Origin of the sequence: Thermodesulfovibrio sp. (genome assembly GCF_049969575.1) — a bacterium.
GTDB classification, from domain to species: Bacteria; Nitrospirota; Thermodesulfovibrionia; order Thermodesulfovibrionales; family Thermodesulfovibrionaceae; genus Thermodesulfovibrio; species Thermodesulfovibrio obliviosus.
In genome coordinates this window covers 1-55,396 of sequence record NZ_JBMFOO010000005.1, presented here as the reverse complement: position 1 = coordinate 55,396, position 55,396 = coordinate 1, and the positions used below count along the sequence as shown (strand labels likewise).

Here is a 55,396-nt window from a genome sequence, read left to right as displayed (position 1 = left end):
GGAAATCTAACATATCTCAATTTTATTCGATTTCCTCACACAAAACAAATTAAATTTTTTTTATTTTCGTATAAAATTATTTTGAACTGAGCTCTTCAATCAAGATATTTCTTATTTTATCTTCTGATGGAAGTGGAAATCCTGCATGTTTAAGTTTTCCATTAACAAGTAAGCCAGGCATGACTTGTGTATATTTAAAAATCTCCTTCATATCCTTGATATGACTCATTTCTGCCTGAATACCAAGTTGGGATACAACTTTTTTCACTGTTTCTTCAACCTTATAGCAGTTAGCACAACCAGGACCAAGAATTTTAATATCCATAATCCCATCCTATAAGAATTTTTTTATTTATAATATATTTTTCACAATTTCAAAAATTTTGCTAACTCTTCTGGCTCATAGATTTGATCAAAATACTTTGAGCCAACTGAGGGGATTATGTAGTTGCCGTCCTTTTGTCTATGAGCAATAACTGTAAAAGGTGTTATCTGATGAATTGTTGCTTTTCCAATATTAGACTCTACAGTAGTATAAAAATTCAATGTTAGCAAGTCAAAATAACTGAGCAATGCTTTAATATAGTAAGGCGAAAGATATGGGGAAGCTAAATTTGAAAAGGCTTTTAAAGACATGTTTGCAAGATCAAAATATTTTTCATTTCTCTTAATTGCATGCAATTTCAGAAGATTAATTATCATTATTGAATTTGCTGAAGGGTAGGGCGTGTCATGAATACTCTTATGTCTGATGGAAAAAATTGACTCTTCAGAGTCATAGAATCCACCATATTCTTCATCCCAGAGCTTATTTATTGCCATTTCTGTTATGATAGTTGCCTTATTTAAATACTCATCTTCTGAAGTTACCTCATATGCTGAAATTAGCGCTGAAGTTATATAGGCGTAGTCATCAAGCAAAGCATGTATCTTTTTGGTTCTGTAAAGAGTGTTTTCATCAAATAAAGCTCTTAGAGTATTATCAATGGCTGATAGAGCCATATTAAGCAGGTTTTTATCTTTAATAATTCTCCATGCTTTAATAAATGCCTCGGCACAAACTCCATTTACAAAACAATAAATTGATTTATCTGTTTCTGGAGACTGCCTATGTTTTCTTTTTAAAATGAAACTCTCCTTTAACTGTTTAATCAATTCCCTATCTCTGCCAATGAGAACAAATCTCTCACCAATCATTGCCTTTCCCTCTACAAGTGTAATTGTCATGTCAGAAATTTCTCTGAGTTCTTGCTCCTGCCATGTGTAGTAAAAAGGATCGGCAAATTGGCTTGAATAAAAATAGCCTTCCGGAGAAAAGAGATTGTTTTTCAGGTAATTAACTATTTCAATAGCTATGTCCATGTAAAAGGGATCCTTTAAGATATTGTATGCATCAAGATAATTTATTATGTGCCATGCATTATCTATGGCGAGTTTTTCAAAATGTGGCATTAACCATGCTCTGTCAGTGGCATATCTATGAAATCCTCCCTCAAGGTGGTCATAAATTCCTCCAGAAACCATGCTTTTTAGGGTTGTTTCAATTGCAGATTTAATCCATGGTTTTGGTCTTATCCAGTATCTCCACAAAAGCAAATCAATATGAGCATAAATCGGGAATTTAGGAGTCTTTTTAAACCCGCCAAATTCAAAATCAATTTCTTTTACTATCTCTTCCTCAGGATTTTGAAGAAGTTCCTGCCTAATTTCAGAAGGCATAACCATTGTTGGCTTAACTGCATCAACAATTGTTTGAGAACGCTGCAAAATTTTTTCTTTGTTCACTTTATAAAGATCAATAACTTTTTCTATCATTGTTTTAAAATGATTTTTTCCTTCATTAATGTTATAGTTCACACCAGAAAAAGGCTTACCCTCGGGAGTTAAAAAAAGATTAAGAGGCCAGCCACTTCCCTGTCCAATAATGTATGAAGCCTTTTGATAAAATAGATCCAGATCAGGTCTTTCATCTCTGTCAATATGAACAGGAATAAAGTTTTTATTTATAATTTCTGCGATTTCATAATCATCAAGGCATTCTTCTTTCATTTTTTTACAGTAATTACACCATTTTGCAGTAATGTGAAGAAAAATTGGTTTGTCTTCAATTTCTGCCTTTTTAAATGAATTTTCTTCATAAGGTAACCATTCAATCATCTTTTTCTCCTTTAATTTTTTTTAGATTTTGCTTTTTCAATAAATTTTTTTACAAGCTCAGGGTCTTTTTTGCCTTTGTAAAGCTCCACCCCACTGCTTACATCAACTCCGTAGGGAGATGTTTTTTTTATTGCCTCTTCCACATTGAATACATTCAATCCACCTGAAAGTATAACCCTGCCAAACTGTTTCGCTACTTTGACACATTCCCAATTAAATGTTTTTCCTGTTCCACCATATTCATCTTTACTGAAACTGTCAAGAAGAAAGGCTGATACATTGTAATCATTCAATACTTCTTTTAAAGATTTACCATCTGGTAGATTTCCAGTTTCATTAATTCTAAATGCCTTAATAACCCTCTGGAAATTATTGCAAACTTGAGGAGGCTCATCTCCATGAAGCTGAACTGTATCAATTCCGGTAAAGGCCATGATTTCTTTAATTTTTTCAAAATCTTCGTTTACAAAAACACCAACAAAGTTTACAAAAGGAGGAAGAGACTTTATTATCTCTTTTGCTTTCTGAGGTTCTATATATCGTGGACTTTTTTTATAGAAAATAAAACCTATGGCATCAGCTCCACATTCTGCTGCCCACAAAGCATCTTCAAGATTTGTTATTCCACAAATTTTAACTCTAACCATCTCATACCTTTTTGATACTTCATGTTGCCATCCATTCAACTACTCTATTATATACCACCTGAGGTGTGATTTCTCTCATACATTTTTGATCCCTGCAATGTCTTCTAAAGCATGGGCTGCATGGCAGCTCTGACTTTACTATCAAATGACCTTGTCCAAATGGTCCTGTTCTTTGAGGAGATGTGGGACCGAATAGGGCAACTACTTTTTTACCACAGGCAACTGCAAGATGCATGGTTCCAGTATCAGGGGTTATAACAAAGAGAGATTTTTTAAATGCGGCAATTAATTCTTTGAGAGTTGTTTTACCTGCTACTGACCTTGCCTTACCTTTTGTATATTGTTCAATTTTGAAAGCCTCTGCCTCATCAGACTTTGAACCAATAATTAAAAAATTGTAAGGTAACATCTTTATAATCTCAATGAAATAGGGTAGGGGCCAGTTTTTTGACTGCCATCTCGTTGATGGAATTATTACAACAAAATCATTAAATTCACTGAGCCAGTCTGGTTCTTTTTCCTGAGGAAGAGGGAACTTTACGGAATTGATTTTGCACCCAAATGCTTTTGCAACCTCAAGATAACGCAAAACAGCATGTGTGTCTACTGAAACAGAGATTTTTTTGTTGTAAAAACAGGAGCTAAACTCCCTTGCTTCCTTAAATCCTGCTCTTACTGGAGAAGCACTCAACCATGTAATAAATCCACTTCTAAAAAGCCCCTGAAGATCCACTGTAATATCATATTTTTCATTTTTCAACTTTTCTCTCAAACTTTGAAACTCCTTGACAGTCAGAGCAATGTTTTTTATGTCCTTCCATCTGTTTTTATCCACTGTAATAACTTTGTCAATCAAGGGATGTTCAGTTAAAAGCTCTTCAAATTCCTTTGAGACAATCCAGTGAATTTTAATATCTGGAAAGTTTTCTTTTACTGCATTTAAAAAAGCTAAACTGTGAACAATATCTCCAAGAGAACTTGGTTTAACAAGAAGAAGTTTTTTTACTCTTTCAAGCATTCATATCCCTTTTTATAATCTCCACTGCTTCTTTCAAATTCTTAGCATCTTTTCCAATAAGAATACCTCTTGCACCAATTGATCTGGCAAGCTCAATATCTATCTGTTTGTCTCCCACAACATAGGAGTTTTTAAAATCAATATTGTACTTGTAACGGGCTATTAAAGGCATTCCAGGATTTGGTTTTCTGCAAAAACATCCGTCCTCAGGATGATGTGGGCAGTAAAGAAAATCATCAAATCCGTATTTTTCAATAAAAAATTTATTAACTTCTTTTACAAACTCCTCTTCAACAATACCCCTTCTGATGCCAGACTGATTTGTAACTCCAATGAGAAGAAATCCAGCATCCTTCAATTCTCTGAGGCTTTCAATCTCGGGAAAAAGCTCAAAATTTTCCCATCTTCTTAAGTAATTTGCATCTTTACATAGTGTTCCATCTCTATCAAAAAATACTGCACGATTAGAGGGAAAAAGTTCTAAAAGAACATTCCATACTTCTTCAACATCAATGGATTTCATGCATTTTATGTCATCGCATCTGTTTTTAAAACAAGGACTACAGCTCATATTACTTCTTATAACTTTTCCTGCAAATTTTGGTGGTCCTGTAAGCTCTGGCGAGGTAGAGCCAAATATGGCAACAAGAGGAACTCCTGTTGCATAACCAAGATGCATTATTCCAGAGTCATTGCAAAGCAAGAGATCACATTCTGAAAGAAGACATATTAATTCACTTAGAGAGGTTTTCCCTGTAAAGTCATAAACACTGGAATTTTCAATTTTTAAGCCCTCCGCAGAGTTTCCAAAAATAACAACAGAGCCCTTTTCAGTAAATCTTTCAACTATTTCAATAAATTTGTGAGTTTCCCATTTTTTAGTATCTCCATATTTTGCACCGGGAGCAACTGCAAGAACAGGTCTTTTAAGTCCTTTTAATTTCTCTCTTGCTTTTAATCTTTCTTCAATTGGAGGATTTATCCATGGATAATCAGGAGAAAGAGAAGGATTAAATCTTTTAGGAATCTCAAAAAAATAATCAATGTGGTGGATTTTTCTGTCCTCTCCATGATACGGAACAGGATGGGTAAGAAGCAGTCCTCTCATGTCTCTGTTCCATCCAACTCTTTCAGGAATTCCTGAAAGAAAGCTTATTAAAGCAGCGTCAAAGGCATTTTGAAGAAGATAGGCTCTCTTGAATTTCTTTTTTCTTAATTCCTTGATTATCTTTATTTTATCTGTAATTCTGGTTTTATAAATAATTACCTCATTAATGGAACTTTCCCATTTAAATAAGTCAGCAAGTTTTTCCTTTACGAGAATTGAGATATTTGAATCTGAATGAAGCTTCCGAATTCCTCTTATAGCAGGCAGACTCATTACAGCATCACCGAGCCAGTTAACAGCACGGATTAAAACATTGTCCATGCATGTATTTTAAAGCTATTTGCACCTGTATTGCAAATGGTATAATTAAAAAATGCGTGCACGAACTTATTTAAAAATAGGCGATAAAGTAAGGCATCTAAATTATGCTTGCTGGGGTATAGGAGAGGTCATTGAAGAAAAAAACTCACATCTGCCCGGTGGACTATGCCTTGTCAGAATTATCTTTGAAGATGGTATTGAAAGATGCTTTATTAACAATTTTGACCATGAAATGTGCTGCTATTATACTGGAATTAGATTAATTGAAGAGTTTAGTATCTGGGAGACATAATTGGGATTTTTAAAAACAATTGACTTAAATAAAACTTTCAAAATTGAAACCTTAAAAATTCCAGCAGTGGAAAACCTAAACATTGAAATTAATAGAGATGAAATTTTTGCTCTTGTTGGGGAGAGTGGTTCTGGAAAATCTACAGTGGCAAGACTTTTAATTAAGTTGATAAAACCAGATAGTGGACATATCCTTTTCAAAGGACACAATATATGGCAGATGAAAAAAGATGATTCAGTGATTTTCAGAAAATCAGTAAGTATAGTATTTCAGGACCCGTATGCATCTTTGAATCCACGAATGAAAATTCAGAGTATTGTGGAAGAACCATTAAAAATACATGGTCAATTTTCTGCAGAGGAGGCAAAATTAAAAATTATTGAAATTATCAAAGAAATGGGACTTGATGAAACAATACTTGACAGATATCCCCATCAACTAAGTGGTGGTCAAAGACAGAGAGTAGCCATTGCAAGGGCATTAATACTGAATCCAGAAATTTTGATAGCTGATGAACCACTTTCTGCTCTTGATATTTCTCTGCAGGCTTCTCTTTTACAGTTATTGACAAGAATAAAAGAAAGCAGGAAAATGGGAATTTTATTCATTACTCATGATTTAAACATTGTGAGAACCATAAGTCACTATGTAGCAGTAATGCATCTTGGAAGAATCGTTGAAGAGGGGCAGACAGGAGAAATATTTAAAAATCCACTTCATCCTTATACACAGGTTCTTATAAATAGTATTCCAGGTTTTCATAGAAGAAATAGAAAAAAAACACCAAGAATATCAACTGAAGAGAAACTCTCATGGAATTTAAAGGGTTGCAGATTCTTCAATAGATGCGACTACAAAATGTCTATCTGTGAAAATAATATTCCCGAACTTAAAACTATCCGAGGCAGAAAAATCAGATGTTTACTATATTAACAGGATCTTAATAAAACTCGTTGCACTTATGAGTAAAACTGTTTTCATAAGTGTTCATCTTTTTAATGGTGATGCTCTTTCTCTGAATGTCCACCTGCAATTATATAGATTGTCTCTTCACTGGAGAGATTTTCAAAGTAAAGGCTTTCTTCCTCTACAATATGAATAGCCTGTCCTTCAGTAAGAATTCCATTCCATATACCGGTTGCTCTAACTTTTCCTTTCAGTATCAACACGATTTTTTCATGTCCCTTACCAGGCTTTATAATTCTGTTTTTTAGAGGGTCTCTTTTGAACCAGTAAATAGCTCTCTTATACATCTAAATCTTCAGGATAGGGTTCCAGATATTTTTGAACAAGTATGTATTCATTGTCAAACCTGTAAGACAGGCTCTTAATTAGCTCAAGTATGACTTTTAAAGGTATTTTTCCCTCATTATATTTATTGATTAAATTAATTAGATGATTCCTTTCTCTGGAAGTTATTTTTTTTGAAACATAACCCATTAAATGCATGAGTGTATTTACATGTCTTTTTTTTGAGGGTTTTTTTAAAAAAGCTTTGTAAAATTGTATTCTGTATCTGTTAATTTTTTCCTCAAAGGGAATGCTTGCATCAGCTACTAATTGACCGAGTTCTTTCAGAGATTTTTGACTATAGGTCATAAGGAGATATTTATATTGAGAATGAAACTGTATCAATTTTTTGGGTTCTGGATTTTTAAAAAGATTTCTAATCTCAGAAAAGGCGAATATTCTTGTAAGAAAATTTGTTCTGATTCCTTCATCTCTTAACCTTCCTTCATCTTCAACGGGCAGGCATGGAAAGTGTTTTCTTATTGCTTCAGCAAAGAAACCATCAGTTTTTCCAGCTACAGAACCATTTCTGTAAAGCTTTGTTGAACCCACTCCGCAGGAAGGGGACTTTGCTTTAAGAATAAATCCGTCAATGTTAGTTATTGAAGAGATGGTTTTATCAACATATTCAAGCATTTTGTCAGTGAAGTCTTTTCCAGTCTCAGGTTGAATTAATCTTTTTGATGATCCATTGTCAACAATTATTAATCTTTTCCTTGGAACTCCTAACCCTATGTCAGATTCAGGACAAAAATCTATATATTCAATGTAAGGCTTAAGTTTTTCAACAAATTCATCAAAGACCATTCCACCATTATACCTCACAGGTTTTAAAAAACATCTGCTGAGCACTATTTTTGGCTTTGTCATGATTTATATTATAATTGAAAAATGATAGAAACTTACATGCAGTCCATATCTCCTGCTGTTCAGGCTCTAATTGCTGGAGTTTTTACATGGGGATTGACTGCTGTGGGAGCATCCCTTGTTTTATTTGTGAGAAATGTTAACAAGAAACTTCTTGATGTTGCTCTTGGTTTTGCCGCAGGCGTGATGATAGCTGCAAGCTTCTGGTCTTTGCTTGAGCCAGCTATTGAGATGTCTCAGAATCTAAATATACCTTCATGGATACCTCCAGCTACTGGTTTTCTGATCGGTGCTTTATTTCTTAGATTGATTGATGTTATTCTGCCTCATCTTCATCTTCAAGCGCCCATAAATGAAGCAGAGGGAATAAAAACTTCCTTTAGAAGAACCACTCTTCTGGTTCTTGCTGTTACACTTCATAATATTCCAGAAGGGCTTGCAATTGGAGTTTCTTTTGGTGCTCACGGAGCTGATCCTCAAGCTGTGAGTATTTTATCCTCGTTAATGCTCGCATTTGGAATAGGAATTCAAAATATTCCAGAGGGATTCGCAATCTCTATGCCATTGAGAAGTGAAGGTTTATCAAGGAAAAAGAGTTTTTTTATTGGACAGCTTTCAGGACTGGTTGAGCCAGTTTTTGCACTTATAGGTGTTTTAATGCTTGAGATCATGCATAATCTTTTACCATATGCACTGGGTTTTGCTGCAGGTGCAATGATTTTTGTTACAGTGGAAGAATTAATTCCAGAGTCTCAGAGAAATGGCAACTCTGATGTTGCTACTGCAGGATTAATTATTGGATTTACATTAATGATGATTCTTGATGTGGCATTTAAATAAGTCATTGCATATGGGAGACAGTAAAAATTTGACTGTTTATGTTGATTTTTGCTAATGTAAAAATTAAAGTTATGAAACAAAAGACGAGACAGGAAAGAATTCTGGAGATAAAAAAGAAACTTCTTGAACAGAAGAGACAGATTCTTATTGAGGCTGGAGTAATGCTTTCAAATCTTCCCTCTGAAAGCAACTTATCTGAAATAGGAGATATGGCATCTCAGGAGATTGACAGAAGCTTTCTTTTGAGACTCAGAGATAGGGAAAGGAAGCTACTTAAAAAGATTGAAAAAACGCTTGAAAAAATTGAAAATGGTACTTATGGAATATGTGAGTCCTGTGGCGCAGAAATTCCTATTGAAAGGCTTGAGGCAAGACCTGTCACTGATTTATGCATTGAATGCAAAACAGAGCAGGAAGAAGTTGAAAAGCTTAAAGAGAGTTAATTTTAAGCAATCTTTCAGGATTTGTTTCTCCAGCCAGTTTTAGCTTATTTTCATCAATATTTAAATTTTTAAGCCTTTCCACCACATCCTTGAGACTCATTGAACCACCTTGAAGTTTCTTGCTTTCTTCGTTCTGTTTTACCATATCAGAAATCAAAATAATTCTTTCAGGATTTTTAATATGAAAGAGCCATTTTAAAAGTTTATCACTTAAATGTCTGCCATCTCCGATCAACTCAACATAAATTTCCTGATTAATAACTCCAAATCCTGCTATTCCAGGTTCTCTATGATGAATTCCACGCATAGCATTAAAAAGATGAGTTATAAGCCGAGAACCTGCTTTAAAACCTTCCTCAGCTTCTTTATATGTAGCATTGGAATGTCCCATGCTTACGATAATTCCCATTTGAGCGCATTTTTCTATTATTCTAATTGCACCAGGAAGCTCTGGTGCTACCGTGATTACTTTAACAATATCTTCAAATCCATCAATTAAGCGATTTAAAACCTCAACATCAGGCTTCAAAAAATAATATCTCTCCAATGCTCCTGCTTTCTCTGGATTTAAAAAAGGACCTTCAAGATACACACCAATTAATTTTGCCTCCTGCCTTTGATATTCCATTGCTTTTTTTATGTTTAAAAGAGTTTTTCTCATGGTGTTAATCTCAGCAGGATAAAGAGTAAGTAAGAATTTGTCAACTCTCATTGAACAATATTCCTGAGCAATTAAAAGAACCTGTTCTGGACTGTTAATATCTCTTACATCTATCTTGTTTGTTCCGTGAAAGTGGACATCAATCAAAGACATTTTTTATCATAACATATGCGTTTTAAAACAGGTAAAATTTATATAAATAGCTTACTGAATAATATTAAAGAACTTCCCACTGAACGAAGAATTACTGAAATATCCCGATATTTTCTTGGTATTCCCTATAAAAAAAATTCACTAATCGGTAGTCTCACTGAAGAGGAACAACTTGTAATTGATTTTGAAGGAGTCGACTGTATGACTTTTATTGAGTATGTTGAGGCATTGAGGCTTTCTAATGATTTAAACTCTTTCATTGAGAATTTGAAACATGTTAGATATTTTGATGGAGCTGTGGATTTTAAAAAAAGAAAACATTATTTTACTGACTGGAATGAGTTAAAAACAGTAAAAGATGTTACTGCAGAAATTACTGAAAAATTTGTAACAGTTGTGAAAGAGCTCAGTTTTATTGATGGATTAGAGCCAAAACAAAGAATTGTTAATTACATTGCAGCAGATATAATAGAAAAAATTTTATTTAAACTGAAAACAGGCGATTACTGCGGTTTTTATACATCAAGAGACTGCCTTGATGTTACCCATACAGGAATAATTATTATAGACGAAGGCAATGTGAAGCTCAGGCATGCTTCAAGCCATAAAGGTTGCGTAATTGATGAAGACTTTTTAAAATATGCAAAACAAAAAGAAGGTATAATAATTTTTAGACCTGAGGAAAATGCTACATCTTCATGATAGAAAAAAACAGATAAGAAAAGTTCTTCTTATAACACTTTTTCTTAATCTATCTGTTTCTTTAGCAAAAATAATTTATGGGTATTTATCAAACTCTGTAGCTATTTATTCAGACGGATTTCATTCTCTTTTCGATGGAATTTCAAACATCGGTGGATTAATTGCTCTTTACATAGCAAGTCATCCACCTGACAGAGAGCATCCCTATGGACATAGAAAGTTTGAAACAGTTTTTGCAATTTTTATAGGTGTTTTGATGTGTATTACAGCATTAGAAATAGTGAGAAACGCTTATGAATCAATTATTGAATCAAAAAAGCCTCTGACAGATGAAAAAGCTTTTATCATTCTCATCGGCACTCTCATAGTTAACATTTTTGTGTCAGTTTATGAAAGGAAAAAAGGAAAGGAGCTTAAGAGCGAATTTTTAATAGCTGATTCAGCCCATACAAAGGTTGATATTTATATAACCATTGGAGTAATAGTAAGCGTGGTCATTACCACATTAACAGAGTCTAATTTTGTTGATCCATTAGCTGGTTTAGTTGTTGGAGTTTTTGTTGCAAGAGAGGCAATTCTGATAATAAAAGAATCTGCCAATATTCTTGCTGACAGAACAGCTCTTGATGGTGAAAAGATTATCAGTATTGTTGAAAGATGTAGAGATGTTGAAGCTTGCAGGGATGTAAGAACACGGGGCACACCAGGTCAGATATTTGTTGATTTAAAGATTTTAGTAAATCCTTCAATCTCTATCTCAGAAGGACATGATATAGCAGAAAGAGTTGAAGAATTAATTAAAAAAGAATTTCCCGATGTTGTTGATGTTGTAGTTCATGTAGAGCCATTTGAGAAAAATTAAAGAACTTTTTCAGAATCAAAAGAATTCAGAGATTGTAAATATTGCTCCCATTCTAAGGGAAGCATATACTTCTTTTTATTATTGCATTCTTTGCAGGCAGGAACTATATTGCTTTTTACTGATTTACCTCCTCTAATAAGAGGCACCACATGATCCATTGTAAGCTCTTTTTCTGATACTTCTTTCCCGCAGTAATAACATCTTCTTTTGGAAATTTTTTTGCGCCACCAGGAACTCTTTTTAAGAAGTTTCGCTTTCTCTTTTTCTTTTTTAATTTCTTCAAGGGTCACAGAAGGTATAAATCTATCCATTAACGGCTGAATCTCTTTTTTTCTTCTTCTTCAAAGAATTTATTATAAAGAACATTCCATTCAGGACTTCCTTCAATGATTTTCTTTGAGAACGATTGAAGTTTCCTTCTTACAATTTCATCAATTGTTTCACCAATTTTTAAAGCTTGAATAAAACTTCTTTTAATTTCTCTTCTTACTTCCTGTTCTTCAACCTTAAGCTTGATTAATCCTTTATTAATCAAGCCATTGAATAAAACATGGGAAGTATGAGTTATTTTTTCCTCTGAAAGCATCATAGAACTAAATTTCTCTGCTTTACAAGTTTTTGTTTAGTCATCTCAAAAAGCTTTCTGTAATCAAGTTTATCTCTTTCAATTTCAGCTTCATATTTCTTAAGAAGCTCTCTCACTTCTTCATTGAGTCTGTCCTCCACCATCAATTCGTCTAAAATAAGCTTTTCAGCTTCCTCAAGAAGCTGTTCCTTTGGAACAGTTATTTCAATCATATCTTTCTTTAAGAGATTTTCTATTATCTTGTTTGCTATGTATGGTACCCAGCTCTTAGGTATCCTCATTTTTAAATCTCTATATATGGCAATAGTGCAATTGATCTCGCTCTCTTAATTGCTCTTGTTAACTGTCTTTGATGCTTTGAGCATGTTCCTGTCATTTTTCTTGAGAGGATTTTACCTCTTTCAGTCATAAAACCTCTCAACATTTTAACATTTTTGTAATCAATAAAATCAATTTTTTCTGCACAGAATCGGCAGTATTTTTTCTTGAAAAATCTTCTTTGTGTTGCCTGTTGCACATTAACCTCCTTTAAAATGGTTCTAAATCTGTGTATTCTTCTGGTGGAGTCTCTGTTAATTCATGTTGCTCCACAGGTTCTCTTTTTGGAAAAAATCTTATATTGTTTGCGATAACTTCAAATTTGCTCCTTTTCTGTCCTTCATACTCCCATCTTCTTTCTCTTAATCGTCCTTCAACCAGTACAGTTCTTCCTTTGTTCAGATACTGACTACAGGTTTCAGCCTGTTTACCAAAAACTATAGCATCAATAAAAAGAGTTTCTTCTTTAAGCTCTTCACCCTGTTTATATCTTGAATTAACAGCTATTGGAACTGTAGCCACTGCGACTCCCGAAGGCGTATATCTTATTTCAGGGTCTCTGGTAAGATTTCCTATGAGTATTATTCTATTAAACATCCTAAACCTTGGCAGTAACTTCAGATGGTTCTACTGGTATACCTTTTATTTCAGGTGGCAGTGCAGCAATCTGTTGTTTTGTGAGTTTAACTATCATAAATTTGAAAACCGGGTCATAAACTCTGTAAAATTCTTCCATTTTTTTTATTGCTGAAGATGGAGCTTTAAAAAGAAACAAAACATAGTATCCCATTGTTTGTTTGTTAAGTTTATAGGCAAGTTTTCTTTTGCCCCAGTTGTCAATCTTTAAAATTTCTCCACCATTCTCAGTAATAATAGAAGAAATCTTGTTAACTACTTCCTGCACTTCTTCTTCAGAAAGTGTTGGCAGAAGAAGAACCACTTTTTCATAAAAATTATTCATACAATACCTCCATATGGATTTTAAGCCCTTCTCCTTAAGGTAAGGGCATGGAGTAACAAAAGTTTCAACATATTTTATAACATATTTGTTAATTTTAAATCAAATTATAATGTTTCAATTTTTTATTCAAGGTATTTCTATTTATTCCAAGAATCTTTGCAGCTTTTACCTGATTGCCTCCTGTTTCATTAATGGCAAGAATAAAGAGTGCCTTTTCCACTTCCTGCATAACAGTTTCATAAAGATTTGAATTTTCAATCTTTGCAAAATCTTTTAAGAGATTGCCGATTTTTAATTCAAGAAAATTTTTTATTGACAGCTGATCATTGTATTCACCGAACAAATCTTTTGATGTAAGTCTTTGATGTCTCGCTAAAATACAGGCTTTAGCCAGACAGTGCTTGAGTTGATAAGCATTTTCCGTCCATGAATGCTCTAATATTGCCTCCTGAGCATCTTTTGATAATTCTTTTTTAGGAAGATTTAGACATTCTGAAATTTCCTTCAGAAAAAAGTTAGCAAGAGGAATTATATCCTGTTTTCTTTCTCTCAGAGGGGGTATATAAAACTTTTTGGAATTTAATAAATTTTCGTATAATTCAAAGGTTATTAAACCATTTTTATAAAGCTCCACATAGTCCCAGTCAGATAAAAAAATGATGCATTTAAAACTTCTTTCAGGATTAAAAACAAAGGATGCATCAATATTTTCAGGATTTTTAATAAGATAAACTATATTTTCATGCTTAAAAGAAGTTTTTTTATTTATATCCTCAGGAATTTTTACAATTTCTGCCTGAGTTATGTTTGCAAGTATTATTTTAGCTATGTAGTCTTTTTCAGTCCCCTTTTCTCCATATATAAAAAATACAGTATTATCAAAAGAAAGTTTTTTTATGCTTTCCAAAAGCTCTTGCATTACTGGGCTTTTGTATACTCTCTGAAATTGCATTGGCTCCATAAATCTACTCCCTGTAAAGTTTGTTGTCTTCAATATACTTCCGCACTTCTTCTGGTACAAGGTAACGAATACTTTTTTCATTCTGAATCATCTTTCTTATTTGAGTTGATGATATCCAGAATGGTGAAACTGAAATAAAAAAAGCTCTTTTATCTGAATTTTTTATTTTAAAACAGTTTTCGGCCTCTTCATCTTCAATAAATTCATAATTCTGTAAATTATCAAAACCAGGTCTTGACATTATTATAAAATCAACCATTCTTAATAGTTCTTCATACCTGTACCAGGATTTTAATTCAAGAAATGCATCAATACCCATTATAAAAAAAAGAGTATCCTTTTGGTAAAGTCTTTTTAAATGTGTAAGAGTATTTATGGTATAAGAAGGTTTTTTCTGTTTAGCTTCAAAATCAGAAACTTCAAAAAAGGGATTGTCCTTTACTGCCAATTCAGTCATTTTCAATCTGTGCATAGCTTCCACAATATCGTATTTTTTTAATGGCGGAATTCCTGCTGGAATAAATATAATTTTGTCCAGCAAAAAAGCTTCCCTTACCTCTTCTGCGACTCTTAAATGCCCATAATGAATGGGATTAAAGGTTCCACCAAAAAGTCCTATCTTCATTGCCTTAACTGTCCTGATCCGAAAACTATGAATTTGGTGCATGTAAGCTCTTCAAGTCCCATTGGACCACGAGCATGAATTTTGTCCGTTGAAATTCCTATTTCAGCACCGAGACCAAATTGATATCCATCATTAAGTCTTGTCGAAGCATTAACAAAAACAGCAGATGAGTCAACCTCTCTTAAAAACTTCATTGCCTTATTATAATCTCTCGTAACAATTGCATCAGAATGGGCTGAACCGTATTTTGTTATGTGCTCAATAGCCTCGTCAATATCCTTTACAACCCTCACATTTAGAATTAAATCAAGGTATTCTTTATAAAAGTCTTCTTCAGTAACATCCATTACATTTGGATATATTTTCTTTGTCCTTGAACATCCTTTAAGCTGAACTCCAGCCTGTTCAAATCTTTTTAACATTGCTGGCAAAAATACTTCTGCTACAGCTTCATCTACTAACATTGTTTCCATTGCATTACAGGTTGCAGGTCTCTGTACTTTAGCATTAAAACAAATCTCCTGAGCCATTTCAAGGTCAGCATCTCTATCAACAAATACATGACATACACCTTTGTAATGTTTAAGTACAGGAATCCTTGAATTTTCAGTAACAGTTCTTATGAGGGACTCTCCACCACGAGGAATTATTAAATCTATTAAGCCCTCAAGTTTTATCATCTCAAGAACAGCTTCTCTTTGAGGAATATCAATAAAGCTTACTACACCATCATGCATTCCTTCATCTTTTAAAGCTTGTTTTAAAATTTTTACCAATGCTGTGTTTGAGTTTATAGCTTCAGAACCTCCTCTTAAAACAACTGCATTGCCTGCCTTAAGACATAATCCCGTTACATCTACTGTAACATTTGGTCTTGCTTCATAAATTACTCCAATTACTCCTATGGGAACCCTCATTCTACCAACAAGCATTCCATTTGGTCTGAGCCACATTTTTGTTATTTCGCCAACCGGGTCTGGTAAGCTTACGACTTCTTCGAGTCCTTTTATCATCTCGTCAATTCTTTTTTCTGTTAAAGTAAGCCTGTCAATTAAAGCTTTTGAAAGTCCTTTTTCTTGAGCTCTTTGCACGTCAACTCCGTTTGCCTTAATCAGTTCATCCTTTCCATGCTTAAGATACTCAGCCATCCTATTAAGAATTTTGTTTTTCCTTTCTGTTGAGGCTTTTCCAATAAGTATTGAAGCCTCTTTAGCTTCCTTTGCTTTGCTTAAAACCAATTGTTTAAGCTCCATCTTTTCACCTCCGAAAAAATTTAATTGCATATTTTAACTTTTTTTGGTATATTTTATAAAAATATAATTTTAAAAAGGAGGAGGGTATTATGCCAACACCAGTAGTTGATTACGATCTTTGTGTAGGATGCGGCTCCTGTGTGGAGATATGTCCAGAAGTTTTTGAATTGAGAGATGACAAAGCTTGGGTTATTGGTCCTGACAAATGTAACACCTGTGACTGTCAGCAAGCAGCTGATCTCTGTCCTTCTCAGGCAATCAAATTGGAGTAGTTTTTTGAGGGTGGAGGATAAGCCTCTACCCTCAATTAATTTATAAATTTTTTTGCAAGCTCTAAAAAACCAAAAATTTTTAAATCTAAATAGTTTCCCTGCTCTCTTAATTCTTTGAGTTTTTCTAATGCTTCATCAAGGGGAATTTTTAAGACTTCAATATTTTCACTTTCATCAGGAGGATAACTTTTTTTAAGTTCTTCAGGAGCTTCTTTTACATTTTTTGCAATAAACACTGTTAGAATCTCTGTAGAAAGTCCTGAAGAAACAGGTCCTTCTGCAAGAAAGACAATTTCATCTGAAAACAGACCTGTCTCCTCAATCAATTCTCTCTTTGCCACTTCTATCAGTGACTCTTTTCTATCATTTAATCCTGCTGGAAACTCCACAACAAAGCCACCAAGCACAGGTCTGAACTGCCTGATAAAGATAATTTCATTGTTTTCTGTTACTGGTATAACAACAACAATTCCTTTGCAGTTTACTCTTTCAACAGCTTCCCACTTTCTTATTCTTCCATGATTGTCCTCATAGGAAAGCAAAACAACTCTGAGATATTTTCCCTGCCATGCTATCTCTTTTTTAACAATTTTCATGGTATTATCCGGGAGGCCAATGCATCTGCCTTCCAGCTAAAAGATGAAAGTGAACATGATAAACTGTCTGACCTGCCTCATGATTGCAGTTCATAACCACTCTAAAGCCTCTTTCATCAATGCCTTTTTCTTTAGCTATTTTTTTTATAACCATAAAAATATGTCCGATAAGTTCTTTATCCTCAATTTCAAGCAGGGTAGAGTAGTGCTTTTTCGGAATTACAAGAATGTGAACTGGTGCCTGTGGAGCAATATCTTCAAAGGCTAAAACTAATTCATCCTCATAAACAATCTTTGATGGAATCTCCTTTTTTATAATTCTGCAAAATATACAATTCATTTTACACTCTGGAAATCAATTTTTCTATAAAAACAGGTTCTGTTTCCAGTATGGCATGCTCCTTTACCATGTTGTTTAACCATGACAAGAAGGGTATCAGCATCACAATCGTAGTAAATCTCCTTTACTTCCTGAACACAGCCAGAGGTTTCACCCTTTTTCCAGTAAGTCTGTCTTGAACGAGACCAGAAATGGGTAAACCCTGTTTCAATGGTTCTCCTTAATGCTTCTTTATCCATGTAAGCAACCATTAAAACTTCCTTTGTATCTATCTCCTGAATTACTGCTGGAATGAGACCATTTTCGTCAAATTTCAGTTCTGGCAGATTCATTTTTCTCCTTTTTTATTTTTTCTCTGCAAAGTTTATACTCAATACTGTCAACTATTGCTTGCCATGAAGCTTCAATTATATTTTCAGATACTCCAACAGTACTCCACACGCTTTCTTCATCTCCTGATTCTACTAAAACTCTAACTTTTGAAGCAGTGCCTCTGCCTGAATTAACCACCCTGACTTTGTAATCTTTAAGTTTTACTTTTTTTAGTTCAGGATAAAATCTTTCAAGAGCTTTTCTTAAGGCATTATCAAGAGCATTCACTGGTCCATTCCCTGTAGCAGCAGTATGCTCAATGCTTTTACCAACCTTTACCATTATTGTTGCCTCACTCAATGTTGGTTCATCTCCTTTTCTTTTTTCATCTATAACTCTAAATCCAATTAAATCAAAAAATTTCCTCTTTAATCCCAGCGTCTTTCTGAATAAAAGTTCAAGCGATGCTTCAGCTCCTTCAAATTGAAATCCTTCATTCTCTAAAGTTTTCACAGCATCAACTATTGCTTGGACCTCAGGAGAATTGGGATCAAGATTAATACCAAATTCTTCTGCCTTTTTAAGGATATTGCTTTTCCCTGCAAGGTCAGAAACAAGTATTCTTTGACGATTTCCAACAAGCTCAGGTCTTATATGTTCATAGGTTTCTGGACGCTTTCTAACTGCACTGACATGAACTCCTCCTTTATGAGCAAAGGCACTTTCTCCTACAAATGGCTGTCTTTTAAAAGGAATGAGATTGGCTATTTCATAAATAAATCTTGAAATTTCAGTGAGTTTTTTTAATCTGTCTTCATCAAGGCATTTAAATCCAAGTTTCAACTGCAGATTTGGAATAACAGAGCAAAGGTTGGCGTTTCCACATCTTTCACCAAATCCGTTCATAGTTCCTTGAACCTGAGTAACTCCATTTAAAACTGCTGTAATACTGTTAGCAACAGCGCAGTCAGAATCATTATGAGCATGAATTCCTAAAGGAGTATTTATTGATTTTTTAACCTCTTTTACAATTTTTTCTACATCAGCTGGAAGGCTTCCACCGTTTGTGTCGCAGAGTATAATACAGTCTGCCTTAGCCTCCTGAGCAGTTTTTAAACATTTAATGGAATACTCGGGATTGTCTTTATATCCATCAAAAAAGTGTTCAGCATCAAAAAAGACTTTTTCAGCGTACTTTTTTAAATAACTGACTGTATTAAAAATAAGCTCAAGGTTTTCTTCAAGAGATATTTTAAGAGCTTCTGTTACATGAAAATCCCAGGTTTTGCCAAAAATTGTTAATATTCTGGCTTCTGAGGCAATAAGGGATTTCACATTTGAATCACTTTCTACTTTTATTTTTGGTCTGTGGGTACTTCCAAAGGCAACTACAGTGGCGTTTTTGAGATTAAGTTTCTTTACTTTTTTAAAGTATTCAGCATCCTTTGGATTTGAGCCAGGCCATCCACCTTCTATGTAATGAATTCCAAGTTCATCAAGTTTTTCAGTGATTCTTAATTTATCATCAACTGAAAAAGAGATATCCTCTGCCTGTGAACCATCTCTTAGAGTTGTATCGTAAATTTCTACAGTTTGCATAAAAGTAATATATTATATTTTTGAAGTATTAAGCAAGATGTGTTATATTAATAGCATTAAATTTTTGAAAAGGTGAAGTTATGGCAAAGATTTTAATGTTAGGATGTGATGCAATTGCTCAAGGGGCTATTGAAGCAGGAATCTCTTATGCTTCTTCCTATCCAGGAACTCCTGCAACACAAATCCTTGAATACATTGCTAAAAATTCTAATGTTGCTGCTGAGTGGTCTGTTAATGAAAAAGTAGCCTATGAAGTTGCATATGGTGTGTCTTTGACTGGAAGAAGAGCACTTTGTTCAATGAAACATGTGGGCTTAAATGTTGCATCTGATCCTTTTATGACATCAGCATATCTTGGAGTAAGAGGTGGTCTTGTTCTGGCAGTGGGTGATGATCCTGGTGCCTATTCTTCACAGAACGAGCAGGATAGTCGTTTTTATGCTTCTTTTGCAAAAATTCCATGCTTTGAGCCATCAGATGCTCAGGAAGCCAAAGATATGACTTATTTAGCCTTTGATATATCTGAAGAATTAGCTCTTCCAGTAATGGTAAGAAGTATTACAAGACTGCTTCATTGTTATGCTCCTGTAAGCCTGGGCAACATCAATCCTGAAAAAGAAATTAAGCTTGAAAAAAATCCTGATTATTTGATTGCCGTGCCAAAAAATGTAATAAGACTCCATAGAGAATTAAATAAAAAGCAGGAAAAAATAAAACAATTTATAGAAAAATACGAATTCAATAAGATTTTTCCGGGTAAAGAAAAAAGGGGTATAATTGCTTGTGGTATTACATATCTTTATGCAAGAGAATTGGAAGAATCTCTGCCCATTCTTAAAATTTCAGCCTATCCAGTGGATGAAAACTTAATTAAAGATTTTGTTACAGCTCTTGATGAGGTAATTGTATTAGAAGAGGGTTATCCTTTTATTGAAAATATTGCAAGAAAATACAGTTCAAACATCAGAGGAAAGCTTTCAGGAGATTTACCTCTTGAAGGAGAACTTGGTCCAGAGCCTTTATTTAGAATTTTTGGCAGAATAAAATCTTCTGATTCAGAAAACGGAGTTATTCCAAGACCTCCAATGCTCTGTCCTGGATGTCCTCATAGAGAGTTTTATAAAGCATTAAATGAAGCCAAACCAATCTTTGTTACCGGAGATATTGGCTGTTATACTCTTGGAGCAAATCCTCCTCTTAGGGCAATTGATACATGCCTTTGTATGGGCGCAAGTATAAGTAAAGCAGCAGGAATTGCTTCACAGGGAGTAAAGGGAGTTGTTGCTGTAATTGGTGATTCAACCTTTATTCATTCAGGAATCCCAGCACTGATAAATGCAGTTTACAACAAATTAAATATTCTTGTTTGCATTCTTGATAATTCAGCAGTTGCAATGACAGGACATCAACCAACTCCGATTATTGGAATTACAGCAAAGGGAAAAGAAACAAAAAAATTAGACCTTGCTGAACTATGTAAAGCCTGCGGCGCAGATTCAGTGGAAGTTGTTGATCCCTACGATAAAAAAACAACCTATGAAGCAATTAAAAGAGGACTTGACAATCCTGGAGTTAATGTCATAATAGCTCGCAGAGCTTGTGTTTTACTGGCTAAAAAATTAAAGAGCTAAATCTAATAAAATATTTCCCGGCATATATTCTAATCAAGCCGTCTGTCTTTTCAACACGATCTCTGGTTGGCTGAAGGCTTCTTTAATCTCTTTCCTACTATGTAAGCCTGACCAAGGGATATGCAGGCGTCATTGCTTGGAACATTTATGTGATAAAGGGGCTCTATACCTATTTTTTTTAGAGCTTTTATGGTTTCCTTTATTAAAAAGGCATTCTGAAAGACTCCTCCACTTAAGCCAGCTCTGTCAAAGCCTAATTTTTTTCTGAAATATTGTGTAAGTTCAATGATTATTTTGATTATGGTGTTATGAAACTTCCATGAGATTTCCGAAACTGGTTTGCCTGCAAGAAAGTCATCAATGAGCTGTTTTATCATGAAGGTGTAATCAATAACTAAAGAACTGGTCTCTTTTTCAGCTATACTAAAACTGTAGCAGGCTTTTTCAGAATACTCCATACTTGCTTCAATCAAGCTTTCAAGAGCTATTGCTGCCTCTGCCTCAAAGGTGTTGTAATGACAGACTCCAAGAAGGGAGGAAACTCCGTCAAAAAGCCTTCCCATTCCAGAAGAAGGGGGGCTAAACTGAGAGAGTTTTTTAAGTTTCAGTATTTGTCTGATTTTGTTTTCTTCCATTGTCATTGCAACAGGAAGCTTTTTTATTAAACTCATATCTTCTCCGAAAGCATCATCAATCAGAGAAAGAGCTATTCTTGAGCACTCCTTTATAGCACTTTCACCTCCTGGCAAACTGATTGGCTTTAGATGGGCAAGTCTTATGAAATCATCAACACTGCAGTATAAAAACTCACTTCCCCAGATGCTGCCATCTGTGCCATAGCCTGTTCCATCAAAGGCAATTCCAAAGAGTTCATCTAATCCGTATTCTGCCATGAGGGATGCTATATGACAGTAATGATGCTGAAGAGCAAATGCTGGAATTGTCTTTTTTTCTGCATGCTCCTTTGCCCATTTAGTTGAAAAATACATGGGATGTAGATCATGCCCTACAGCTACAGGCTCTATGCGGTATACTAATTTTAGATTGTTTAAAACCTCCTCATAAAACTCAAGGGTTTCAAGATTTTCCATATCTCCTATGTGCTGACTCATTATTGCATAGTTTGACTTTATAAGCGTGAAAGTGTTTTTCAGGTCAGCACCTGCTCCGAGAACTTCAGGCAGTTGTTCCCTTAAAGATATTGCTTTTGGAACAAATCCTCTTGCCCTTCTTATAAAGTAAATATTGCCTTCAAGCTCTCTTACAACAGAGTCATCAACGCGCATAAAGATTTCTCTATTATGCAGTAAAAAAGCATCTGCCACATTACCAAGTTTTTCTATCGCTTCTTCGTTTTTTGTTATTATTGGTTCTTCAGAGATGTTTCCGCTTGTCATTACAAGAGCTTCAAAGTGAGGCTGCATCGGTATCTCAAAAGGTTGAGGACTGAGGACTGAAGGCTGAAGGAGCGAAAGCAAGGAGTCTTCTTTTTGCTCTGGATAGTAAAACAACAGATAATGAAGTGGCGTATATGGTAACATGAATCCAAGACATGAATTTTTCAGAGCCAGCATATCTGGAAGCATACATTCAGGCCTTTTTCTTAAAAGAACAATAGGTCGAGTTGGTGAGGTCAAAATTCTTTTTTCAGCTTCTGAAAGAAAACAAAACTTTTCTACTGACTCAATATGAGGACTCATTAAAGCAAAGGGCTTGTTGCTTCTTTTCTTTCTCTTTCGTAATTCCTCTACTGCCTTTTCATTCTTTGCATCACAGCATAGATGAAATCCTCCAAGCCCTCTTATTGCAAGAATCTTTCCCTGTTTTATAAGCCTTATAGCCTCTAAAACAGGATTTTCCAGCTCCTTTAATCCTCTGTCAGTCTTTAAAAAAAGCCTTACCTGAGGACCACATACAGGACATGCATTTGGCTGAGCATGAAATCTTCTATTTGATGGGTCTTTGTATTCTTTAAGACAATCAGCACACATATTAAAAACAGACATTGTTGTATTTGCTCTATCATAGGGAACTTTCAATGTAATCGTATAACGAGGACCACAGTTTGTGCAGTTAATGAATGGATAGAGATATCTCCTGTCAGAAGGAGTAAAAAGCTCTCTTAGACAGTCATTACATATGGATACATCCTCTGAGACATGGGTAAATCCTGCATCATCTATGCTTTCAATTATGTCAAAGCTTTGATAATTATTGGGCGGAAGCTCCTCAGTATCAATTGAATAAATCTTTGCAAGTGGAGGAGGCTCGTTTCGCAATCTGTTCAGGAACTCATTAACCTTTTCACCTTCTATCTCAATTGTTACTCCCTTTGATGTATTTGTAACATATCCATTTAAATTCAGACTTTTTGCAAGATTGTAAACAAAGGGTCTGAATCCTACTCCCTGAACAACTCCTTTGACTCTTATGTGGAGGCGTTTCATGTATTAGAATAACATTAATTCTCTTACTGGAGAAAAGCTTTTTCTGTGAATAGGGCAGGGTCCGAATTTTTTTAAAGCCCTTAGATGTTCCTTTGTAGCATATCCTTTGTGTCTGTCAAAACCATACTGATAGTATTTTTCATGATATTGCCTCATTATTCTGTCCCTTGTTACTTTGGCTACAATGCTTGCAGCAGCAATCGAAGCACTCTTCTGGTCTCCCTTTATGATTGCTTTCTGTGGAATTTTTAAATCTGGCAGGTAAACAGCATCTATCAGTAAAAACTCTACATTTCTGCCAAGATTTTTATAAGCAAGGCTCATTGCAAGACGGGTAGCTTCAAGAATGTTTATTCTGTCAATCAGCTCTACATCAATAATTCCAATTCCAACAAAAGCGTTGCTGATTATTTTTTCAAAAAAGCTTTCTCTTTGTTCAGGAGTTAATTCTTTTGAATCCTTTATGCCTTCAATAAAAACGTTATCTCTGAAACTCACACAGGCTGCTACAACAGGACCTGCAAGGCATCCTCTTCCAGCTTCGTCTATACCTGCAATGCTTCTGTAACCCTGAGAAAGGATTTCATCATCAAAGGCAAAGAGGTTCATGCCTTTTGATACTCTGTCTTTTCTTTAACCTTTGCCTCTTTTCCTTTCTTTGTTCTCAAGTAATAAAGTTTAGCCCTTCTTACATCACCTTTTCTTACCACTTCAATTTTGTCAATTATTGGGCTATGGAGTGGGAATACACGCTCTACACCGACTCCAAAAGAGATTTTTCTTACTGTAAAGGTCTCTCTTAATCCTCCGCCTCTACGAGCAATAACAATACCTTCAAAAACCTGAATTCTTTCTTTGTCTCCCTCTTTTACCTTGACATGAACCTTAAGAGTATCTCCTGGTTTGAAATCAGGAATATCTGTTTTCTTAAATCTCTCCTCTATGGCTCTAATTATTAACTGGTTCATAGACTCCCTCCAGAATTTTTTTGTTTATTTCAGAGCAAAGCTCTTTGAGAATTTTCATATCATCTCTGGATAAATTTTTCAACAAATCAGGTCTGTTTTTCAATGTGTTTTTCAAAGCTTGACGTTTTCTCCACAGAGCTATTTTTTTATGGTCACCACTTAATAAAACCTCAGGAACTTTCATTCCCTTAAAATCCTCTGGCCTTGTGTAATGAGGATAGTCTAAAAGTCCTTTCATAAAGGAATCCTCCACTGCTGAAAGCTCATCTCCCAGTGCACCTGGTATTAGCCTTACAATACTATCTATTATAACCAATGCTGCCAGTTCTCCACCACTTAAAACATAATCTCCCACTGAGACTTCCTCATCCACAAATGCTTTAACCCTCTCATCAATACCCTCATATCTACCGCATATTAAAACCATTCCTTTATTTTCTTCTATAAACTCCTGTGCAAGTTTCTGCGTAAATTTTCTTCCCTGAGGAGAAAGCAGTAACAGCTTTTTGGGCTTTTTGTCCTCCTTTACATGCATTATGGCTTTGTAAAATGGCTCTATCTGCATAACCATTCCAGCTCCACCACCATAGGGATAATCATCCACTTTTTTATGCTTATCAGATGTAAAGTCTCGTAAATTGTATATCTTCACCTCTGCAATCCCTTTATTTAATGCTTTTCCAACAACGCCATGCTTTATGTAGCATTCAATTATTTCAGGAAATATTGTTAACACTTCAAATTTCATAAATTTTAATTCAAACTCAAAAGAAAAGGGCGTGGATTTCACGCCCTTTATTTAACTCTTTTTAATGGACTATTCTAAAATTTCAAGGACACATCTTTTGCCAACTTTTGTTCCAGCAGCACCAAGAATGGTCCTCATAGCCCTTGCGGTTTTACCCTGCTTTCCGATGACCTTTCCAAGATCACTTGGAGCAACTCTGAGTTCATAAACAGTTGTTTTCTCACCCTCAATCTCAGTAACCTTAACCTCCTCTGGTTTGTCCACCAGTGACTTTGCCATTGTCTCAATGAGTGTCTTCATGCTCATGTTCTAACCTCCGTCAAAAGAGTAGTAAAATACCCCAATGGGTATGTTAAGCAGAAACCTGTTCAATTAATTTTTTAACAGTATCCGAAGGTTGTGCGCCCTTCTGTAGCCAGTATTTGACCCTTTCCATATTAAGATTGACTTCTGCAGGGTCTTTTTTGGGATTATAGGTACCTACAATTTCAATAAAAGGGCCATCTCTTCTAGCTCTTGCATCAGCTACAACAACTCTGTAGAAAGGTTTTTTCTTTGCTCCCAATCTCATAAGTCTTATTCTAACCAATTGCATACCTCCGAGTAGTTAATCCTTATATATTAAATTATATATTACATATTTATAGCCATTAAATTCAACTTTTTTTTAAATTCAAAATTTCCAATAGAATTTAAGCTGGATTGAGTGACATCTGAGAATTTTATATGCTTTCAAAGTCTTGCAAGTATTAAAGAACTAAAACATCATCCCAGCTTAAAAGAGTTATACCTTTTTCCTGAAGAATTGATATTGTCTTGTCAAGATTTTCAGTCCTAAGAACAACAACAGCCTTCTGTCCTGATTTTTCCACAAAGGCGTAAATATATTCAATATTTATGTTTGAATCGTAAAGATGTTTCAGAGCCTCTGCCAGTCCTCCTGGTTGGTCCTTAACTGCAATAGCTATTACATTGGTAAGTTTTACTGTAAATTCATTTTTTTCAAGAATATCTTTAGCTTTTTCAGGATCTGTAACAATCATTCTCAGAATTCCAAACTCAGAAGTATCAGCAATTGAAAGAGCTCTTATGTTTATATCTTGCTCTGCCAGTGCTTTTAAAGCTTCGTAAAGTCTTCCTCTTTTATTTTCCAGAAAAACCGAGATCTGCTTTATTTTCATTTTTTCCTCCTAATCTATTAATGTTCTTTTATCAATAACTCTTTTTGCTTTTCCTTCGCTTCTTGGCAGACTTTTTGGTTCAACAAGGCTAACTTTTACTCTTATGCCAATGGTTTCTTCAATTCTTTTTTCAAGCTTTTTCCTGAGATTCTCAATGTGTTTTACTTCATCAGAAAAAGTTTCCTTTGACATCTCCACCATTACTTCTATCTCGTCAAGATGCTGAGGTCTTGTAACAACAATCTGATAATGGGGTTCAATTCCTTGAACTTCCAGAATAGCTCTTTCAATTTGATATGGGAATATCATAACCCCTCTTACTTTTATCATGTCATCAGTTCTTCCACGAATTCTTTCAATTTTTGCAAAAGTTCTTCCACAGGCGCATTTTTCCCGAATGATTGAAGTTATATCTCTTGTTCTAAATCTTAACATGGGCATTCCTTCCCGGGTAAGGGTTGTAAGGACAAGTTCTCCTCTTTTTCCATCAGGCAAAGTATCACCTGTGTCAGGATCAATTATTTCCACATAAAAATGATCTTCAAAAACATGCAATCCTTTTTTCTCAATACATTCATGGGCAACGCCTGGTCCGATTATTTCAGTTAATCCATAAATATTAAGCGCGTTTATGTTAAATCTCTTCTCAATCTCTTTTCTCATCTGCTCGGTCCACATTTCAGCACCAAAACATCCTGCCTTGAGCTTAAGAGTTCTCGGTTCAACTCCCATCTCCTCTGCTACTTCAGCCATATAAAGAGCATAAGAGGGTGTACATGTAAGAATCGTTGAGCCAAAATCTCTCATTATTTCAATCTGTCTTCTTGTATTTCCAGCACTTGCTGGCACAATCATTGCTCCGATTTTTTGAGCTCCATAGTGAACTCCAAATCCACCAGTAAAAAGGCCATATCCATAACAGTTCTGAATAATATCATCTTTTGTGGCTCCAGCCATTGTAAGGCATCTTGCCATTACTTCAGCCCATACTTCAATGTCATTGCGTGTATATCCTGCCACAACAGGTTTTCCAGTTGTTCCACTGGACATGTGAATCTCAACAATTTCACTCAATGAAGCAGCAAACATTCCAAAGGGATAAACCTCTCTTAAGTCTGCCTTTGATGTAAATGGAATGTTTTTAATATCATCAAGAGTTTTTATGTCTTCTGGCTTAAGTCCTACTTCATCAAATTTTTTTCTGTAGTAAGGAACTTTTTCATATGCCCTCTTAATTGTTTGTTTTAACCGCTCAAGTTGTAATGCTCTGAGTTCTTCTTCTGACATGCATTCCATTTCTTTATTCCATATCATCATATCACCTCATTCAATAGGTTTTAAAAAATTAAGATTTTCACTTTTAAGAGCTTCCATAGCCTTTTGAGTGTTTTCTACTTCAACAATTAAGTAAGCTTTTTTTCTTGTTTCAGCAACATAAACAGCAGCACTTTCAATATTTATGCCCTTTGAAGATAAAATTTTAACAACTTCATGAAGTCCACCAGGTTGATCCTTCATTTCAATTCCAATCGCTTCATTGAGCGACACCGTAAATCCTTTTTCTTTTAACAGTTGGAAGGCTTCTTTACATCTGTCAACCATAAACTTTATTATTCCAAATCCATTGGTGCTTGTAATGGAAAAAGCGAGAATATTTATGTTTGCTTCTGCAAGAACCTTTGTAATTCTTTCAAGTCTTCCAGGTTTGTTCTCAGCAAATACTGAAATTATGTAAATTTTATCCATATAAGCCTCCTAAATTGTTCTTTTATCAATAACTCTTTTTGCTTTTCCTTCACTGACAGGTAGTGTCCCTGGTTCAAGAAGTTCTACTTTTGGCTTTACCATCGTAGCAGACCTGATTTTCTCTACGATTTCCTCTTTTAATTTAATTAATTTCTCAATTTTTCCGTCAAAAAGCTCTCTGTCAATCTCCACCTTGACAATCATTTCATCATAAGACTCAAGAACAATTTGATAATTTTGGGCAACACCCTTAATTCCCATAAGCACCTGCTCAATCTGCTGCGGAAAGATATTGACTCCTTTAACTATGAACATGTCATCAGATCTGCCAAGAATTCTTGAAATTCTTCTATGAGTTCTACCACATTTGCATGGTTCTGAAATAATTCTTGTTAAATCCCTTGTTCTATATCTTATAAGAGGCATTGCTTCCCTGTTAAGGGTTGTTAAAACGAGTTCACCAATCTCACCATCAGGTAAAGGGGCGCCTGTTTCAGGATTGATGATCTCCATAAGAAAATTGTCTTCCCATATATGAAGTCCCTCTTTGTATGGGCATTCAAATCCAACTCCAGGACCATTCATCTCTGTAAGTCCATAACAGTTATAAATATCTATGCCAAGCATATTTTCAATTTTTTTTCTTGTCTCTTCAGAGTACGGTTCTGCACCAAGATAGGCTCTCTTAAGTTTTAGTTCCTTTCTTGGATCAATTCCTTTTTCATAAAGCACAGAGGCAACATAAAGAGCATAACTTGGAGTAATGTGAAGTATGGTTGTTCCAAAATCTTTCATTAAATTAATCTGCCTTTCAGTATTTCCAGGTCCAGCAGGAATTACAAGAATCCCCACTTTTTCAGCTCCATAATGCATTACAAAAGCTCCAGTAAAGAGTCCATAGGTCATACTGTTTTGTAAAATATCCCCCTTTGTAGCACCTGTCATAACAAGACAACGAGCAATTAGCTCTGCTGAGTTATTTATATCTTTTTTTGAAAAAAATATTGCCTTGGGTTTTCCCGTTGTTCCACTTGATGTATGAAGTCTGATTACCTTTTCAGGAGTAACGGTAAGAAGTCCATAAGGATAATCAACAAAAAGGTCCTCCTTCGTTGTAAAGGGAAAACATTTTATATCTTCAAGAGATTTAAGCTTTGAAGGATTTACTCCTGCATCCTGAAATTTCTTTCTGTAGTGAGGGACTTTTTGATAAACTCTTGTGAGAACCCTTTTTAATCTTGCAAACTGTAGCTCCTCAAGTTTTTGCCTCGGCAATGTTTCTAATTCTTTGTTCCAGAATGGCATTTTCTTTTATTAACCTCCTGCCTTCATTGAATGCTTTTATATTAAGGTCAATTGTTTTTGGTGGAACTGCCTTTGAAATCACATCATGCCATGTTTCTTCCTTAAAAGATAGCAAAGTTGAGAGAATCCCAAGTATTACAGAGTTTTCTACTTTGGCATTTCCCAGTTGTTTTGCAATTTTGTCTGCTTGCACTGGAATGACAACAAAGCCTTTTTGATTAAGGAGACTCTCCACATCCTGAGGATAGTCTTTTTCTTCAGCCATTGCTGGAAGAATTTTTTTCTTATTTAAAATTACAATCCCATTTTTTTTAAGAAATCGTAAATATCTTAATGCTTCAAGTTCTTCCAGTGCTACTATTATATGAGCTTTACCAGAGGGAATCTGTGGAGAGAAAACTTTATCTCCAAATCTTATATGACTTATAACACTTCCACCTCTTTGAGCCATTCCATGAATTTCACTTTCTTTAACATCATATCCACTCTGAAAAGCAACCTGGGCAATAATTCTGCTTGATAGAATAATTCCCTGCCCGCCGGTTCCAGATAAAATTATGTTGGTTGTAGACATGGAAAAAATTCTAACATATGATAAAAATAGTTTGCAATAGTATGGCAGAATTTTTTGAATCAGGCTTGCAGAGTCAGCAAAGAATAACTGAGTTATGGTATCATAAATTACATGAACATTGCAGAAAAACGAAAGATTTTAAACATTTTTACTTTCCTATTGATTTTTAGCCTCATTCTGCAGAGCTGTGGATACAGGATTTATACAAAGGCTGATTTGCCTTTTCAGGAGCTTTACTTTAGAAATGTTGAAAATCTTACTCTTGAACCAGGACTTCAGGATAAAATGAGAAAAATTGCCTATCAAACACTTATTGACAACGGCTTTACTCTTACATCATCTGCCAGCAGAGTGCTTGACATTCAAATAAAAAATTATCGCCTGATTACTCTTTCGGAAATTGGACTTAATACTGTGGAGTATCAGATCGTTATGGAAGTTAAGGCAATTCTTTATGATGAAAAAGGGAATAAAATAAAAGAGTTCACACCATCTTCACCTTTTACAACATTTTTTAGAACTACAAGGGACTTACCAAATGTAATTGCTAATAAAGAGCTTGCTATAGATTCTTTAATAAGGGACATATGCGATGACATGGTAAGAAAGCTTATTTTTGATAAATAAGAAAAACATGAAGAATGAGAGATTCCTTACTTGAAATACAGAAATTTGAACAGGAAATAAAAAAGGGACTCCTGAAATACCTTTATTTTTGCTATGCTCAGGAACAATTTTTTCTTTTTGAAGCAGGAAGTCTCATTCGTAGAAACTTTGATTCAATTTCCATTGAAATATATGATTCACCAGAAGAAGTTGATACAAATTCATTTGCATCTATTTCTTTATTTACTCCAAAAAGAATACTGCTCGTATACAATTTTGAAAAAATAAAAAAAACTGAAAAAAGAGTTGAATGGTTGAAGAAGATTAAAGTAAGGAGTAATACATATGTTAATCTCATCGTTCTGTGCAATGCTTCATACAAAGATATTTCTGAAGAGGTCAATTTTGTAAAAAAAGCTGCTGATGGTAGCAGTGACAAAGAGAGATTTAGTGCTGCTGTTTATAATTTTGATATTTATGAAAGAGAGCTTCCTGCATGGATAACTTACAAGGCATCACAATTTGGAATCTCTCTCAAACCAGATGCGGTCTATTATTTAATTGATATTACCGGTGGACAGCCGGGTTTGATTTCTTCTGAGATTGAAAAAATATCGCTTCTTACAGAGAAATCTCATATAGGACTTTTTGACATCAAGGATATTCTAACAGAGCTTGGAGAGTTTACACCCTTTGACCTTGTTGATGCTATAAAGAAAAAGGACAGACAAAGAGCATTCAAACTTCTTGATAAACTTCAAAATACTGAACCAGACATGATTCTTGGAGCATTGAACTGGTATTATAACAATAAAAACGATTTAGATGAAAAAGTCTACTCACTTCTTTACAGAGCAAATCTTTCATTAAGACAGGCTCGTAGCTTAAGCCTTGATATGCTTGTCTATGAGTTGATGAAGGATTAGGAGGATTTTATTCTTTCAGCCCACCACAGTGCTTTATCAATTATCTCATCTTCATCAACAAACTGATGCCTGCCATTGATTATCACAGGAACACCATTAACAAAAACATCTTCAATGTCAGATGCCTTTGCAGAATAGATTATTGTTGAGTATATATCATAAACAGGCTGTAGATGGGGCTTTCTTAGATTTATTAAAATCATGTCAGCTTTTTTACCTATTTCTATACTTCCTGTTTCATTTTCAATCCCAAGGGATTCTGCTGCCCATACTGTAAGCATTTTCATGGAGGTTTTTACATCAAGCACGGTTGGATCTGCTGTAATTCCCTTTTGAACCTTTGCTGCAATTGCAATCTCTTCAAGAAGGTCAAGGTTGTTGTTGCTTGCTGCACCATCTGTTCCCATGCTTACTTTTACACCTTTTTTGATCATTCTTGCTACAGGCGCAACCCCACTTGAAAGCTTGAGATTGCTTTCAATGCAATGGGAAACTCCGATGCCTCTTTCAGCCATAATCTCCATTTCTTCATCATCAAGCCATACTGAATGTGCAGCGATTATTCTCCCTTCAAGAAAGCCTATTTCATCAAGATATTTAACAGGTCTTTTACCATGCTCTTTAATGCATTCCTCAACTTCATGAAATGTTTCACTGAGATGGATATGAATGGGAACTCTGTTTTTCAATGCAAACTCTTTTGATTTAATAAGCGTTTCCCTGCTACATGTATAAATGGCATGAGGTGCCACAGCAGGAATAATGAGTTCGTCGCTTCCGTATTTTTCAATGAATTCTTTAGCTTTTTTAAGATAGTCATCAGCTCCATTTCCTGATGCAGTGGGGAAATCAAGAACCCCCTGTCCAATGACTGCCCTTATCCCGAGTTTTTTTGCTGCATCTGCAACGGATTCAGTGAAAAAATACATGTCATTAAATGTTGTTGTTCCGCTTTTAAGCATCTCCAATGAGGCAAGCAAGGTTCCATCATAAACAAATTCATGGCTTAAGAATTTTGCCTCTCTGGGCCATATATGCTCAGTAAGCCACTGTTTAAGAGGCAGGTCATCGGCAATGCCTCTGAATAAGACCATTGCAGCATGTGTATGGGTGTTTATAAACCCAGGCATCAAGGCTGAATGAGAGTTGCCATATATGGGAATTGAAGGGTCTTTATATTTTTTTAATATCTCTGTGAACGCTGCAATATCCTTAATTCTTCCATCTTCAACAACCACTGCTCCGTTTTCAATTACTTCATCTTTTTTATTCATCGTAATCAAGTATTGTGCACGAACTATAAACATCTGTTTATTGCTCCTCCTAAAGCTTTATCAATACAGCCATTGCAGTAAATATGAATACGGTTACACTTATATATCCATTCATATTAAAGAAAGCAATATTAAGCTTTGAAAGGTCATGGGGTTTTACAAGTCTGTGTTCATTTATGAATAAATAGGCAACCACTGCCATTCCAAGCCAGTAAAACATGTTTAACTTGAAAATAAAACCTGTTAAAACAAGAAAGCTCCATGCAATAAAATGAAAAAGCCTTGCAAGGTATATTGCTTTTTTTACTCCAAAGACTTTTGGAATAGAATAGATGCCGTATTTTTTATCAAAATCCACATCCCACATTGCATAAAGAGTATCAAAGCCAGCAAGCCAGAAAACAACTGTCAAAACCATTGGAATTATCTCCCAGTTAAAACTTCCCCTAACAGCAATCCATGCTCCAAGTGGTGCAAGGGCAAGAGCTAATCCAAGCACAAAATGGCATGCCCATGTAAACCTCTTTGTATATGAATATATAAAAAGTATAAAAATAGCCAAAGGAGAAAGTTTAAAACAAAGGGGATTTAACATCCATGCTGAATAAACAAATATTATGAGGCAGAGCACAGTGAACAATGCTGCTTCCCATAGTTTGATTTTTCCTGTGGGAATCTCTCTCTGAGCAGTTCTGGGATTAAGAGCATCTATTTTCCTGTCAATTATTCTGTTAAATCCAAAAGCACTGGCTCGTGCAGTAACCATTGCAACAGTAATCCAGAGTATCTTTTCAACCTGAGGAATTCCTCCAGCTGAAAGCAATGCTCCTGCAAAAGCAAAGGGAAGGGCAAAAACACTGTGTTCAATTTTAATCATTCTGAGATAAAGAACAGCCTTATTCAATATGGACATAAAATATTATAACATTAATTTTCCCAGTTAAGATGAGGATTCATGTTTTACTGGAGAGGGATGGTGGGAATTGAACCCACTGGAGGAAATTATCCTCCATCACTGGTTTTGCAGACCAGGAGGGACACCAGTCCCACACCCCTCCATAAAAAATTTTAAATAAATATTTCCGAAAAGTAAAATAGATTTTTCCTATTAAAACCACATTAATTTATCAAAATCTGGTGGGGGAACATGAATTTTTATAAAGCCAACAATTGGGGCACGATCGATTAAATAACTATTTTTCAAAATTTCTATAAAAATACAAATGTTTTCTTCTTGTTTTATTTCTATAACATTAAATGGCAATTCAATTTCTAATATTTCATCAAAAGCTACACTGTCTATTTCATCCTTTTTTATCCATGTTTCATTTTCTTGAATAAAAATTTTAGCTAATTGATTGACCATTGTCTCATAAATTATTTTTATTCTTTTTGGTTCAATGATCTGAATTTGTATTGTCATGTCTGTATAGTCTTTTATTGAAAATTTTGGATCCAACCTGAGAAAAAGACTCTGTCTATTGAATCCATAATAAAAATATGAAAAAAGACTTTCTGATTTGTGCATACTTCCACCGATTCTTTGAAGATTGAATCTTCCCGCTTCAAGCCATTCAAAATATCCTGTTACTTTTCCATCAATTTTTGGGTATATAAAACCTTTTGGCTCAACTTCTGGTTTAATTTCTCGTATTTTCTTGCTGATTGGAACATAGAGAAATGCTGGTGGCTCTTTTCCAGTTTTCAGATACACACTTATTAGATTATGTCTGTAGATTTCATCAAAAACATCCTTTGTTTCTGTATAGTGTTCATCTCCATACCACCAGTTCCAGTCACTTCCTTCAGAGATATATATTTGTTCCCATGCTTCAGAGAGATTTTTATCTGGATTTTCTTTTTGGAAAGAAACCAGATCCTTTCTTACTTTATAAAGGTAATCCCAGGCGAGATTGTCTTCTTCATGCCCAATCCATATTGAAAAGTTAGCTCCAATCCATGAACCTGGAAAGATTTTCTTTAATTTTTTTGTCACGGGATTTTCTTGAATATACTCTGAAAATGTTACGGTTTTTATATCTTTGCTTTTTTGCAGACTTTCATACAATTTTTTAAGAAATTCTTCTCCATCATTTTCATAATACTCCCATGCATTTTCTCCATCAAGAATAACAGAAACTACTCCAGAGTTTGTTGAATTACGAATTCTTTTTAAAAAATCATTTACTGCTTTTTGAGGTTCCCAGTTTGAATAGACAAATCCTATCAAATCTGAAAGTACCCTATCTCTGAAAAAAATTTTTACTTCCTCAAACTCATAGGGTTGATATAAAATTGAGGGATTTATCAATTTATCGCCAGTTCTTAAATTTTCATTTATTGATTTAGCCAGAATTTCTTCATCTGTTGCTGTCCATTTAATTCCTGCCTTTGAAATTAGTCTTATGATTTCCTCACTTACAGCGCCTTCAGATGGCCACATTCCCTGAGGTTTAAAACCAAAGAGTTCTTCAAAATAAACAACAGCTTTATTTATTTGGGCTTCTGCGTCTTCTGGGGCTTGAAAATTGTATTGAGGAAGTTTGACCAGAGGCATACATTCCTTTGCTTTATAATTATCATAAATAAGAGGAAGTATAGGATGATAAAAAGGAGAAACTGTCAGCTCAATCTGTCCTGAAAGAGCCATTTCTTTATAGGCAGGAATAATTTGTTTTATAAGTTCAAGATGTTTTTCAAGAAGAAGTTTTTTTTCTTCTTCTGAGAAATTAGCTCCCTTTTTCTGTAATTCTTTTAAAAACAAATCTTGCTGTCTATGCAAAGGATCTATCCAGACAAGATTAAAAAGAGTTTGAAGATCTCTAAGTTCCTGAGATGTAAATTTTTTTGAAAGTTTTAATGGATCTCCATAAATTTTTCCTCTTTTTTCAAGTAATTCTTTGTATCTTGGAAAGGGCTCAACCATTGTTTTCCAGTTTGCGAGAAAAAAGTTTTCAATAATAAAGGCTTTTTGTTCTTCATTAAGTTCTTCTGCAGGAATAAGCGAGTATTCAAAAAAAATATCAGTAATTCCTGCTTCATACTCTTTAAGTTGCTTTAAAAGAGAAGGAACAAGATTAAAAGATACTTTCACCTGAGGAAAATTTTTTAAAATAAGAAGCATATCAAGATAGTCTTTTGTTGCATGAAGCCTTACCCATGGAAGCATAAATTTATTTTTCAGTGTATCATGGTAGTAGGGTTGATGCATATGCCATAGAATTGCTAAACTAATGCTCATTTTTCTTCTTTTTGAAATTGGAAAACCATTTCTCCTGGTTTAACAACTCCGAATTTTTCTCTGGCATATTTTTCCATGTAAGAAGGGTCTTTTTTTAATAGTTCTATCTCATTTTTTAGGGTGTTATTTTCCATTGAAATCTGGGTAATTTCTTTAATAAGTTTTTGTTCATTTTTTTTCAACTCAAGGTACTTTAAATAACCCATATCTCCAAATAAAAAACTATAAGCAAGAAACAGAGTAATCAGAAGAAACAAAAATAAAAACACTCTTTCATTTCTTTTTTTTTCTTTTAAAAGTTGTTCCTTGAGAGAATGCCTTTTCATTTAAAGACCCAGATTATAAAAAACTGAAAGGCCCTTAAATTGAGTTACATCACCAAGTTCCTCCTCTATTTGTAAAAGTCTGTTGTATTTTGCAATCCTTTCTCCTCTTGAAAGGGATCCTGTTTTTATAAAACCAGTATTGCAGGCAACTGAAAGGTCTGCTATTGTTGTATCTTCTGTTTCACCAGAACGATGAGATACAACAGCAGTGTATTTATTGATTTTTGTAAGTTCAATTGCCTGTAGAGTTTCAGATACTGTTCCAATCTGATTGAGTTTAATCAGAATTGAGTTGGCAATTCCTCTATTTATCGCCTCCCTGATTATTTTTGGATTTGTAACTACTAAATCGTCTGCAACAAGTTGAACTCTGTTTTTAAGTCTCTGACTTAAAAGCTCCCATCCGTCCCAATCAGCCTCGCTCATTCCGTCTTCTATTGAAATTATTGGATATTTATCAATGAGAGATTCATAGTAGTCAACCATATCTTTTGAATTGAGTTTTTTACCTTCAACTGTGTAAAATCCATCACTGAAGAGTTCTGAAGCTGCTACGTCCAGGGCTATATAAATTTCTTTTCCAGGTTCATATCCAGCTTCTTTTATTGCTTGCTGAATTAGTTTAATTGCTTCTTCATTACTGCTAAGCATCGGAGCAAATCCTCCTTCATCACCAACTGCTGTGCTGAGTCCTTTCTTTTTTAGTAACGATTTCAGAGTATGGAAAACTTCAACTCCTGCTCTCAGAGCTTGAGAAAACTTTGTAAAACCAGCAGGAACAATCATAAACTCCTGAATATCAAGATTGTTGTCTGCATGAACTCCTCCATTTATTATATTCATCATAGGAACTGGTAAAACTTTTGCATTCGTGCCACCAATATATCTATAAAGAGGCAGTCCCACTTCTTCAGCAGAAGCTTTGCAAACAGCCATTGATACTGCTAAAATAGCATTTGCACCGAGTCTGCTTTTGTTTTCTGTTCCATCAAGCTCTATCAAAAATTTATCAATTCCTTCCTGATCAAGGGATTCCATTCCAATGATATTTGGAGCTATTTCGTTTATTATATTTTCAACTGCTTTTTGAACTCCTTTACCAAAATATCTTTTTTTATCCCCATCTCTTAACTCAAGAGCTTCTCTTGTTCCAGTAGATGCTCCAGATGGAACAGTTGCCGTTGCTATAACTGCACTGTCAAGATAAACATCTACCTGCACTGTTGGATTACCTCTTGAATCAAGAACTTCTCTTGCCACTATGTCAATAATTTCTCCCATCTTAAAGCCTCCTTTATAAATAGAGTTTAACTATAATATCTCAAAACAACAAATTCAATCAATGCAGCAAAAAATATTACAATGCAACCAGAAATGATTTTTCTGTAAATTCCTATCATATCTGCTTTAAAGTATTCTCTTGTAAGAATCAAACAAAGATGAAGAGGAGACAGAAGTACTCCTACATATCCTGACACAAAGGCAATGGAGATTTCATAGGGTAATGTTTCTTTTAGATGCGTAAGCAAAGGAAATGTGCTTCCAACAAATCCTATGCTTATTCCTGTAATAAGTCCGATGAGTAAAGGAAGTGTTATAAAAACAACCAGGTAGGGAATTCCAGATTGGGTTATTGCTTTAGCTATTCCATCTACAGCACCTGAGGCTTGAAGCATCTCTTTAAAAATAATTACTCCAGCAACAAGCAGGAAAACATCATAGGTAAAGCCATATTTTATGATTGATAGAGTTTTTTTAATTGTTTTTTTATGATAAAGGCATACTATCAAAATATTTGCTATAAGAGCAATGAAAAGGTCAATTTTGAAAATTATTACAGGCAGAAGAACCAGAACTATTGGTGTAAAGCTTGATAAAATTTTAAGAGAAACGTTTTTACTTGCTTTTTTTTCATTCTTTACTCCATGCATGCTTAAGAAGAAACCTGAAATAAAGAGAATTAAAGCAGCTGGAAGATTTAACAGTATGAGTTTTCTTAAGGAAATTCCTGAAATAGCTGATGCAAGAACCACTCCAGGATAGAGAGGTAGAACAAGCTCCCATGGATGTCTATACCAGTAGTTTATGAATGCTTTTTCTTCCTTTGACATCTCAAGATTTTTGGTGGCTGAATCAACCATCGGTGCTGAAAGATAAGCACCTCCAAGGGATGGTAACATTCCAATTATAAGAGGCATTGAAAGTATTGAAAGTTTTTTATTTGTAAGCAGAGTTTGAGATGCTTCTGTCATTTTTTGCATTAATCCTGTTTGTCTTAAAGCATACTCAAAGGATTTTATAAGAGTAAGTGAGAGAAAAAGGTTTATGGAAGTAGAAGAAGTAAAACTTTTGATAAGTTTGTATGGTAAACTTTTAAAATCAAAGGAATAAAAAATTAAAAATATCAAAGAACCAGCTAATAGAGCATATCCAATACTTATTTTCTTTCTGAGCAAAAAGAGAATAAAAAGAAAAATAAAAGAAACTTTGAGGATATCAATCATTTTATTTTGTGAATTGCCTCATCAAAAAGGTCTTTCAGTGCCTCACCAACGCATTCAGAAAGAGTAGGGTGTGAATGAATTAAATCCTTTAACTGTTTTGCTTTTGCTTTAAGTTTTACAGCAACTGCAAGTTCATGAATAAGTTCAGAAGCATCTGCTCCTACAATGTGAGCTCCAACAATAGTGTCAGAATCCCTATCTGCAATTACCTTTACAAATCCATCAATTTCTTCAATAATATGAGCTTTACCAGAGGCTCTGAATGGGAAAATTCCTTTTTTAATATTGATTCCTTTTTCTGTTGCTTCTTTTTCCTTTAATCCCACTGAACCAACTTCTGAAACTGTAAAAATTGTTGAAGGAATGACGCTGTAGTCCATTTTTTCATTGTATCCCATAGCATTTTTTGCAGCTACTTCTGCTTCTCTGTAGGCTACATGTGCAAGTAACCACTGTCCTGTAACATCACCAGCTGCAAAGATGTTTTCAACATTGCTTTGCATTCTTTCATTTACAACAATCTCTTTTTTACTGCCAATCTTGATTTCAGAAGTTTTAATGCACTCAGTATTAAAAGCTCTTCCAACAGAGACAAGAACAATCTCTGATGTAACAATTTTTCCATTTGAGAGGGTTATCTGAACTGAATTATCCATCTTCTTTAAATCTTCAATTTTTACTGCAGTGTAAAACTCTATTTTTCTTTTTTTAAAGAGCTTTTCTACTTCCTTGGAGACATCTTCATCTTCCATTGGTAGGACTCTTGGCATTAGCTCTACAAGAGTTACCTTGCTTCCAAGAAGGTAAAATATCCATGCAAATTCACATCCTATGGCTCCTGCACCAATTATTGTAATTGATTTAGGTATTTTTTTAAGCATCCATAGATCATCACTTGAGAGTATTTTTTCTCCATCAAAATTAAGCATTGGAAGTTCTCGAGGCCTTGATCCTGTAGCAATGATTATTTTGTCTGCCTGAATTGTTTCTTGCGTGTTTTTTAAAAACACTGTTTTAGGATTAACTAATTCTGCCTCTGATTGAACAATTTTTACTCCTGTTTGCTTCAGCAGCATCATAAGTCCTTTTTTTTGAGTATCCACAATTTTGTCTTTTTTTTCCATTAAAATCTCTAAGTCAATTGAGGAACAAGCATGTTTAAGATTATGAATTATTGTTTTTGTAGGAATGCATCCTCTATTAAGGCATGTTCCACCGATTTCTTCTTTTTCAATAAGAAATACCTCTGCCCCCAGTCTTCTCATAACAAGGGCAGAGACATAACCAGCAGGACCTCCTCCGATTACAGTGGCTTTCATTATCTTTCTTCTTCAAGATAACTTTCATACTCTTCATAATCCATTAACTCTTCCAATTCCTGAGGATTATCCATTTCAATAACAGCAATCCAGCCTTTTCCATAAGGGTCTTCGTTAATAATTTCTGGATGGTCAATTAATTCTTCATTTACTTCAACTACTGTGCCGTTTACTGGAGCTATTACAGGAGAAGATGTTTTTGTTGACTCAATCTCTGCCATTTCAGTACCTGCTTCAATATGGGTATCAACCTCTGGAAGCTCAATGTAAATAATATCTCCAAGAGATTCCTGTGCATAATCAGTGATTCCAACTTTTACTTTTTTACTTCTACCTGATAGTTTCACCCAGGTATGCTCTTTGTGAAATTTGTAATTTTCTAAAGTCATTTTCCCTCCATTTGAAAAAGTTTTTATTCTGATTATTTAATTTGACAGGAAATAATTTGTCAAGTCTATTTTATTCTTTTTATCTCTGCACCAAGTTGAATGAGCTTTTTATCAAGTTCTTCATAACCCCTGTCAAGATGGTAAATTCTGTCAATAATTGTTTCTCCTTCAGCAATTAACCCTGCTATCACAAGTGAAGCTGATGCTCTTAAGTCAGTTGCCATTACAGGAGCACCTTTGAGTTTTTTTACTCCACGAACTGTAGCAGTATTACCTTCTACTGTTATATCTGCTCCCATTCTTCTCAGCTCTGCCACATGCATGAATCTGTTTTCAAAGATCGTTTCTTTTATTACGCTTGTTCCATTAGCAATAGTCATCATTGCCATAAACTGTGCCTGCATATCAGTGGGAAATCCTGGATAAGGCATTGTTTTTACGTCAACAGCCTGAGGTCTTTTCGGTCCAATTACTCTCAAGCCATCTTTTGTTTGTTTAAAACTTACTCCAGTATCTTTCATTTTCACCATTATAGCATCAATGTGGTCAATTCTACATCCTTTAAGTGTTATATCTGCCCCACAGGCTCCAGCAATTGCAATAAATGTGCCTGTTTCTATTCTGTCAGGAATAATTTCGTATTCATGAGGAGGTTTAAGTTCGTTTACTCCTTCTATTTGGATAATGCTTGTTCCAGCACCTTGTATTTTAGCTCCCATGAGTATTAAATAGTTTGCAAGGTCAACAATTTCTGGCTCTTTTGCAGCATTTTCAAGAACTGTAATGCCCTTTGCCAGTGTTGCAGCCATCATGAGATTTTCTGTTCCAGTTACTGTTGGAATGTCAAAATATATTTTTGCTCCTTTAAGTCTTGATGCTTTGGCAATTATGTAACCTTCTTCAAGGGATATCTTAGCTCCCATTTTTTCCAACCCTGCTAAATGAAGATTTACAGGTCTTGCTCCAATTGCACATCCCCCTGGCAAAGAGACTTTTGCTCTACCAAATCTTGCTACAAGAGGTCCAAGCACAAGGATTGATGCTCGCATTGTTTTGACCAAATCATAAGAGGCTTCAAACTTATTTATTCCCGTTGTGTCTATTTTACAAATCTCATTAAATTCAACTGTTCCTCCCATTGTTTTTATAAGTTCTGTCATTGTTAAAACATCCTTTAGTCTTGGAATTTTTTTTAGATTATGCACTCCTTGAGCAAGAAGGGTAGATGCCATGATTGGAAGGGCAGCATTTTTTGCTCCACTTATTGTAACTGTCCCTTTTAATGGCATTCCACCAAAAATAAGTAGCTTATCCATGTTAAATATATTAAACTAAAATAAGAGGTTAAGAAAATATGCTTACAATAGATGATGTAATTAAAAAGGTTTTACAGTATAGACCTCATGCAAATATTGAACTTATTAAAAAGGCTTATATTTTTTCACGAGAAGCTCATTGTGCTCAGATAAGAAAAGAAGGAATTCCTTACATATACCATCCTCTGGCTGTGGCAGATATACTTGCTGATATGAAACTTGACTCAACCACAATTGCTGCAGGACTTCTTCATGATACTGTTGAGGATGCTGAAATGACAATTGATGATATAAAAGAAATTTTTAATCCTGATGTTGCTTTTTTAGTAGATGCTGTTACAAAGTTAAGTAAACTTCAGTTTTCTACTGTAGAGGAGGCTCAAGCAGAAAGTTTCAGGAAGATGTTCCTTGCTATGTCAAAGGATATAAGAGTTATTTTAATAAAATTTGCTGATCGATTGCATAATATGAGAACAATTGAGTTTCTTCCTGTAGAAAAACAGAAAAGAATAGCAAAGGAAACCCTTGAGATATATGCTCCCCTTGCAAACAGACTTGGAATTGGATGGATGCGCACTGAATTTGAAGATCTTTCTTTTAAGGTTCTTTATCCTGAGAAATATGAGGACCTTGTTAAAAAAGTAGCAAAAAGAAAGGAAGATCAGCAAGCATATATTGACAATGTTATAAAAATTCTTTCAGAGAAAATTAAAGCAATGAATATTCCCTTTAAGATATATGGAAGAGTAAAACACTACTTTGGAATATATCAGAAAATGATTAAACAAAAAATCTCTTTTGAGCAGGTTTATGATGTCATAGGAATAAGGATTATTACTGATACAGTGCCTCATTGTTATGATATTTTAGGTATTATTCATTCCCTGTGGACACTGATACCAGGACGATTTAAAGATTTTATAAGTCTTCCAAAATCAAATTATTATCAGTCCCTTCATACAACTGTTATAGGGCCAGGTGGAGAAAGAGTGGAATTTCAGATTAGAACAGAGGAGATGGATATAATTGCTGAAGAGGGTATCGCTGCTCACTGGAGGTATAAAGAAAGAAAGGATTTAACTGAAAGAGAAGCAAAGCTTGTCTCATGGCTCAGGGATTTAATTAAAGAGATATCTGATCCAAAAGAACTTCTTGATGCAGTAAAAGCTGAGGTTGTGCCTGATACAATCTATGTTTTCACACCAAAAGGAGATGTGAAAGAACTTCCAGTTGGTTCAACACCAGTAGATTTTGCCTATGCAATACATTCTGAAGTAGGAGCTAAATGTGCAGGCGCTAAGGTTAATGGGAGAATAGTTCCACTTAATTATCAACTTCAAAGTGGTGATGTGGTTGAAATAATAACAAGCCCCCATCAAAAACCAAGAAAAGACTGGTTACAATTTGTTGTTACTCAGAGAGCAAAAAACAGAATAAAGTATTTTCTCAGACAGGAAGAAAGACAACAGGGAATTGACATAGGCAAGCAGTTACTTGAAGCAGAGTTGCGTAAACAGGGAATTCAAACAGCGATCCTTAAAAATGAAAAAATTGAAAAAGTGCTGCAGGATTTTTCTGTTCAGTCTGTGGAAGATTTGTATCTTCTTATAGGACACGGAAAAATATCTGTTCATCAGGTTGTAAATAGATTGTCTCCTGAGATTCCACAGGAAGAATTTGTTATTGCAAAAAAAACCAGTAATAGAAAAGACCATAAACAGTTTATTTCTCTTAAAGGAGTAGATGAAGTCTTATATCACATAGCAAAGTGTTGCATGCCTGTACCAGGAGATGAAATAATAGGCTTTATTACAAGAGGAAAGGGCATTTCAGTTCACAGAAAAGATTGCATAAATGTTAAGCATATGGAGCCTGATAGATTAATAGAGGTATTCTGGACAGCTGATGACAGTTCAAAAGTTCAAACAAAAATTAGCATAGAATGCGTTGATAAACCAGGTATTCTTGCCACACTTACAGGGCTTTTGTCGACAAATCAGGTTAATATAACTCAGGTAAAAGCTAACTCCACATCTGACAAAAGAGCACTAATTGATTTTACTATTGAAGTAAAAGACAGAGCACATCTTTCAGATATTATCAATAAAATATCACAGATCAGCGAAGTTTTATCAGTGAAAAGATAGCTCCACAGCACCTTTTCTTATTACTACGGGAGGCTCAACTGTTGTATCTACAATTGTTGAAGGTATTCCAGGGAGTTTCCCTCCATCAATGATAAGATCAATAGGTGCTTCTTTGAAATACTCAATTACAGTTTCAATGCGGTCTGCTGGAGGAAAACCTGAAATATTTGCCGAAGTTGCTGTAATAGGGAATGGAGATTTTTGAATTAATTTTAATGCAAAAGACTCTCCTGGCATTCTGACTGCTATTTTTCCATCTTTTGTTATTTCTTCAGGTAGATTTTTTCTTGCTGGTAAAAGCAGGGTCAAAGGACCAGGCCAGAACTTTTCAATAAGCTTTTGTGCTACAGAGGGTATAAATTCAGTAACCATCTCAAGATGTTTTAAATTTACAATCAATGGAAAGCTTTTTTCTTCTGGTCTTTTCTTGATTTCAAAAATTTTTTTTAGATTTCTTTTGCTGTTATATTTTGCTCCTATTCCGTAAAGAGTTTCAGTGGGATAGATTATTATCCCATTATTGTCAAGAATTTTAAGAACTTCTTCTATGTTTATTTCTTCAGTTCTTACGAGTTTCATTTAATTCTTCAAGTAATGCTTTAAGTTTTTTATGTTCTTCTTTTGAGATTTCTCTATCTTTAAAATATATTTTTTCGTATTCTTTGACAAATTTTTCCGCTTTCAATTTTATTTCAGAATTATCTATTTTAGAAACAAACTCTTCCAATCCTTCATATTTTTTTCTTTCAAATCCCTTTTTTTCCATTATACTAAAAAATCTGTTTAACAGGTCTCTTTTTTTGTTGAAATATTGATAGATTTTAAGAAAGCCATAAAAAATACCTGTAGCCAGTATAATTAAAAGAATTTCTCTGGTAATTTTAATCTTTGGAATCTTTATGGATTTTGCTAATTTAAACTGAGCCTTTATATCATAATCAAGAACAATATTGTTCCAGAGATAATCAATTAGATGGAAAATAACAGACTCATGAGTTCTATACATTTTCCCTGATGGATCAAATCTATGCCACTGTCCATCAATCCATGCCTCAACCCATAAATGAGCATCAGAGGCTCTTACTATGTAATATCCTCCAAATTCATTATAAGTTCCTCCTTTAAATCCTCCCACAACTCTTGATGGAATACCTTTAATTCTGAGCATTAACGCCATAGCTGTTGCAAAGTATTCGCAGTTTCCTTTTTTCTTGTTGAATAAAAAATCTTCAACAGGATTGTCACCTGTTGGAAGATCCTTCAAAGTGTATTGATAATTAGTTAAATATTTTAATATGCTTTCTGCTATTTCTTTTTTGCTTAATGCCTGCGATGTAATTTTTTGTGTGAGATTTATAATTTTTTCTGAGACAATCTCAGGAATTTCAAGATAAGCAGATGAAACAGAAGCTTCTTTTAAATGATAATTTACAAAAGATGTGGCAGAGTACTTTATTGTTTTCTCAGGTGAAAATTTCATTCTGTAAATTCCTGGATACTCAAGAGCAGCATCTGGCATGTAAATCTTTAATGGATAATCCAGCACTGGAAGATACTGTTCTGTGAGTGGTTCTAAAGTTACATTATAGTTTATTTTTTCTCCATAAATGGTAGCACTATCTTTCTCAGAAACTCTTTTATGCCATCTTTTACCATCAAAGTTATCAAATGTAATTACTCTCCAGTAAAGTTCCTGAGATAATCTTTCCATCTTTACTCTCATTATGATTGTTTTGTCTTCTTCTATATCACTTACAGAACCAAGATTTACAGTGGAAGAAAATCCTGTTTTTGTTTTGCTAAAACCTATATCCATAAGGGGAACAGGCGTCCTTGGCAGAATAATAAAAAATAATGCACTTAAAGGAACTGAGACAACGGAGATAAAGATGGCAACTTTAAAAAGATTTATAAATTTCTCAAAATTTATAAAATCTTCCTTAACTTCCTTCATGTATGTAAGAAGCAAGATGGCAAAAATTGTGAAGACAAGCATCAGAAGAACTCTTATGAGAAATATCCATGAAATATTAAAAAGTGAAGAACTTCCAAGTAAAAGCAGGGAAAGAAGGTAAATCTGTAAATACTCTCTTGAGCTTTTTTTGCTAAGAAATCTTATTGAAAGAATGAGCGTCAAAGCCTCTATTGATGGCAAAAGAATATCCTCTAATGAAAAACTTAAAAAGGGCATAATAATTAAGCCAATGGATATGAAATTAAGTAGCCATACAGGTAAAAAAATTTTTTTTATATGTAAAAATATAGAAACAATAACTATCAAGAGAAATATAAAATTCACATAAGTAGAAATGTATGAGAAGATAGCTGTAAAAGGTATCAGTGCAATTGTGATACTGAGCATAAAAATTATATTCTGAGCTTTACTTTGATTTATAAACTGCAAGAGCATAAAGCATTCTCCTTAAGTGAGAATGTCCTGTTTCTGGAGGATAAAATTCATTGTCAAGCTTTAATCCTATAGGATTTCCCATCTTTGTAAGCTCAATTAAAGCATAGGTTGTTTTACTGATTTTTTCTTCAAGGTTACCTGAAAAATCGCTTAAATTAACAACTACAGGGTTTCCTGCAGGAGGTGAAAACTCTTTTGTTTTAAGAGAAGATGTTTTAGCAGTTGCTTTCCAGTGGATGTATTTTAGGGGATCTCCATGACTGTAAGCTCTCACTCCAGTGACTTCACCTTCATATGATTTTCCTTTGGAAATAGTTGAATCTATCTTTGCTTTTCCTTCTGCAATCAAAAAGGATATATCACATTTTAAAGGATAGGGAAATACTGTAAATTCAAGGTTTACTGGAAGAGCTCTTGTTCTTCTAAAGAAATAAAAGGGAAAGTATGATGAAATTATTATTTCATTGATAGTATGTTTGCCTCTTTCAGGAAATGTTAAATTTACAATAAAAATTTTTTCTCCTTTCAGGTAAGAAATAACTGCTTCCTCATTAAAAACTTTGATTCTTAAAAGAAAAAGTCCGAAAAAATATTTATTTTTTGCTCTTATTCTGAAACTTGCAGGTCTTAAGGCAAAGATATCCTTTGGAAGCAATATGGAAAGTTCAATATTTTTTTGATTAAAAAAGGAAACAATACCACTCAAAGCCATAATACTCAAGAGAAAAGAAACTATCAAAAACAATAGATTGTTTCCTGTATTCACTGCTCCAAAGCCTATTAAAAGAGTGATTGCAATATATATCCAGCCAGTATTTGTAATTTTTACGGTGGAGTTGAAATATTTTGCAAGATTGATGATATCACCTCTTGTTTTGATGTTTCCTCTTCTCTAAGTATAACGCGATGAGGCACCACAAAGGGAATCATTTCTTTTACATCTTCGGGAATTACATAGTCTCTTCCACTAAAATATGCATAGGCTTTTGCAGTAACAGTAATTGCCAGAGCAGCTCTTGTAGAAATGCCTAAAAGAATTCGGCTATCCTGTCTTGTAGCGTGAGCAAAATCAATAATCCAGTTAATGATTTTTTCAGAGATATAAATCTGCTTTATTTCATTCTGAATTTTTATTATTTCTTCTTTTTCAATGGCAGGACTAAGTTTATATAAATTTTCTCTTGAACTTCCTTCTTTAAGAATTTGCTTTTCTGATTCCCTGTCTGGATAACCAATGCTTATTTTCATCATAAATCTGTCAAGCTGGCTTTCAGGCAGAGGAAATGTTCCATAAATTTCAATTGGATTCTGGGTTGCGATTACAAAAAATGGCTTTGGAAGTTTAAAGGTTTTTCCATCAACTGTAACCTGTTCTTCTGCCATTGCTTCAAGAAGAGCAGACTGAGTTTTTGGTGTTGCCCTGTTTATTTCGTCTACCAAAACAATGTTATTAAAAATTGGACCGGGTTTGAACTCAAAATCAGAAGTATTCTTACTGTAAATTGAAAGCCCTGTAATGTCTGTTGGAAGAAGATCATTTGTGCATTGAATTCTGCCAAAGCTTAAATTTAAAGCTTTTGACAGAGCGATAGCCAAAGAGGTTTTACCAAGTCCTGGAAAATCCTCTATAAGAAGATGCCCTTTTGAAAATATGGCAATTAAAGAAAGAATGATCGCCTTTTCTTTACCCTGAAGGCAACTTTGAAGATTTTCAACAATCTGAAGAATTTTTTGATTCTTTATTTTTTCAATCATAAAGAGGGGGATTAACCCCCTCTTTTATTTTAACCTTCCAGATAAACCTTTTCAACAGGTGGTGCTACCTGTTTTTTACGGGACATTACACCGGGGAGCCATACAGAAGGACCGCTTACTTTAACATTAAAGGCTTTTTCAATTATTGCAGAATTGCCAACATAATAAAGTTCTGTTCCTTCTTTTATAATGTCAGTTGCCATAAATATTACCATGTCATAGCCTTTGCTGTTTTTAAGCTCATTAAGATACTTAACAAATTCATCCTTGCGCTCATAAACTTCTTCAATATCAACAACTTCTGTCTGACCAATGCCAACTTTTTTACCCTTAAAGTCATAATCTTTGAAGTCAACATGAACAACATCAGCAACTGGTTTCCCTTTAATGCTTGCCTTTGCCTTTTTGAGATCAACTCCAAATTTTGTAATGTCTGAAACTCCTGCTACTTGGGCAAGCTCCTGAGCTATTTTTTTGTCTTCTTCAGTAGTTGTTGGAGATTTGAAGATAACTGTATCAGAGAGAATTGCACTTAGAAGCAATCCAGCATATGTTTTGTTTGCTTTTACTTCATTGGGAAACATTTTTGCAATAACTGTTGCTGTGCTTCCAACAGGCTCAACATGAATAAAGATTGGATCAGGATAATTAAAATTCATCTTGTGATGGTCAATGATTGCAAGTATTTTTTCTGCTCCATCAACCCTCTGACCAGGCTCATTATGATCCACTAATACAAGTGTTTTACCAGAGGCATTTTCTAAAATTTCAGGTGCAGCAACTCCAAATTGTTTTAATGCAAACTCTGTTTCTTCATTAATTGGTCCTGCTGTTGCTGGCTTGTAACCTTTAATCCCTGCATAAACAATCGCTGAACACACTGTGTCTGTGTCTGGTGCCTTATGGCCGATGACATAAATATCACTCATAGTTTTCCCTCCTTAAAATTTTTTTAAAATTGTAAAATTTTGACAATTTCAACAGCAAAATGTCAAGAAAAAAGCCATTAAAATTTAAAATAGAATTATTAAAGATTGTCAAACAGCTCTTTTATTGTTAAACCCAAAACAGGATGAACAAAATCCGGAGCTATTTCTACCAGTGGTTTTAAGACAAAGTATCTTTTATGCATCAATGGATGAGGAATATTCAGGTTTTCACTTTCATAGATAAGATTATCGTAAAAAATGATGTCTATGTCTATGATTCTTGGACCATATTTTATTGTGCTCTTACGTCCCATTTGTTTTTCAATTTTTTTAATTAATTGAAGAAGTTCCCGAGGATCAAAATCAGTAAATGCTTCAACAGCCATGTTTGCAAAATCTGGCTGATTTTTAAATCCCCAAGGTTTTGTAATATAAATGGAAGATTTTTTATTAATAATCAACCCTGACTGTTCAAGAATGGCAATAGCCTGAAGACAGTTTTTTTCCTTTTCACCGATATTTGAGCCTATAGAAAGAAAAACTCTATGCATTAAAAATTATTTTAATGGTAAAATTAAAAAAATTCATCAAGGAGGATTTTATGCTTAAGGCAAAGGTAAAATGGGCAGGGGGATTACAGTTTGTAGGACAATCTGGCACAGGTCATGCTATTGTTATGGATGGAAGTCCAGATTATGGTGGTGAAAATACAGGGATGCGTCCAATGGAGCTATTGCTTGTTGGATTGGGAGGATGCAGTGGCATGGATATTGCTTCAATTCTTGCAAAGAAAAAGCAGGATGTAAGAGATATAGAGATAAATATTCAAGGGAAGCAGGCTGAAGAATATCCAAAAAGATTTACTGAAATAGAAATTGAATTTATCATTAAAGGGAGAAATCTTTCAGAAGAGGCTGTAAAAAGAGCTGTTCAACTGAGCATGGAAAAATACTGCTCTGTTAAGGCAACTTTAGAGCATTCGGCAAAGATAATTCATTCATACAAAATTGTTAATGTAGATTAATTTCCTCCATATTTATAATAGGCTGCACAGCTTCCTTCTGAGCTGACCATGCATGCTCCAACAGGATTCTGAGGAGTGCAGATTTTTCCAAATAAAGGACATTCAGGTGGGAGTTTAACTCCTCTCAGGACAGCTCCACATTGACATCCCCTTGGTTCCTTTGAGTTGATTGGAGGAATATCAAAAACTTTTTCAGCATCTCTATGTGAATACTCTTTCTTAAGTTTAAGACCACTCTTAGGAATTACTCCAATGCCTCGCCAGTTACTATCAAATGGTTCAAAATACATGTTTATAAATTCAATTGCCTTTGGATTACCTTCCGGTTTTACAGCATCTTTATACTGTATCTCTATTCTTGGGTCATCTTCTAAAATTTGTTTCAGTAACATAGTTATTGCCTGCAAAATATCATCGGCATCAAATCCTGTGATTACGCAAGCTTTTTTGTATTTTGATACAATAAATTCATATGGTTTACTCCCAATTATTGTGCTTACATGACCCGGGAGAATAAACCCATCAAGTTTGAGTTCCTTTGTATTTACCAGAACTTCAAGTGCTGGTGGAACTAATTTATGAACTGAATAAATGTAAAAATTGTCAATTTTTTTGTCTTCTGCAACGGCAACTGTAGCTGCTATAAGAGGTGAGGTTGTTTCAAATCCTACTGCAAAAAATACTATTTTTTTATCTTTATTTTCCTGAGCAATTTTTAATGCATCCAATGGGGAGTAAACCATTCGAACATCAGCTCCTTCAGCTTTTGCTTTATAAAGAGAGCCATCGCTTCCCGGCACCCTCATCATATCTCCAAAGGTTGTCAGAATCACATTGGGCTGTTTTGCGATGTAAAGCATTCTGTCAATGTCTTGTATTGGAGTTACGCAAACAGGACATCCAGGACCACTCAGCAGTTTTATATTTGAAGGGATCAAACTTCTTATGCCATGTCTGAATATTGATACTGTATGAGTTCCACAGACTTCCATTAGATTTATCTGTCTTTGGATTTTTTTTGATAGTTTTTCAATTGTTTCAATAAATTCTTTCAATTTATTCCTCCTTCAAATATTTTATCAGTTAGAGTTTTAACTCCATCAAAGCCTTGCAATTTAAAAATTTCCAGTATTTGTTTATGATTATTCTTCCATCTGTTAAACTCTATATTTCTTATTTCTTCAATTTTCTGCCAGTCCTCTGAGATGAGTGCTTGTTGTATCTGCAAAAAAACATTGTTAAGTATCTTCTTTTGATAAGCACCTTGCGTAAGTATGTATAAACTGAGAAGCTCTTTATTTCTTTCAAGAGAGGCTTTATGCACAGGTCCTTTTTCTGAGAAATCAGCAACAAAGTCTAAAATTCCTCTTAAGATATGTTCTGTTTTTGAATTATCACATTTTTTTATCATTTCATTCCAGCAAGAGGAATTCAATTCCTGTTCTGCTATTTCGTGATAAAGGACTATTTTTGAATATGTATCAATAATCTTTTGAAATTCCTTAGAAGAAATTTGATATTCATGGAGAATTCCAGATTTTAAGAGAAATTCATGACTGTTTTTCCCCCTCCAGCTCTGCAAATTTTCCCATAACCTGTATTTTATATCTGTTAATCTTATGAAAACTGTATGACCAACACTCATCCCTGGCGAGGAAAAGATATCTCTTACAATTTCTTTTTCAATGAAATAAACATCATACCCCTCAACTTTTTCAAATCTGTGAATTAAGCCAATAAAAAAGCTCGGTTTCATAAATAAGGCAAAACCAGCTCCGTAAACAAAGCCATTGTTTACAATAATGCTGTTTATTTCTTCAATATCGAAGGGTGAATAAAATTTACCATTAATTTGAACTGGAATTAAAGAGGCATTTTCAAGCTTTTTCCAGACTGCTTCTTTTCTTTCAATCCACGGAAGTATCTCATCATTGCTTATCCTATCCCATGGTTCAAGTCCTCTTTCAATTTTGAAAAGCTCTCTAAGACGAAGTAGTAGTGTACAGATTGAAAAATAACCCCAGTAATTGGCATCTGACACATCGCAATTAAAACTTACTGTTTTTAAAAAATCTGGATTTAACATAGTTTTATCATACCATATTGGAAGGTTTTTCTTGAATTAATGAGTTACGGTATTTTAAGATACATTTATGGTAAAAATTCTGGAAAAAATTTTTGGAACAAAGAATGAAAGAGAACTTAAAAGATATTTCAAAATCGTTGAGGAAATCAATGCAATTGAGCCTGAAATTTCCAAGCTTTCCGATGAAGCATTAAAAGCCAAAACTGAAGAATTTAAAGAAAGACTTTCAAAAGGTGAATCCCTTGATGATCTCTTAAGAGAAGCCTTTGCAGTAGTCAGGGAAGTTGCAAAAAGAACTCTTGGAATGCGCCATTTTGATGTTCAGCTTGTGGGTGGAATTGTGCTTCACGAGGGCAAAATTGCAGAAATGAAAACAGGAGAAGGTAAAACCCTTGTTGCAACTCTGGCTGCATATTTAAATGCGCTGGAAGGCAAAGGTGTTCATGTTGTGACAGTTAATGATTATCTTGCAAGAAGAGATGTTCAGTGGATGGGGCCAATTTATAATTTTTTAGGGCTTAGTGTTGGTGTAATTCAGCCTGATGCCTCATTTGTTTATGATCCCACTTACAGAGTTGCTGATAAACGCTTTGACAGGCTTCGCCCTTGCAGTAAAAAACAAGCCTATGCTGCAGACATTACCTATGGAACAAATAATGAATTCGGTTTTGACTATCTCAGAGACAATATGGTTTACAATGTTGATGAACTCTGTCAGAGAGAGCTTAACTATGCAATTGTTGATGAAGTTGACAGTATTCTCATAGATGAAGCAAGAACACCTCTTATTATTTCAGGCCCTTCAGAAGAATCAACGGATATTTACTACGCTGTAAATAGAATTATCAAATACCTGAAACCTGATGAAGACTTCAAACTTGATGAAAAGCTAAAGACAGTGGTGCTTACAGAGCAGGGTTCTCGTAAATCGGAAAAACTACTTGGAATAGACAATCTCTATGATCCTTCTAATATTCAGATAGTGCATCATATTAATCAGGCTATAAGAGCTCATTACTTTTTTAAAAAAGATGTTGACTATGTTGTAAAAGATGGAAAAGTTATTATTGTTGATGAATTTACAGGAAGACTTCTTCCAGGAAGACGCTGGTCTGATGGGCTTCATCAGGCTATTGAGGCAAAGGAAGGATTAAAAATAGAGGCGGAAAATCAAACACTTGCTACAATAACCTTTCAGAATTACTTTAGAATGTATAAAAAACTTGCCGGAATGACAGGAACAGCCGACACAGAAGCAGCTGAGTTTGCAGAGATATACAATCTTGAAGTTGTCGTAATTCCTACCCATAAACCTATGATAAGAATTGATTATCCAGATTCAGTCTATAAAACTGAAAAAGCAAAATACGAAGCAGTTGTAAGAGAAATTGAAGAATGTTATAAAACAGGAAGACCTGTGCTGGTTGGAACAACATCAATAGAAAAGTCTGAACTACTCAGTAGAATGCTTAAGAAAAAGGGAATTCCCCACAATGTTTTAAATGCCAAGTATCATGATAAAGAAGCTGAAATTGTTGCCCAGGCTGGAAGAATTGGTGCTGTAACAATTGCAACAAACATGGCAGGCAGAGGAACGGATATACTTCTTGGTGGAAATCCTGAATTTCTGGCGAGGGAAATGCTTAATGGAAAAAACTACACTGAAGAAGAGTTCACAGAGGCTTTAAAAAAAGCCAAGGAAATTTGCGAAAAAGAGCACGAAAAAGTTGTCTCACTTGGTGGTCTTCATATAATTGGTACAGAAAGACATGAATCCCGCAGAATTGACAATCAGCTAAGAGGTAGGGCAGGAAGACAGGGTGATCCTGGTTCTTCCCGTTTTTATCTTTCTCTTGAAGATGAACTTCTGAGGCTTTTTGGTGGAGAAAGACTTCAGAATCTTATGCATTTTTTGAAAATTGAAGATGACACTCCAATAGAAAACAAAATGGTTTCAAAGGCAATTGAAAATGCTCAGAAAAGAGTGGAAGCCCACAACTTTGATATAAGAAAACATCTGCTTAAATATGACGATGTTATGAACAGTCAGAGAAAAGAGATTTATTCTTTCAGAAAAGAAGTTCTTGAAAGTGAATCATTGAAAGATAAAGTTTTTGAACTTCTTGAAATGGAAATTGATGAATTGGTTGATTTTTATTTATCTGAGCAAGATGAAGGGATTGAGAAACTTAAGGAGCAGATAAATGTAAGATTCGATATTGATGTTGATTTAAGCAATAAATCAAAAGAGGAAATAAAACAGTATCTCAATGAAAAACTTAAGGAAGCCTATGAGCAAAAGGAGTCAAAGGTTGGAACTCAATTGATGCGTGATGTGGAAAAGATGATTTTCCTTCATGTTATTGATACAAAGTGGAAGGATCATCTTCTTGCAATAGACCATATTAAAGAAGGGATTGGACTTAGAGGATATGCTCAAAAGGATCCTCTTGTAGAATATAAAAAAGAAGCTTTTGAACTTTTTGAGGAGATGTCACGAAATATAATATCAGACATTCTTACAAGACTGTTTAAAATTCAGGTAAGGGAGGAATCTCAAGTTAAAGTTCAAAAGACACAAAAGATTCAAAGAAGCGGTGGAGATGGCGCGAATAGGCCAGTTGAAAAACCTAAAAAAATAGGACGGAACGATCCCTGTCCCTGCGGTAGCGGCAAAAAATATAAAAAATGCTGCGGTAAAAATGCTTGATGAGGAACTGTATAAAATTTTGAGGGAAAATTTATCTGATATTGAAATTTTTATCAAAGAAATAAAAAATTTTATAGCAGCTTACAGGAATATTATTCATTAATTTCAACAGGTTTATCCCGCTGAGAATCAACAATACATAGGAATCCAAAAGGCTCCTTAAAAGGATTAATTAGCTGATGTATCTCATTAGGTGCTATGTAGAGTATATCAAGATATTTTAAAATGTAATTTTTTTTACCAAGACGCACTTTCCCTTTTCCCTTTAGACATATAACAACATGGGAATGTTTATGATACTCAAGAGAGGAGCATCCACCAGGGGCTATTTCAAAATATCTAAGCTCAAATTTAATTGAATCAGATTTTATTAAAGGAAATCTTTCAATAGAAATCCAGTTCCCCTTTTTATCTTTATATGGAAGGCTTTTTATTCCCTGCCATGCTCCATTTTTAAATCTAATTATTTTACTTTTTTTTATTTTTTTTACTGAAGGCAGTTCACAAAGATATTTTTGTTGCTTTTTTTTCTTATTCATGTTATATTTATATCTGTTATATATAATTATAGTCCAAATTATAAGATTAAGACTATACAATAAAAAAGAAATAAAGGGGAGGGAGCATGTTTAAGAAAATCCAAAATTTAA

General features: G+C 34.4%; 64 protein-coding genes and 1 tRNA gene (1 of these 65 cut by a window edge). 13 read left to right on the top strand and 52 right to left on the bottom strand.

Annotated features, from left to right (window positions below; all coding sequences use genetic code 11):
- The 6 genes from ACP5O9_RS02575 to waaF form a co-directional block, all read right to left on the bottom strand.
- On the bottom strand, window positions 1–13 hold the 5' portion of the coding sequence (locus ACP5O9_RS02575; RefSeq protein ID WP_353686990.1) for a sulfite exporter TauE/SafE family protein. 902 nt of this gene lie to the left of the window's left edge; 13 of the gene's 915 nt are visible here — the first part of the coding sequence; the start codon lies at window positions 11–13; its stop codon lies off the left edge, out of view.
- Between the two features lie 63 nt (window positions 14–76).
- A complete protein-coding gene (locus ACP5O9_RS02570) occupies window positions 77–325 on the bottom strand; it encodes a thioredoxin family protein (RefSeq protein ID WP_353686991.1) in 249 nt (82 codons plus the stop codon).
- 41 nt (window positions 326–366) lie between these two features.
- Window positions 367–2,157, bottom strand: coding sequence for a thioredoxin domain-containing protein (locus ACP5O9_RS02565; RefSeq protein ID WP_428723383.1), 1,791 nt, complete (start codon window positions 2,155–2,157; stop codon window positions 367–369).
- An 11-nt stretch (window positions 2,158–2,168) separates the two neighbouring features.
- Window positions 2,169–2,804, bottom strand: a complete 636-nt coding sequence (locus ACP5O9_RS02560) for a phosphoribosylanthranilate isomerase (RefSeq protein WP_428723384.1) — start codon at window positions 2,802–2,804, stop codon at window positions 2,169–2,171.
- 19 nt (window positions 2,805–2,823) lie between these two features.
- A complete protein-coding gene (gene waaC / locus ACP5O9_RS02555; RefSeq protein WP_353686993.1) occupies window positions 2,824–3,822 on the bottom strand; it encodes a lipopolysaccharide heptosyltransferase I in 999 nt (332 codons plus the stop codon).
- Window positions 3,815–5,251, bottom strand: coding sequence for a lipopolysaccharide heptosyltransferase II (gene waaF / locus ACP5O9_RS02550; protein WP_353686994.1), 1,437 nt, complete (start codon window positions 5,249–5,251; stop codon window positions 3,815–3,817). The genes waaC and waaF overlap by 8 nt, the downstream gene beginning before the upstream one ends.
- Before the next feature lie 52 nt (window positions 5,252–5,303).
- Here waaF and ACP5O9_RS02545 point away from each other — a divergent pair, with 52 nt between their 5' ends.
- Both ACP5O9_RS02545 and ACP5O9_RS02540 read left to right on the top strand, forming a co-directional pair.
- Window positions 5,304–5,543, top strand: a complete 240-nt coding sequence (locus ACP5O9_RS02545) for a DUF3553 domain-containing protein (protein ID WP_353686995.1) — start codon at window positions 5,304–5,306, stop codon at window positions 5,541–5,543.
- Window positions 5,544–6,476, top strand: coding sequence for an ABC transporter ATP-binding protein (locus ACP5O9_RS02540; RefSeq protein ID WP_353686996.1), 933 nt, complete (start codon window positions 5,544–5,546; stop codon window positions 6,474–6,476).
- A 62-nt stretch (window positions 6,477–6,538) separates the two neighbouring features.
- Here the strand turns inward: ACP5O9_RS02540 and ACP5O9_RS02535 are convergent, their stop codons facing one another.
- Window positions 6,539–6,796 carry a hypothetical protein gene (locus ACP5O9_RS02535; protein WP_353686997.1) on the bottom strand — a complete coding sequence of 86 codons (258 nt, stop codon included), beginning with the start codon at window positions 6,794–6,796 and terminating at the stop codon, window positions 6,539–6,541.
- Window positions 6,789–7,703, bottom strand: coding sequence for a YbgA family protein (locus ACP5O9_RS02530; RefSeq protein ID WP_428723382.1), 915 nt, complete (start codon window positions 7,701–7,703; stop codon window positions 6,789–6,791). The genes ACP5O9_RS02535 and ACP5O9_RS02530 overlap by 8 nt, the downstream gene beginning before the upstream one ends.
- A 21-nt stretch (window positions 7,704–7,724) precedes the next feature.
- On the opposite strand from ACP5O9_RS02530, the gene ACP5O9_RS02525 reads away from it, so the two are divergent.
- Window positions 7,725–8,540, top strand: coding sequence for a ZIP family metal transporter (locus tag ACP5O9_RS02525; RefSeq protein ID WP_353686999.1), 816 nt, complete (start codon window positions 7,725–7,727; stop codon window positions 8,538–8,540).
- A gap of 71 nt (window positions 8,541–8,611) precedes the next feature.
- Entirely contained in the window at window positions 8,612–8,983 is a 372-nt protein-coding gene (dksA, locus tag ACP5O9_RS02520; protein ID WP_353687000.1) for an RNA polymerase-binding protein DksA, read from the top strand.
- On the opposite strand, the gene ACP5O9_RS02515 is transcribed toward dksA, so the two are convergent.
- Complete coding sequence (locus ACP5O9_RS02515; RefSeq protein WP_428723381.1) at window positions 8,970–9,797, bottom strand: N-acetylglucosamine-6-phosphate deacetylase; 828 nt, start codon at window positions 9,795–9,797, stop codon at window positions 8,970–8,972. The two genes, dksA and ACP5O9_RS02515, sit on opposite strands and share 14 nt — an antisense overlap.
- Before the next feature lie 15 nt (window positions 9,798–9,812).
- Between ACP5O9_RS02515 and ACP5O9_RS02510 the strand changes: the two genes are divergently transcribed.
- Window positions 9,813–10,499 carry an N-acetylmuramoyl-L-alanine amidase-like domain-containing protein gene (locus ACP5O9_RS02510; RefSeq protein WP_353687002.1) on the top strand — a complete coding sequence of 229 codons (687 nt, stop codon included), beginning with the start codon at window positions 9,813–9,815 and terminating at the stop codon, window positions 10,497–10,499.
- Window positions 10,483–11,361 carry a cation diffusion facilitator family transporter gene (locus ACP5O9_RS02505; RefSeq protein ID WP_428723380.1) on the top strand — a complete coding sequence of 293 codons (879 nt, stop codon included), beginning with the start codon at window positions 10,483–10,485 and terminating at the stop codon, window positions 11,359–11,361. The genes ACP5O9_RS02510 and ACP5O9_RS02505 overlap by 17 nt, the downstream gene beginning before the upstream one ends.
- Here ACP5O9_RS02505 and ACP5O9_RS02500 read toward each other — a convergent pair.
- From ACP5O9_RS02500 to ACP5O9_RS02460, 9 genes are all read right to left on the bottom strand, one after another.
- On the bottom strand, window positions 11,358–11,672 hold the full coding sequence (locus ACP5O9_RS02500; RefSeq protein ID WP_353687004.1) for an HNH endonuclease: 315 nt from the start codon (window positions 11,670–11,672) through the stop codon (window positions 11,358–11,360). The genes ACP5O9_RS02505 and ACP5O9_RS02500 overlap by 4 nt on opposite strands.
- Entirely contained in the window at window positions 11,672–11,950 is a 279-nt protein-coding gene (locus tag ACP5O9_RS02495; RefSeq protein ID WP_353687005.1) for a DUF507 family protein, read from the bottom strand. Before ACP5O9_RS02495 ends, ACP5O9_RS02500 begins: the two co-directional genes overlap by 1 nt.
- A complete protein-coding gene (locus ACP5O9_RS02490) occupies window positions 11,947–12,228 on the bottom strand; it encodes a DUF507 family protein (protein ID WP_353687006.1) in 282 nt (93 codons plus the stop codon). The genes ACP5O9_RS02495 and ACP5O9_RS02490 overlap by 4 nt, the downstream gene beginning before the upstream one ends.
- A 2-nt stretch (window positions 12,229–12,230) precedes the next feature.
- Window positions 12,231–12,464 carry a 30S ribosomal protein S18 gene (rpsR, locus tag ACP5O9_RS02485; RefSeq protein WP_353687007.1) on the bottom strand — a complete coding sequence of 78 codons (234 nt, stop codon included), beginning with the start codon at window positions 12,462–12,464 and terminating at the stop codon, window positions 12,231–12,233.
- 11 nt (window positions 12,465–12,475) lie between these two features.
- Complete coding sequence (locus ACP5O9_RS02480; protein WP_353687008.1) at window positions 12,476–12,862, bottom strand: single-stranded DNA-binding protein; 387 nt, start codon at window positions 12,860–12,862, stop codon at window positions 12,476–12,478.
- A gap of 1 nt (window position 12,863) precedes the next feature.
- Window positions 12,864–13,226, bottom strand: a complete 363-nt coding sequence (rpsF, locus tag ACP5O9_RS02475) for a 30S ribosomal protein S6 (protein ID WP_353687009.1) — start codon at window positions 13,224–13,226, stop codon at window positions 12,864–12,866.
- 94 nt (window positions 13,227–13,320) lie between these two features.
- Window positions 13,321–14,145, bottom strand: coding sequence for a helix-turn-helix domain-containing protein (locus ACP5O9_RS02470; protein WP_353687010.1), 825 nt, complete (start codon window positions 14,143–14,145; stop codon window positions 13,321–13,323).
- 46 nt (window positions 14,146–14,191) lie between these two features.
- Window positions 14,192–14,812, bottom strand: coding sequence for a nicotinate-nucleotide adenylyltransferase (nadD, locus tag ACP5O9_RS02465; protein WP_428723379.1), 621 nt, complete (start codon window positions 14,810–14,812; stop codon window positions 14,192–14,194).
- Window positions 14,809–16,065, bottom strand: a complete 1,257-nt coding sequence (locus ACP5O9_RS02460; protein WP_353687012.1) for a glutamate-5-semialdehyde dehydrogenase — start codon at window positions 16,063–16,065, stop codon at window positions 14,809–14,811. Before ACP5O9_RS02460 ends, nadD begins: the two co-directional genes overlap by 4 nt.
- An 89-nt stretch (window positions 16,066–16,154) precedes the next feature.
- Between ACP5O9_RS02460 and ACP5O9_RS02455 the strand changes: the two genes are divergently transcribed.
- Entirely contained in the window at window positions 16,155–16,337 is a 183-nt protein-coding gene (locus ACP5O9_RS02455) for a ferredoxin (RefSeq protein WP_428723378.1), read from the top strand.
- Between the two features lie 35 nt (window positions 16,338–16,372).
- Here ACP5O9_RS02455 and ACP5O9_RS02450 read toward each other — a convergent pair whose 3' ends face one another.
- Genes ACP5O9_RS02450 through cimA form a run of 4 tightly spaced genes read right to left on the bottom strand, consistent with a single transcriptional unit; the run spans window position 16,373 to window position 19,184 of the window.
- The gene (locus ACP5O9_RS02450) at window positions 16,373–16,933 is read right to left on the bottom strand and encodes an NUDIX hydrolase (RefSeq protein WP_428723377.1); all 561 of its coding nucleotides are present in this window, start codon (window positions 16,931–16,933) and stop codon (window positions 16,373–16,375) included.
- A 4-nt stretch (window positions 16,934–16,937) separates the two neighbouring features.
- Window positions 16,938–17,273, bottom strand: a complete 336-nt coding sequence (locus ACP5O9_RS02445) for a histidine triad nucleotide-binding protein (RefSeq protein ID WP_353687015.1) — start codon at window positions 17,271–17,273, stop codon at window positions 16,938–16,940.
- The gene (hisI, locus tag ACP5O9_RS02440; protein ID WP_353687016.1) at window positions 17,270–17,605 is read right to left on the bottom strand and encodes a phosphoribosyl-AMP cyclohydrolase; all 336 of its coding nucleotides are present in this window, start codon (window positions 17,603–17,605) and stop codon (window positions 17,270–17,272) included. Before hisI ends, ACP5O9_RS02445 begins: the two co-directional genes overlap by 4 nt.
- A complete protein-coding gene (cimA, locus tag ACP5O9_RS02435; protein ID WP_353687017.1) occupies window positions 17,580–19,184 on the bottom strand; it encodes a citramalate synthase in 1,605 nt (534 codons plus the stop codon). The genes hisI and cimA overlap by 26 nt, the downstream gene beginning before the upstream one ends.
- Before the next feature lie 80 nt (window positions 19,185–19,264).
- Here cimA and ACP5O9_RS02430 point away from each other — a divergent pair, with 80 nt between their 5' ends.
- The gene (locus ACP5O9_RS02430) at window positions 19,265–20,815 is read left to right on the top strand and encodes a thiamine pyrophosphate-dependent enzyme (protein ID WP_428723376.1); all 1,551 of its coding nucleotides are present in this window, start codon (window positions 19,265–19,267) and stop codon (window positions 20,813–20,815) included.
- A gap of 50 nt (window positions 20,816–20,865) precedes the next feature.
- Here the strand turns inward: ACP5O9_RS02430 and ACP5O9_RS02425 are convergent, their stop codons facing one another.
- From ACP5O9_RS02425 to ACP5O9_RS02375, 11 genes are all read right to left on the bottom strand, one after another.
- Complete coding sequence (locus tag ACP5O9_RS02425) at window positions 20,866–23,262, bottom strand: carbamoyltransferase HypF (RefSeq protein ID WP_428723375.1); 2,397 nt, start codon at window positions 23,260–23,262, stop codon at window positions 20,866–20,868.
- Between the two features lie 3 nt (window positions 23,263–23,265).
- Window positions 23,266–23,871 carry a ribonuclease HII gene (locus ACP5O9_RS02420; RefSeq protein ID WP_353687020.1) on the bottom strand — a complete coding sequence of 202 codons (606 nt, stop codon included), beginning with the start codon at window positions 23,869–23,871 and terminating at the stop codon, window positions 23,266–23,268.
- Window positions 23,868–24,230 carry a 50S ribosomal protein L19 gene (gene rplS / locus ACP5O9_RS02415; RefSeq protein WP_353687021.1) on the bottom strand — a complete coding sequence of 121 codons (363 nt, stop codon included), beginning with the start codon at window positions 24,228–24,230 and terminating at the stop codon, window positions 23,868–23,870. The genes ACP5O9_RS02420 and rplS overlap by 4 nt, the downstream gene beginning before the upstream one ends.
- Window positions 24,211–24,978, bottom strand: coding sequence for a tRNA (guanosine(37)-N1)-methyltransferase TrmD (gene trmD / locus ACP5O9_RS02410; protein ID WP_424904602.1), 768 nt, complete (start codon window positions 24,976–24,978; stop codon window positions 24,211–24,213). The genes rplS and trmD overlap by 20 nt, the downstream gene beginning before the upstream one ends.
- A gap of 69 nt (window positions 24,979–25,047) precedes the next feature.
- Window positions 25,048–25,278, bottom strand: coding sequence for a KH domain-containing protein (locus ACP5O9_RS02405; protein ID WP_028841925.1), 231 nt, complete (start codon window positions 25,276–25,278; stop codon window positions 25,048–25,050).
- Window positions 25,279–25,330: 52 nt separating this feature from the next.
- Complete coding sequence (gene rpsP / locus ACP5O9_RS02400; RefSeq protein WP_353687023.1) at window positions 25,331–25,573, bottom strand: 30S ribosomal protein S16; 243 nt, start codon at window positions 25,571–25,573, stop codon at window positions 25,331–25,333.
- 154 nt (window positions 25,574–25,727) lie between these two features.
- Complete coding sequence (locus ACP5O9_RS02395; protein WP_353687024.1) at window positions 25,728–26,159, bottom strand: ACT domain-containing protein; 432 nt, start codon at window positions 26,157–26,159, stop codon at window positions 25,728–25,730.
- A 9-nt stretch (window positions 26,160–26,168) separates the two neighbouring features.
- Window positions 26,169–27,473, bottom strand: coding sequence for a phenylacetate--CoA ligase family protein (locus ACP5O9_RS02390; protein WP_353687083.1), 1,305 nt, complete (start codon window positions 27,471–27,473; stop codon window positions 26,169–26,171).
- 9 nt (window positions 27,474–27,482) lie between these two features.
- Window positions 27,483–27,905 (bottom strand): ACT domain-containing protein, encoded by a 423-nt coding sequence (locus tag ACP5O9_RS02385; RefSeq protein ID WP_353687025.1) that lies wholly within the window; start codon window positions 27,903–27,905, stop codon window positions 27,483–27,485.
- A 9-nt stretch (window positions 27,906–27,914) separates the two neighbouring features.
- Window positions 27,915–29,210 (bottom strand): phenylacetate--CoA ligase, encoded by a 1,296-nt coding sequence (locus ACP5O9_RS02380; RefSeq protein ID WP_424904599.1) that lies wholly within the window; start codon window positions 29,208–29,210, stop codon window positions 27,915–27,917.
- Complete coding sequence (locus ACP5O9_RS02375) at window positions 29,161–29,784, bottom strand: indolepyruvate oxidoreductase subunit beta (protein WP_424904598.1); 624 nt, start codon at window positions 29,782–29,784, stop codon at window positions 29,161–29,163. The genes ACP5O9_RS02380 and ACP5O9_RS02375 overlap by 50 nt, the downstream gene beginning before the upstream one ends.
- A 111-nt stretch (window positions 29,785–29,895) precedes the next feature.
- Here ACP5O9_RS02375 and lptE point away from each other — a divergent pair, with 111 nt between their 5' ends.
- Complete coding sequence (gene lptE, locus ACP5O9_RS02370; RefSeq protein WP_428723374.1) at window positions 29,896–30,411, top strand: LPS assembly lipoprotein LptE; 516 nt, start codon at window positions 29,896–29,898, stop codon at window positions 30,409–30,411.
- Between the two features lie 14 nt (window positions 30,412–30,425).
- On the top strand, window positions 30,426–31,316 hold the full coding sequence (gene holA, locus ACP5O9_RS02365; RefSeq protein WP_428723373.1) for a DNA polymerase III subunit delta: 891 nt from the start codon (window positions 30,426–30,428) through the stop codon (window positions 31,314–31,316).
- Here holA and ACP5O9_RS02360 read toward each other — a convergent pair.
- From ACP5O9_RS02360 to murA, 10 genes are all read right to left on the bottom strand, one after another.
- Window positions 31,313–32,623 (bottom strand): amidohydrolase family protein, encoded by a 1,311-nt coding sequence (locus tag ACP5O9_RS02360; protein ID WP_428723372.1) that lies wholly within the window; start codon window positions 32,621–32,623, stop codon window positions 31,313–31,315. The genes holA and ACP5O9_RS02360 overlap by 4 nt on opposite strands.
- Window positions 32,624–32,639: 16 nt before the next feature.
- Complete coding sequence (locus ACP5O9_RS02355) at window positions 32,640–33,503, bottom strand: UbiA-like polyprenyltransferase (protein WP_353687031.1); 864 nt, start codon at window positions 33,501–33,503, stop codon at window positions 32,640–32,642.
- A 51-nt stretch (window positions 33,504–33,554) separates the two neighbouring features.
- Window positions 33,555–33,647 (bottom strand) — tRNA-OTHER (locus ACP5O9_RS02350).
- 51 nt (window positions 33,648–33,698) lie between these two features.
- Entirely contained in the window at window positions 33,699–35,831 is a 2,133-nt protein-coding gene (locus tag ACP5O9_RS02345) for a glycoside hydrolase family 57 protein (protein WP_353687032.1), read from the bottom strand.
- The gene (locus ACP5O9_RS02340) at window positions 35,828–36,157 is read right to left on the bottom strand and encodes an FtsB family cell division protein (protein ID WP_353687033.1); all 330 of its coding nucleotides are present in this window, start codon (window positions 36,155–36,157) and stop codon (window positions 35,828–35,830) included. Before ACP5O9_RS02340 ends, ACP5O9_RS02345 begins: the two co-directional genes overlap by 4 nt.
- Entirely contained in the window at window positions 36,158–37,438 is a 1,281-nt protein-coding gene (eno, locus tag ACP5O9_RS02335; protein WP_353687034.1) for a phosphopyruvate hydratase, read from the bottom strand.
- Between the two features lie 26 nt (window positions 37,439–37,464).
- Entirely contained in the window at window positions 37,465–38,613 is a 1,149-nt protein-coding gene (locus ACP5O9_RS02330) for a DUF401 family protein (RefSeq protein ID WP_428723371.1), read from the bottom strand.
- Window positions 38,614–38,657: 44 nt separating this feature from the next.
- Window positions 38,658–39,980 (bottom strand): dihydrolipoyl dehydrogenase, encoded by a 1,323-nt coding sequence (lpdA, locus tag ACP5O9_RS02325; RefSeq protein ID WP_428723370.1) that lies wholly within the window; start codon window positions 39,978–39,980, stop codon window positions 38,658–38,660.
- Window positions 39,980–40,369: a glycine cleavage system protein GcvH gene (gene gcvH, locus ACP5O9_RS02320; RefSeq protein ID WP_353687037.1), complete on the bottom strand. Its 390-nt coding sequence runs from the start codon at window positions 40,367–40,369 to the stop codon at window positions 39,980–39,982. The genes lpdA and gcvH overlap by 1 nt, the downstream gene beginning before the upstream one ends.
- Window positions 40,370–40,434: 65 nt before the next feature.
- On the bottom strand, window positions 40,435–41,685 hold the full coding sequence (murA, locus tag ACP5O9_RS02315; RefSeq protein ID WP_428723369.1) for a UDP-N-acetylglucosamine 1-carboxyvinyltransferase: 1,251 nt from the start codon (window positions 41,683–41,685) through the stop codon (window positions 40,435–40,437).
- Window positions 41,686–41,723: 38 nt separating this feature from the next.
- On the opposite strand from murA, the gene ACP5O9_RS02310 reads away from it, so the two are divergent.
- Window positions 41,724–43,832, top strand: coding sequence for a RelA/SpoT family protein (locus tag ACP5O9_RS02310; protein ID WP_353687039.1), 2,109 nt, complete (start codon window positions 41,724–41,726; stop codon window positions 43,830–43,832).
- Here ACP5O9_RS02310 and ACP5O9_RS02305 read toward each other — a convergent pair.
- From ACP5O9_RS02305 to folK, 6 genes are all read right to left on the bottom strand, one after another.
- Window positions 43,818–44,411, bottom strand: a complete 594-nt coding sequence (locus ACP5O9_RS02305; RefSeq protein ID WP_428723368.1) for an L-threonylcarbamoyladenylate synthase — start codon at window positions 44,409–44,411, stop codon at window positions 43,818–43,820. The genes ACP5O9_RS02310 and ACP5O9_RS02305 overlap by 15 nt on opposite strands.
- The gene (locus tag ACP5O9_RS02300) at window positions 44,392–46,242 is read right to left on the bottom strand and encodes a transglutaminaseTgpA domain-containing protein (RefSeq protein WP_428723367.1); all 1,851 of its coding nucleotides are present in this window, start codon (window positions 46,240–46,242) and stop codon (window positions 44,392–44,394) included. Before ACP5O9_RS02300 ends, ACP5O9_RS02305 begins: the two co-directional genes overlap by 20 nt.
- A complete protein-coding gene (locus ACP5O9_RS02295; RefSeq protein WP_428723366.1) occupies window positions 46,214–47,008 on the bottom strand; it encodes a DUF58 domain-containing protein in 795 nt (264 codons plus the stop codon). Before ACP5O9_RS02295 ends, ACP5O9_RS02300 begins: the two co-directional genes overlap by 29 nt.
- Before the next feature lie 59 nt (window positions 47,009–47,067).
- Window positions 47,068–47,997 carry an AAA family ATPase gene (locus ACP5O9_RS02290; RefSeq protein ID WP_424904589.1) on the bottom strand — a complete coding sequence of 310 codons (930 nt, stop codon included), beginning with the start codon at window positions 47,995–47,997 and terminating at the stop codon, window positions 47,068–47,070.
- 29 nt (window positions 47,998–48,026) lie between these two features.
- Window positions 48,027–48,926 (bottom strand): manganese-dependent inorganic pyrophosphatase, encoded by a 900-nt coding sequence (locus tag ACP5O9_RS02285; protein ID WP_353687044.1) that lies wholly within the window; start codon window positions 48,924–48,926, stop codon window positions 48,027–48,029.
- A 98-nt stretch (window positions 48,927–49,024) separates the two neighbouring features.
- A complete protein-coding gene (gene folK / locus ACP5O9_RS02280; protein WP_353687045.1) occupies window positions 49,025–49,477 on the bottom strand; it encodes a 2-amino-4-hydroxy-6-hydroxymethyldihydropteridine diphosphokinase in 453 nt (150 codons plus the stop codon).
- Window positions 49,478–49,527: 50 nt separating this feature from the next.
- Here folK and ACP5O9_RS02275 point away from each other — a divergent pair, with 50 nt between their 5' ends.
- Window positions 49,528–49,950: an OsmC family protein gene (locus tag ACP5O9_RS02275; protein WP_424904588.1), complete on the top strand. Its 423-nt coding sequence runs from the start codon at window positions 49,528–49,530 to the stop codon at window positions 49,948–49,950.
- Here ACP5O9_RS02275 and hypD read toward each other — a convergent pair.
- Together hypD and ACP5O9_RS02265 are read right to left on the bottom strand one after the other, a co-directional pair.
- Window positions 49,947–51,005 carry a HypD family hydrogenase formation protein gene (hypD, locus tag ACP5O9_RS02270; protein WP_428723365.1) on the bottom strand — a complete coding sequence of 353 codons (1,059 nt, stop codon included), beginning with the start codon at window positions 51,003–51,005 and terminating at the stop codon, window positions 49,947–49,949. The genes ACP5O9_RS02275 and hypD overlap by 4 nt on opposite strands.
- Complete coding sequence (locus tag ACP5O9_RS02265) at window positions 51,002–52,036, bottom strand: Sfum_1244 family protein (protein WP_424904586.1); 1,035 nt, start codon at window positions 52,034–52,036, stop codon at window positions 51,002–51,004. The genes hypD and ACP5O9_RS02265 overlap by 4 nt, the downstream gene beginning before the upstream one ends.
- 67 nt (window positions 52,037–52,103) lie before the next feature.
- Between ACP5O9_RS02265 and secA the strand changes: the two genes are divergently transcribed.
- The gene (gene secA / locus ACP5O9_RS02260) at window positions 52,104–54,746 is read left to right on the top strand and encodes a preprotein translocase subunit SecA (RefSeq protein ID WP_353687049.1); all 2,643 of its coding nucleotides are present in this window, start codon (window positions 52,104–52,106) and stop codon (window positions 54,744–54,746) included.
- 92 nt (window positions 54,747–54,838) lie between these two features.
- Here the strand turns inward: secA and ACP5O9_RS02255 are convergent, their stop codons facing one another.
- Window positions 54,839–55,285, bottom strand: coding sequence for a cupin domain-containing protein (locus ACP5O9_RS02255; RefSeq protein WP_428723364.1), 447 nt, complete (start codon window positions 55,283–55,285; stop codon window positions 54,839–54,841).
- Between the last annotated feature and the right edge of the window lie 111 nt (window positions 55,286–55,396).

Excerpts from the sequence above, each read along its gene's own strand:
- ACP5O9_RS02490 (WP_353687006.1), bottom strand. The coding sequence starts at position 12,228 with ATGAGGATACCTAAGAGCTGGGTACCATACATAGCAAACAAGATAATA.
- eno (WP_353687034.1), bottom strand. The coding sequence starts at position 37,438 with ATGGGAGAAATTATTGACATAGTGGCAAGAGAAGTTCTTGATTCAAGA.
- holA (WP_428723373.1), top strand. The coding sequence starts at position 30,426 with ATGAGAGATTCCTTACTTGAAATACAGAAATTTGAACAGGAAATAAAA.
- nadD (WP_428723379.1), bottom strand. The coding sequence starts at position 14,812 with ATGAAGATAGGACTTTTTGGTGGAACCTTTAATCCCATTCATTATGGG.
- lpdA (WP_428723370.1), bottom strand. The coding sequence starts at position 39,980 with ATGAAAGCCACTGTAATCGGAGGAGGTCCTGCTGGTTATGTCTCTGCC.
- murA (WP_428723369.1), bottom strand. The coding sequence starts at position 41,685 with ATGGATAAGCTACTTATTTTTGGTGGAATGCCATTAAAAGGGACAGTT.
- ACP5O9_RS02445 (WP_353687015.1), bottom strand. The coding sequence starts at position 17,273 with ATGAATTGTATATTTTGCAGAATTATAAAAAAGGAGATTCCATCAAAG.
- dksA (WP_353687000.1), top strand. The coding sequence starts at position 8,612 with ATGAAACAAAAGACGAGACAGGAAAGAATTCTGGAGATAAAAAAGAAA.
- ACP5O9_RS02480 (WP_353687008.1), bottom strand. The coding sequence starts at position 12,862 with ATGTTTAATAGAATAATACTCATAGGAAATCTTACCAGAGACCCTGAA.
- ACP5O9_RS02340 (WP_353687033.1), bottom strand. The coding sequence starts at position 36,157 with ATGAAAAGGCATTCTCTCAAGGAACAACTTTTAAAAGAAAAAAAAAGA.
- ACP5O9_RS02380 (WP_424904599.1), bottom strand. The coding sequence starts at position 29,210 with ATGCCATTCTGGAACAAAGAATTAGAAACATTGCCGAGGCAAAAACTT.
- rpsP (WP_353687023.1), bottom strand. The coding sequence starts at position 25,573 with ATGCAATTGGTTAGAATAAGACTTATGAGATTGGGAGCAAAGAAAAAA.
- folK (WP_353687045.1), bottom strand. The coding sequence starts at position 49,477 with ATGCATAGAGTTTTTCTTTCTATAGGCTCAAATATCGGTGAAAAGGAA.
- ACP5O9_RS02300 (WP_428723367.1), bottom strand. The coding sequence starts at position 46,242 with ATGCTCTTGCAGTTTATAAATCAAAGTAAAGCTCAGAATATAATTTTT.
- trmD (WP_424904602.1), bottom strand. The coding sequence starts at position 24,978 with ATGAAATTTGAAGTGTTAACAATATTTCCTGAAATAATTGAATGCTAC.
- cimA (WP_353687017.1), bottom strand. The coding sequence starts at position 19,184 with ATGCAAACTGTAGAAATTTACGATACAACTCTAAGAGATGGTTCACAG.
- ACP5O9_RS02425 (WP_428723375.1), bottom strand. The coding sequence starts at position 23,262 with ATGAAACGCCTCCACATAAGAGTCAAAGGAGTTGTTCAGGGAGTAGGA.
- ACP5O9_RS02420 (WP_353687020.1), bottom strand. The coding sequence starts at position 23,871 with ATGAACCTCTTTGCCTTTGATGATGAAATCCTTTCTCAGGGTTACAGA.
- ACP5O9_RS02500 (WP_353687004.1), bottom strand. The coding sequence starts at position 11,672 with ATGGATAGATTTATACCTTCTGTGACCCTTGAAGAAATTAAAAAAGAA.
- ACP5O9_RS02255 (WP_428723364.1), bottom strand. The coding sequence starts at position 55,285 with ATGAATAAGAAAAAAAAGCAACAAAAATATCTTTGTGAACTGCCTTCA.
- ACP5O9_RS02290 (WP_424904589.1), bottom strand. The coding sequence starts at position 47,997 with ATGATTGAAAAAATAAAGAATCAAAAAATTCTTCAGATTGTTGAAAAT.
- ACP5O9_RS02505 (WP_428723380.1), top strand. The coding sequence starts at position 10,483 with ATGCTACATCTTCATGATAGAAAAAAACAGATAAGAAAAGTTCTTCTT.
- ACP5O9_RS02360 (WP_428723372.1), bottom strand. The coding sequence starts at position 32,623 with ATGTTTATAGTTCGTGCACAATACTTGATTACGATGAATAAAAAAGAT.
- ACP5O9_RS02275 (WP_424904588.1), top strand. The coding sequence starts at position 49,528 with ATGCTTAAGGCAAAGGTAAAATGGGCAGGGGGATTACAGTTTGTAGGA.
- ACP5O9_RS02560 (WP_428723384.1), bottom strand. The coding sequence starts at position 2,804 with ATGGTTAGAGTTAAAATTTGTGGAATAACAAATCTTGAAGATGCTTTG.
- waaC (WP_353686993.1), bottom strand. The coding sequence starts at position 3,822 with ATGCTTGAAAGAGTAAAAAAACTTCTTCTTGTTAAACCAAGTTCTCTT.
- rpsF (WP_353687009.1), bottom strand. The coding sequence starts at position 13,226 with ATGAATAATTTTTATGAAAAAGTGGTTCTTCTTCTGCCAACACTTTCT.
- ACP5O9_RS02470 (WP_353687010.1), bottom strand. The coding sequence starts at position 14,145 with ATGCAAGAGCTTTTGGAAAGCATAAAAAAACTTTCTTTTGATAATACT.
- waaF (WP_353686994.1), bottom strand. The coding sequence starts at position 5,251 with ATGGACAATGTTTTAATCCGTGCTGTTAACTGGCTCGGTGATGCTGTA.
- gcvH (WP_353687037.1), bottom strand. The coding sequence starts at position 40,369 with ATGACTTTAGAAAATTACAAATTTCACAAAGAGCATACCTGGGTGAAA.
- ACP5O9_RS02450 (WP_428723377.1), bottom strand. The coding sequence starts at position 16,933 with ATGAAAATTGTTAAAAAAGAGATAGCATGGCAGGGAAAATATCTCAGA.
- ACP5O9_RS02535 (WP_353686997.1), bottom strand. The coding sequence starts at position 6,796 with ATGTATAAGAGAGCTATTTACTGGTTCAAAAGAGACCCTCTAAAAAAC.
- lptE (WP_428723374.1), top strand. The coding sequence starts at position 29,896 with ATGAACATTGCAGAAAAACGAAAGATTTTAAACATTTTTACTTTCCTA.
- ACP5O9_RS02390 (WP_353687083.1), bottom strand. The coding sequence starts at position 27,473 with ATGATATGGAATAAAGAAATGGAATGCATGTCAGAAGAAGAACTCAGA.
- ACP5O9_RS02495 (WP_353687005.1), bottom strand. The coding sequence starts at position 11,950 with ATGATGCTTTCAGAGGAAAAAATAACTCATACTTCCCATGTTTTATTC.
- ACP5O9_RS02455 (WP_428723378.1), top strand. The coding sequence starts at position 16,155 with ATGCCAACACCAGTAGTTGATTACGATCTTTGTGTAGGATGCGGCTCC.
- ACP5O9_RS02565 (WP_428723383.1), bottom strand. The coding sequence starts at position 2,157 with ATGATTGAATGGTTACCTTATGAAGAAAATTCATTTAAAAAGGCAGAA.
- ACP5O9_RS02525 (WP_353686999.1), top strand. The coding sequence starts at position 7,725 with ATGATAGAAACTTACATGCAGTCCATATCTCCTGCTGTTCAGGCTCTA.
- ACP5O9_RS02510 (WP_353687002.1), top strand. The coding sequence starts at position 9,813 with ATGCGTTTTAAAACAGGTAAAATTTATATAAATAGCTTACTGAATAAT.
- ACP5O9_RS02460 (WP_353687012.1), bottom strand. The coding sequence starts at position 16,065 with ATGGAGCTTAAACAATTGGTTTTAAGCAAAGCAAAGGAAGCTAAAGAG.
- ACP5O9_RS02305 (WP_428723368.1), bottom strand. The coding sequence starts at position 44,411 with ATGAAACTCGTAAGAACTGAAGAAATAAACATAGAAGAAGTTCTTAAA.
- ACP5O9_RS02265 (WP_424904586.1), bottom strand. The coding sequence starts at position 52,036 with ATGTTAAATCCAGATTTTTTAAAAACAGTAAGTTTTAATTGCGATGTG.
- rplS (WP_353687021.1), bottom strand. The coding sequence starts at position 24,230 with ATGAACCAGTTAATAATTAGAGCCATAGAGGAGAGATTTAAGAAAACA.
- ACP5O9_RS02310 (WP_353687039.1), top strand. The coding sequence starts at position 41,724 with ATGCTTACAATAGATGATGTAATTAAAAAGGTTTTACAGTATAGACCT.
- ACP5O9_RS02405 (WP_028841925.1), bottom strand. The coding sequence starts at position 25,278 with ATGAAGACACTCATTGAGACAATGGCAAAGTCACTGGTGGACAAACCA.
- ACP5O9_RS02430 (WP_428723376.1), top strand. The coding sequence starts at position 19,265 with ATGGCAAAGATTTTAATGTTAGGATGTGATGCAATTGCTCAAGGGGCT.
- ACP5O9_RS02355 (WP_353687031.1), bottom strand. The coding sequence starts at position 33,503 with ATGTCCATATTGAATAAGGCTGTTCTTTATCTCAGAATGATTAAAATT.
- ACP5O9_RS02345 (WP_353687032.1), bottom strand. The coding sequence starts at position 35,831 with ATGAGCATTAGTTTAGCAATTCTATGGCATATGCATCAACCCTACTAC.
- ACP5O9_RS02570 (WP_353686991.1), bottom strand. The coding sequence starts at position 325 with ATGGATATTAAAATTCTTGGTCCTGGTTGTGCTAACTGCTATAAGGTT.
- ACP5O9_RS02375 (WP_424904598.1), bottom strand. The coding sequence starts at position 29,784 with ATGTCTACAACCAACATAATTTTATCTGGAACCGGCGGGCAGGGAATT.
- ACP5O9_RS02385 (WP_353687025.1), bottom strand. The coding sequence starts at position 27,905 with ATGGATAAAATTTACATAATTTCAGTATTTGCTGAGAACAAACCTGGA.
- ACP5O9_RS02530 (WP_428723382.1), bottom strand. The coding sequence starts at position 7,703 with ATGACAAAGCCAAAAATAGTGCTCAGCAGATGTTTTTTAAAACCTGTG.
- ACP5O9_RS02515 (WP_428723381.1), bottom strand. The coding sequence starts at position 9,797 with ATGTCTTTGATTGATGTCCACTTTCACGGAACAAACAAGATAGATGTA.
- secA (WP_353687049.1), top strand. The coding sequence starts at position 52,104 with ATGGTAAAAATTCTGGAAAAAATTTTTGGAACAAAGAATGAAAGAGAA.
- ACP5O9_RS02285 (WP_353687044.1), bottom strand. The coding sequence starts at position 48,926 with ATGAGTGATATTTATGTCATCGGCCATAAGGCACCAGACACAGACACA.
- hisI (WP_353687016.1), bottom strand. The coding sequence starts at position 17,605 with ATGAATCTGCCAGAACTGAAATTTGACGAAAATGGTCTCATTCCAGCA.
- ACP5O9_RS02395 (WP_353687024.1), bottom strand. The coding sequence starts at position 26,159 with ATGAAAATAAAGCAGATCTCGGTTTTTCTGGAAAATAAAAGAGGAAGA.
- ACP5O9_RS02545 (WP_353686995.1), top strand. The coding sequence starts at position 5,304 with ATGCGTGCACGAACTTATTTAAAAATAGGCGATAAAGTAAGGCATCTA.